This is a genomic window from Streptomyces sp. NPDC031132 (genome assembly GCF_055570595.1).
In genome coordinates, this window is record NZ_JBVIGX010000004.1 from 1 (window position 1) to 55361 (window position 55361).

The 55361-nt window shown below is 72.5% G+C and carries 50 protein-coding genes and 2 pseudogenes (1 of these 52 running past the window's edge); 27 read left to right on the forward strand and 25 right to left on the reverse strand.

The window, feature by feature from the left end:
• Positions 1-801, reverse strand: an 801-nt coding sequence (locus ACZ49B_RS07705; RefSeq protein WP_468301597.1) for a TIGR02452 family protein, incomplete at its 3' end; no start/stop codon positions are given.
• Between ACZ49B_RS07705 and egtA the strand changes: the two genes are divergently transcribed.
• Genes egtA through egtD form a run of 4 tightly spaced genes read left to right on the forward strand, consistent with a single transcriptional unit; the run spans position 800 to position 5410 of the window.
• A complete protein-coding gene (gene egtA, locus ACZ49B_RS07710; protein WP_468301600.1) occupies positions 800-2146 on the forward strand; it encodes an ergothioneine biosynthesis glutamate--cysteine ligase EgtA in 1347 nt (448 codons plus the stop codon). The genes ACZ49B_RS07705 and egtA overlap by 2 nt on opposite strands.
• Positions 2143-3549 carry an ergothioneine biosynthesis protein EgtB gene (gene egtB / locus ACZ49B_RS07715; protein ID WP_468301603.1) on the forward strand — a complete coding sequence of 469 codons (1407 nt, stop codon included), beginning with the start codon at positions 2143-2145 and terminating at the stop codon, positions 3547-3549. Before egtA ends, egtB begins: the two co-directional genes overlap by 4 nt.
• Complete coding sequence (egtC, locus tag ACZ49B_RS07720; RefSeq protein WP_468301606.1) at positions 3549-4379, forward strand: ergothioneine biosynthesis protein EgtC; 831 nt, start codon at positions 3549-3551, stop codon at positions 4377-4379. The genes egtB and egtC overlap by 1 nt, the downstream gene beginning before the upstream one ends.
• Positions 4376-5410 (forward strand): L-histidine N(alpha)-methyltransferase, encoded by a 1035-nt coding sequence (egtD, locus tag ACZ49B_RS07725; RefSeq protein WP_468301609.1) that lies wholly within the window; start codon positions 4376-4378, stop codon positions 5408-5410. Before egtC ends, egtD begins: the two co-directional genes overlap by 4 nt.
• Positions 5411-5649: 239 nt before the next feature.
• Here egtD and ACZ49B_RS07730 read toward each other — a convergent pair.
• The 3 genes and pseudogenes from ACZ49B_RS07730 to ACZ49B_RS07740 form a co-directional block, all read right to left on the reverse strand.
• Positions 5650-6177, reverse strand: a pseudogene (locus ACZ49B_RS07730) (lysophospholipid acyltransferase family protein); the annotation flags it as partial.
• Positions 6174-7058 (reverse strand): GNAT family N-acetyltransferase, encoded by an 885-nt coding sequence (locus tag ACZ49B_RS07735; protein WP_468301612.1) that lies wholly within the window; start codon positions 7056-7058, stop codon positions 6174-6176. The gene ACZ49B_RS07735 and the pseudogene ACZ49B_RS07730, both read right to left, overlap by 4 nt.
• Before the next feature lie 135 nt (positions 7059-7193).
• Positions 7194-8456: an extracellular solute-binding protein gene (locus ACZ49B_RS07740; RefSeq protein ID WP_468301615.1), complete on the reverse strand. Its 1263-nt coding sequence runs from the start codon at positions 8454-8456 to the stop codon at positions 7194-7196.
• Positions 8457-8632: 176 nt separating this feature from the next.
• Between ACZ49B_RS07740 and ACZ49B_RS07745 the strand changes: the two genes are divergently transcribed.
• Both ACZ49B_RS07745 and ACZ49B_RS07750 read left to right on the forward strand, forming a co-directional pair.
• Positions 8633-8848: a dodecin gene (locus tag ACZ49B_RS07745; protein ID WP_402314079.1), complete on the forward strand. Its 216-nt coding sequence runs from the start codon at positions 8633-8635 to the stop codon at positions 8846-8848.
• 458 nt (positions 8849-9306) lie between these two features.
• Positions 9307-9423, forward strand: a pseudogene (locus tag ACZ49B_RS07750) (SAM-dependent methyltransferase); the annotation flags it as partial.
• 76 nt (positions 9424-9499) lie between these two features.
• Here ACZ49B_RS07750 and ACZ49B_RS07755 read toward each other — a convergent pair.
• Positions 9500-10093, reverse strand: coding sequence for an MBL fold metallo-hydrolase (locus ACZ49B_RS07755; protein WP_468301619.1), 594 nt, complete (start codon positions 10091-10093; stop codon positions 9500-9502).
• 142 nt (positions 10094-10235) lie between these two features.
• Here ACZ49B_RS07755 and ACZ49B_RS07760 point away from each other — a divergent pair, with 142 nt between their 5' ends.
• Complete coding sequence (locus ACZ49B_RS07760) at positions 10236-11144, forward strand: GlxA family transcriptional regulator (RefSeq protein WP_468302436.1); 909 nt, start codon at positions 10236-10238, stop codon at positions 11142-11144.
• Between the two features lie 65 nt (positions 11145-11209).
• Here the strand turns inward: ACZ49B_RS07760 and ACZ49B_RS07765 are convergent, their stop codons facing one another.
• Both ACZ49B_RS07765 and ACZ49B_RS07770 read right to left on the reverse strand, forming a co-directional pair.
• Positions 11210-11767, reverse strand: a complete 558-nt coding sequence (locus ACZ49B_RS07765; RefSeq protein WP_468301622.1) for a pyridoxamine 5'-phosphate oxidase family protein — start codon at positions 11765-11767, stop codon at positions 11210-11212.
• 89 nt (positions 11768-11856) lie between these two features.
• Entirely contained in the window at positions 11857-12462 is a 606-nt protein-coding gene (locus ACZ49B_RS07770) for a TetR/AcrR family transcriptional regulator (RefSeq protein ID WP_468301625.1), read from the reverse strand.
• 160 nt (positions 12463-12622) lie between these two features.
• On the opposite strand from ACZ49B_RS07770, the gene ACZ49B_RS07775 reads away from it, so the two are divergent.
• Together ACZ49B_RS07775 and ACZ49B_RS07780 are read left to right on the forward strand one after the other, a co-directional pair.
• Positions 12623-13789 carry an FAD-dependent oxidoreductase gene (locus tag ACZ49B_RS07775; protein WP_468301628.1) on the forward strand — a complete coding sequence of 389 codons (1167 nt, stop codon included), beginning with the start codon at positions 12623-12625 and terminating at the stop codon, positions 13787-13789.
• Positions 13790-13860: 71 nt separating this feature from the next.
• The gene (locus ACZ49B_RS07780) at positions 13861-14418 is read left to right on the forward strand and encodes a DinB family protein (protein ID WP_468301631.1); all 558 of its coding nucleotides are present in this window, start codon (positions 13861-13863) and stop codon (positions 14416-14418) included.
• A 51-nt stretch (positions 14419-14469) separates the two neighbouring features.
• On the opposite strand, the gene ACZ49B_RS07785 is transcribed toward ACZ49B_RS07780, so the two are convergent.
• The gene (locus ACZ49B_RS07785; RefSeq protein ID WP_468301634.1) at positions 14470-15042 is read right to left on the reverse strand and encodes a dihydrofolate reductase family protein; all 573 of its coding nucleotides are present in this window, start codon (positions 15040-15042) and stop codon (positions 14470-14472) included.
• Between the two features lie 303 nt (positions 15043-15345).
• On the opposite strand from ACZ49B_RS07785, the gene ACZ49B_RS07790 reads away from it, so the two are divergent.
• The 6 genes from ACZ49B_RS07790 (at position 15346) to ACZ49B_RS07815 (ending at position 21023) form a co-directional block, all read left to right on the forward strand.
• Complete coding sequence (locus ACZ49B_RS07790; protein WP_468302439.1) at positions 15346-16485, forward strand: NAD(P)/FAD-dependent oxidoreductase; 1140 nt, start codon at positions 15346-15348, stop codon at positions 16483-16485.
• A 50-nt stretch (positions 16486-16535) separates the two neighbouring features.
• A complete protein-coding gene (locus ACZ49B_RS07795; RefSeq protein ID WP_468301637.1) occupies positions 16536-17432 on the forward strand; it encodes an RNA polymerase sigma-70 factor in 897 nt (298 codons plus the stop codon).
• A 416-nt stretch (positions 17433-17848) separates the two neighbouring features.
• Positions 17849-18370, forward strand: coding sequence for an XRE family transcriptional regulator (locus tag ACZ49B_RS07800; protein WP_468301640.1), 522 nt, complete (start codon positions 17849-17851; stop codon positions 18368-18370).
• A 178-nt stretch (positions 18371-18548) separates the two neighbouring features.
• On the forward strand, positions 18549-19244 hold the full coding sequence (locus ACZ49B_RS07805) for a hypothetical protein (protein WP_468301643.1): 696 nt from the start codon (positions 18549-18551) through the stop codon (positions 19242-19244).
• A 1-nt stretch (position 19245) separates the two neighbouring features.
• The gene (locus ACZ49B_RS07810) at positions 19246-20421 is read left to right on the forward strand and encodes an MAB_1171c family putative transporter (RefSeq protein ID WP_468301646.1); all 1176 of its coding nucleotides are present in this window, start codon (positions 19246-19248) and stop codon (positions 20419-20421) included.
• A complete protein-coding gene (locus ACZ49B_RS07815) occupies positions 20418-21023 on the forward strand; it encodes a hypothetical protein (RefSeq protein WP_468301649.1) in 606 nt (201 codons plus the stop codon). The genes ACZ49B_RS07810 and ACZ49B_RS07815 overlap by 4 nt, the downstream gene beginning before the upstream one ends.
• A 140-nt stretch (positions 21024-21163) precedes the next feature.
• On the opposite strand, the gene ACZ49B_RS07820 is transcribed toward ACZ49B_RS07815, so the two are convergent.
• Entirely contained in the window at positions 21164-21658 is a 495-nt protein-coding gene (locus ACZ49B_RS07820; RefSeq protein WP_468301652.1) for a phosphatase domain-containing protein, read from the reverse strand.
• 53 nt (positions 21659-21711) lie between these two features.
• Here ACZ49B_RS07820 and ACZ49B_RS07825 point away from each other — a divergent pair, with 53 nt between their 5' ends.
• Both ACZ49B_RS07825 and ACZ49B_RS07830 read left to right on the forward strand, forming a co-directional pair.
• A complete protein-coding gene (locus ACZ49B_RS07825; RefSeq protein WP_468301655.1) occupies positions 21712-22701 on the forward strand; it encodes an LLM class flavin-dependent oxidoreductase in 990 nt (329 codons plus the stop codon).
• Between the two features lie 104 nt (positions 22702-22805).
• Positions 22806-25217, forward strand: coding sequence for an excinuclease ABC subunit UvrA (locus ACZ49B_RS07830; RefSeq protein ID WP_468301658.1), 2412 nt, complete (start codon positions 22806-22808; stop codon positions 25215-25217).
• On the opposite strand, the gene ACZ49B_RS07835 is transcribed toward ACZ49B_RS07830, so the two are convergent.
• From ACZ49B_RS07835 to ACZ49B_RS07855, 5 genes are all read right to left on the reverse strand, one after another.
• The gene (locus ACZ49B_RS07835; RefSeq protein WP_468301661.1) at positions 25181-27190 is read right to left on the reverse strand and encodes an SGNH/GDSL hydrolase family protein; all 2010 of its coding nucleotides are present in this window, start codon (positions 27188-27190) and stop codon (positions 25181-25183) included. The genes ACZ49B_RS07830 and ACZ49B_RS07835 overlap by 37 nt on opposite strands.
• A gap of 64 nt (positions 27191-27254) precedes the next feature.
• Positions 27255-27908: a hypothetical protein gene (locus ACZ49B_RS07840; protein WP_468301664.1), complete on the reverse strand. Its 654-nt coding sequence runs from the start codon at positions 27906-27908 to the stop codon at positions 27255-27257.
• A 238-nt stretch (positions 27909-28146) separates the two neighbouring features.
• On the reverse strand, positions 28147-28893 hold the full coding sequence (locus ACZ49B_RS07845; protein WP_468301667.1) for a succinate dehydrogenase/fumarate reductase iron-sulfur subunit: 747 nt from the start codon (positions 28891-28893) through the stop codon (positions 28147-28149).
• Positions 28890-30857, reverse strand: a complete 1968-nt coding sequence (locus ACZ49B_RS07850) for a fumarate reductase/succinate dehydrogenase flavoprotein subunit (RefSeq protein WP_468301670.1) — start codon at positions 30855-30857, stop codon at positions 28890-28892. The genes ACZ49B_RS07845 and ACZ49B_RS07850 overlap by 4 nt, the downstream gene beginning before the upstream one ends.
• Position 30858: 1 nt before the next feature.
• Positions 30859-31563 (reverse strand): succinate dehydrogenase cytochrome b subunit, encoded by a 705-nt coding sequence (locus ACZ49B_RS07855; RefSeq protein ID WP_468301673.1) that lies wholly within the window; start codon positions 31561-31563, stop codon positions 30859-30861.
• Between the two features lie 94 nt (positions 31564-31657).
• Between ACZ49B_RS07855 and ACZ49B_RS07860 the strand changes: the two genes are divergently transcribed.
• Complete coding sequence (locus tag ACZ49B_RS07860; RefSeq protein WP_468301676.1) at positions 31658-32536, forward strand: LysR family transcriptional regulator; 879 nt, start codon at positions 31658-31660, stop codon at positions 32534-32536.
• 39 nt (positions 32537-32575) lie between these two features.
• On the opposite strand, the gene ACZ49B_RS07865 is transcribed toward ACZ49B_RS07860, so the two are convergent.
• On the reverse strand, positions 32576-33226 hold the full coding sequence (locus tag ACZ49B_RS07865; RefSeq protein ID WP_468301679.1) for a TetR/AcrR family transcriptional regulator: 651 nt from the start codon (positions 33224-33226) through the stop codon (positions 32576-32578).
• A 127-nt stretch (positions 33227-33353) separates the two neighbouring features.
• Here ACZ49B_RS07865 and ACZ49B_RS07870 point away from each other — a divergent pair, with 127 nt between their 5' ends.
• Positions 33354-34424 carry an FAD-dependent monooxygenase gene (locus tag ACZ49B_RS07870; protein WP_468301682.1) on the forward strand — a complete coding sequence of 357 codons (1071 nt, stop codon included), beginning with the start codon at positions 33354-33356 and terminating at the stop codon, positions 34422-34424.
• A 16-nt stretch (positions 34425-34440) separates the two neighbouring features.
• Here the strand turns inward: ACZ49B_RS07870 and ACZ49B_RS07875 are convergent, their stop codons facing one another.
• Complete coding sequence (locus ACZ49B_RS07875; protein WP_468302442.1) at positions 34441-36606, reverse strand: putative bifunctional diguanylate cyclase/phosphodiesterase; 2166 nt, start codon at positions 36604-36606, stop codon at positions 34441-34443.
• A gap of 125 nt (positions 36607-36731) precedes the next feature.
• Positions 36732-37562 carry an SAM-dependent methyltransferase gene (locus tag ACZ49B_RS07880; RefSeq protein ID WP_468301685.1) on the reverse strand — a complete coding sequence of 277 codons (831 nt, stop codon included), beginning with the start codon at positions 37560-37562 and terminating at the stop codon, positions 36732-36734.
• 314 nt (positions 37563-37876) lie between these two features.
• On the opposite strand from ACZ49B_RS07880, the gene ACZ49B_RS07885 reads away from it, so the two are divergent.
• From ACZ49B_RS07885 to ACZ49B_RS07895, 3 genes are all read left to right on the forward strand, one after another.
• The gene (locus tag ACZ49B_RS07885; RefSeq protein ID WP_468301688.1) at positions 37877-38605 is read left to right on the forward strand and encodes a hypothetical protein; all 729 of its coding nucleotides are present in this window, start codon (positions 37877-37879) and stop codon (positions 38603-38605) included.
• Positions 38606-38653: 48 nt separating this feature from the next.
• On the forward strand, positions 38654-39424 hold the full coding sequence (locus ACZ49B_RS07890; protein WP_468301691.1) for a bestrophin-like domain: 771 nt from the start codon (positions 38654-38656) through the stop codon (positions 39422-39424).
• Between the two features lie 228 nt (positions 39425-39652).
• On the forward strand, positions 39653-40255 hold the full coding sequence (locus ACZ49B_RS07895) for a hypothetical protein (RefSeq protein ID WP_468301694.1): 603 nt from the start codon (positions 39653-39655) through the stop codon (positions 40253-40255).
• Positions 40256-40376: 121 nt separating this feature from the next.
• Here ACZ49B_RS07895 and ACZ49B_RS07900 read toward each other — a convergent pair whose 3' ends face one another.
• Positions 40377-40919, reverse strand: a complete 543-nt coding sequence (locus ACZ49B_RS07900) for a hypothetical protein (protein WP_468301697.1) — start codon at positions 40917-40919, stop codon at positions 40377-40379.
• Positions 40920-41271: 352 nt separating this feature from the next.
• Between ACZ49B_RS07900 and ACZ49B_RS07905 the strand changes: the two genes are divergently transcribed.
• Positions 41272-41970 carry a class F sortase gene (locus tag ACZ49B_RS07905; RefSeq protein WP_468301700.1) on the forward strand — a complete coding sequence of 233 codons (699 nt, stop codon included), beginning with the start codon at positions 41272-41274 and terminating at the stop codon, positions 41968-41970.
• Positions 41971-42031: 61 nt separating this feature from the next.
• Here ACZ49B_RS07905 and ACZ49B_RS07910 read toward each other — a convergent pair whose 3' ends face one another.
• Both ACZ49B_RS07910 and lysX read right to left on the reverse strand, forming a co-directional pair.
• Positions 42032-42931 (reverse strand): polysaccharide deacetylase family protein, encoded by a 900-nt coding sequence (locus ACZ49B_RS07910; protein ID WP_468301702.1) that lies wholly within the window; start codon positions 42929-42931, stop codon positions 42032-42034.
• Between the two features lie 103 nt (positions 42932-43034).
• Complete coding sequence (lysX, locus tag ACZ49B_RS07915) at positions 43035-46340, reverse strand: bifunctional lysylphosphatidylglycerol synthetase/lysine--tRNA ligase LysX (RefSeq protein WP_468301705.1); 3306 nt, start codon at positions 46338-46340, stop codon at positions 43035-43037.
• Between the two features lie 60 nt (positions 46341-46400).
• Here lysX and ACZ49B_RS07920 point away from each other — a divergent pair, with 60 nt between their 5' ends.
• Positions 46401-46862 carry a universal stress protein gene (locus tag ACZ49B_RS07920; RefSeq protein ID WP_053788778.1) on the forward strand — a complete coding sequence of 154 codons (462 nt, stop codon included), beginning with the start codon at positions 46401-46403 and terminating at the stop codon, positions 46860-46862.
• A 43-nt stretch (positions 46863-46905) separates the two neighbouring features.
• Here ACZ49B_RS07920 and ACZ49B_RS07925 read toward each other — a convergent pair whose 3' ends face one another.
• The gene (locus ACZ49B_RS07925; protein WP_468301708.1) at positions 46906-48114 is read right to left on the reverse strand and encodes a CapA family protein; all 1209 of its coding nucleotides are present in this window, start codon (positions 48112-48114) and stop codon (positions 46906-46908) included.
• Positions 48115-48380: 266 nt separating this feature from the next.
• On the opposite strand from ACZ49B_RS07925, the gene ACZ49B_RS07930 reads away from it, so the two are divergent.
• Complete coding sequence (locus ACZ49B_RS07930) at positions 48381-48920, forward strand: sigma-70 family RNA polymerase sigma factor (RefSeq protein WP_468301711.1); 540 nt, start codon at positions 48381-48383, stop codon at positions 48918-48920.
• A gap of 225 nt (positions 48921-49145) precedes the next feature.
• Positions 49146-49610, forward strand: coding sequence for a hypothetical protein (locus tag ACZ49B_RS07935; protein WP_468302445.1), 465 nt, complete (start codon positions 49146-49148; stop codon positions 49608-49610).
• A 38-nt stretch (positions 49611-49648) separates the two neighbouring features.
• On the opposite strand, the gene ACZ49B_RS07940 is transcribed toward ACZ49B_RS07935, so the two are convergent.
• From ACZ49B_RS07940 to ACZ49B_RS07955, 4 genes are all read right to left on the reverse strand, one after another.
• Positions 49649-50077, reverse strand: a complete 429-nt coding sequence (locus ACZ49B_RS07940; protein ID WP_468301713.1) for a hypothetical protein — start codon at positions 50075-50077, stop codon at positions 49649-49651.
• Between the two features lie 26 nt (positions 50078-50103).
• Positions 50104-50964, reverse strand: coding sequence for an Fpg/Nei family DNA glycosylase (locus ACZ49B_RS07945; protein ID WP_468301716.1), 861 nt, complete (start codon positions 50962-50964; stop codon positions 50104-50106).
• A gap of 72 nt (positions 50965-51036) precedes the next feature.
• Positions 51037-53136 (reverse strand): SpoIIE family protein phosphatase, encoded by a 2100-nt coding sequence (locus tag ACZ49B_RS07950; RefSeq protein WP_468301719.1) that lies wholly within the window; start codon positions 53134-53136, stop codon positions 51037-51039.
• Positions 53108-54439 (reverse strand): DUF6777 domain-containing protein, encoded by a 1332-nt coding sequence (locus ACZ49B_RS07955; protein WP_468301722.1) that lies wholly within the window; start codon positions 54437-54439, stop codon positions 53108-53110. Before ACZ49B_RS07955 ends, ACZ49B_RS07950 begins: the two co-directional genes overlap by 29 nt.
• A 183-nt stretch (positions 54440-54622) precedes the next feature.
• On the opposite strand from ACZ49B_RS07955, the gene ACZ49B_RS07960 reads away from it, so the two are divergent.
• Positions 54623-55361 carry the 5' portion of a YndJ family protein gene (locus ACZ49B_RS07960; protein ID WP_468301725.1) on the forward strand. It continues 131 nt past the right edge of the window, so only the first 739 of its 870 coding nucleotides appear in the window; the start codon lies at positions 54623-54625; its stop codon lies off the right edge, out of view.

Consider the following 55361-nt stretch of genomic DNA (forward strand, 5'->3'; position numbering starts at 1 on the left):
CCCCCCCCCCCCCCCCCCCCCCCCCCCCCCCCCCCCCCCCCCCCCCCCCCCCCCCCCCCCCCCCCCCCCCCCCCCCCCCCCCCCCCCCCCCCGCTCCGGCTCCTGGCGGCGGATGGTGCCCGCGTTCGGTGCCGGGGAGGTGAGGAAGCCCGCCCGGAAGGGGGTGTCCAGCAGTTCGCCGCGATCGTCGCGGAAGACGGGCACCCCGGGCGAGTGAATCACCCGGTCGGTGTAGAAGGTGCTGATTCCCGCGCGGTGGATCTCGTAGTACTCCGGGGCCTCCAGCAAGGTCTCGTACAGGGCCGAGGCGCGGCACAGCGCCTCCTCCTGGGCCTTGGCGCCGCGGACGTAGCCGCCCCCGGGATTTCGGGCCGATGCGAAGTTCAGGACGGCCACCGCGGCCCCGGAGACCGGCGCCGGAGCGTCCGCGGCGAGCCTACGGGCTGCGACCGTGCTGCTCTCCCCCGTGACCTCGACGGCCGTTGGCCAGCGCTCCGCGGGAAAGTCCTCGTCTGGAATGACCGAGTTTGGCCCATATATCCTGGTTCCGGCCCTGGCTTCCGCCAGGGCGGCGGCGAGGGAGACCTGCCGCCCCGACCGCGTCCGGTATCCACCGGCCGCCACAATGGTCGCGTTCTCCCGCGCGATCTCGCGCAATCTGCTGCTCACGTCGCCATCATCGGCAGTGCGGTTCACCCGCGGCCAGAGATTTTTCCGCGCGGTGGCCCGTTCCCACCTTTCAGGCCGACAAGGACGGGTAGGCATGGTCAAGTCACAACACTGGACAGGAGACCCGTCCATGCCTCAGGACTCACCTGCACCACCCATCCCTCAGACAGCATGCGCCTCAGCAGCGCTCAGCGAGACCGCCGCCGAAGACCTGATCCACGGCATCTGTTTCAAGACCGGCCCGCCCCGCACCCTCGGTGCCGAGCTCGAATGGCTCGTCCTGGACGCCGAGCGGCCCGGCCTGATATTGCCGCCCGACCGGCTGACCGCCGCGCACGACGCGGCCAGCGCCCTGCCCCTGAATTCCCGGCTCAGCATCGAGCCCGGCGGGCAACTCGAGCTCAGCTCGGCCCCCGCCCCTTCCCTCTCCGGCTGCCTGGACGGCCTGCAGGCCGATCTCAGCGCCGTACGGTCCGCCCTGAGGTCCCAGGGCCTGGTCCTGCGCGGGACCGGCCGCGATCCGCGTCTGCCACTGCGCCGGCTGCTCTCCAGCCCGCGCTACGACGCGATGGAGATCCACTTCGACCGCACCGGCCCGGCCGGCCGCGCCATGATGTGCTCCTCCGCCTCCGTACAGGTCTGCGTGGACGCGGGGTACGAGGAACCCGGCCCCCTCGGATACGGCCGGCGCTGGCGGCTGGCCCACCTGCTGGGCGCCGTGTTCGTGGCGGCCTTCGCCAACTCCCCCGCGCACGAAGGCCCGTACGCCGGCTGGCGGTGCGCCCGCCAGGGGATCTGGCGCGACATCGACGCCCGTCGGGCGCTCGCCCCGCCGCCGGACGCCGAACCGCGGGCCGGGTGGACCCGGCACGCGCTGGACACCGAGGTGATGTGCGTACGGTCGTCTGACGGCGGGCCCTGGGCGGCACCGCGCGGGCTGACCTTCCGCGACTGGCTCCGGGCCGGCGACGGCGCCGACGCCGCCCGAGGCGCAGCAGGGACCCCGAGCCCGGACGGGCTGCGGCCGCCCACCGCCGAGGACCTGGAATACCACCTGACCACGCTGTTCCCGCCGGTGCGCCCGCGCGGCCACCTGGAGTTCCGGATGATCGACGCCCAGCCCGGCGACGACGGCTGGCTGGTCCCCGTAGCCGTCGTGCACGCGCTGTTCGACGATCCTGAGGCCGCCGAGAGTGCGTACCGAGTGGCGAAGGCGCTGGCCGATACCCACGGTTCGCGGCCCGCGCCGCGCAACCCGCTGTGGCAGTCCGCCGCCCGGCACGGCCTGGCCGATCCGGAGCTGCGAGCGGCCGCGGCCGCCTGTTTCCGGGCCGCCGCCGAGGCGCTGCCACGGCTCGGCGCGAGCCGGCACGTCCAAGACGTGGTCGGCGCCTTCACGGAACGCTACGTACTCCGCGGCCGCTGCCCGGCCGACGACGGATTCCTGCAGCTCACCGGGACGGGGGCCCGCTCATGACCGCATCACCTTCCGCCGATTCCGCGGACCGGACGCACACGGGCCGGACCCATACGGACCCGAAGCCCGGGGACAGCACGCCCGGGGACACGACGCCCGCGGAACGTTCGCCCGCGGACCTGCGCGAGCGCGCCTTCGCGGCCCTCACCGCCGCCCGCGCCCGTACGGCGCTGCTCACCGACGCGGTGAGCGACCGGGACCTGACCGAACAGCACTCCCCGCTGATGTCACCGCTGGTGTGGGACCTGGCGCACATCGGGAACCAGGAGGAGCTCTGGCTGCTGCGCAACGTGGCCGGGCACGAGTCCCTGCACCCGGAGATCGACCCGCTCTACGACGCCTTCCAGCATCCGCGCTCCGAGCGGCCGAAGCTGCCCCTGCTGGGCCCTGCGGAGGCCCGGCGCTACACGGCCGAGGTGCGCGACCGGGTCTTCCACCTGCTGGAGCGCACGGCACTGGAGGGCTCCGCTCTGCTGGACGACGGCTTCGCCTTCGGGATGATCGCCCAGCACGAACAGCAGCACGACGAGACGATGCTGATCACCCATCAGCTGCGCCGCGGCGGGCCGGTGCTCACCGCCCCCGATCCCGATCCGCCCCAGGGAGCGGAGCCGCCCGCACCCGAAGTCCTGGTGCCCGGCGGCCCGTTCACGATGGGCACGTCGGCCGAGCCGTGGTCGCTCGACAACGAGCGCCCTGCGCACACGCGGGACACCGGGCCGTTCTGGATCGACACGGCGCCGGTGACCAACTCCGCCTACCAGGCGTTCATCGCCGACGGCGGCTACCGGGACGACCGCTGGTGGGCCGCCGAAGGCTGGGAGCAGATACGCCGGCACGGGATCGAGGCGCCGTTGTTCTGGCGCCGGGAGGCCGGACAGTGGCTGCGCCGCCGGTTCGGGGTGACGGAGCCGGTGCCCGCCGACGAGCCCGTGCTGCACGTCAGCTGGTACGAGGCGGACGCGTACGCCCGCTGGGCGGGGCGGCGGCTGCCCACGGAGGAGGAGTGGGAGAAGGCCGCCCGGCACGACCCGGCCACCGGACGCTCCACCCGCTACCCCTGGGGCGACGAGGATCCGACCCCCGCGCACGCCAACCTCGGCCAGCGCCATCTGCGTCCGGCGCCGGCGGGCAGCTACCCGGCCGGGGCGTCCCCGCTCGGGGTGCGCCAGCTGATCGGCGACGTGTGGGAGTGGACCTCCTCCGATTTCCTGCCGTACCCGGGGTTCCGGGCCTTCCCGTACCGCGAGTACTCGGAGGTGTTCTTCGGCCCGGAGCACAAGGTGCTGCGCGGCGGCTCGTTCGCCGTGGACCAGGTGGCCTGCCGGGGCACTTTCCGCAACTGGGACCTGCCGGTGCGCCGGCAGATCTTCTCCGGTTTCCGGACCGCGAGGGACGTCTGATGTGCCGTCATATCGCGTTCCTGGGGCCGGAGGTGCCCCTGGCCCGGCTGCTGAGCGAGCCGGAGCACTCCCTCGTACGCCAGTCCTGGGAGCCGCGCCGGCAGCGCCACGGCACGGTCAACGCCGACGGCTTCGGCGTCGGCTGGTACGCGGAGGGCGATCCGGTCCCCGCGCGCTACCGGCGGGGCGGGCCGATCTGGGGCGACCTGAACTTCGCCGATCTGGTCCGCGTGGTACGGACGCGGGCCGCGCTGGCCGCCGTCCGGGACGCCACCGTGTTCGGGGCGGACGGGGAGGCCGCGGCGGCGCCGTTCGCGTCCGGGCCGTGGCTGTTCAGCCACAACGGCGCGGTGCGCGACTGGCCGAACGCGGTGGCGCCGCTCGCGGCGACCCTGCCGCCCGAGGAGCTGCTGTCCCTGGCCGCGGGCACGGACTCGGCGCTGATCTGGGCGCTGGTGCTGCACCGGCTGGAGCGGGGGGACGACCTCGGCACGGCGCTCGCCGAGCCGGTGCGGGAGATCGCGGCGGCCTCGCCCGACTCCCGGCTGAACCTGTTGCTGACCGACGGCACCGGGATCGCCGCGACGGCCTGGGGCGATTCGCTCTGGTACCTGGCCGACACGGTGCATCCGGCCGACGGCGGGCATCCTCCCGACAGCACACGTCCGACCGACACGGAGCATCCCCCCGACACCGCGGCGGAACGCATCGTGGTGGCGTCCGAGCCGTACGACGACGACCCCCGCTGGTGCGAAGTACCCGACCGGACCCTGCTGACCACCCATGGCACACGGGTCGTCCTGACCCCGCTGAAGGAGACCTCGCAGTGAGCGACTTCCAGTTGACCCGCACCCTCGACGAGCACGCCGCCGAGACCGCGCTGCGCGCGGACGTCCTGCACGGCCTGACGGTGTCCCCCAAGGTGCTGCCGCCCAAGTGGTTCTACGACGCCCGGGGCAGTGAACTCTTCGAGGAGATAACCCGGCTGCCGGAGTACTATCCGACGCGCGCCGAGCGGGAGATCCTGCTGGCACGGGCCGGGGAGATCGCCTCGGCGAGCGGGGCGCGCACGCTGGTGGAGCTGGGCTCCGGCTCCTCGGAGAAGACCCGGCACCTGATCGAGGCGATGCCCGCGCTGGACACGTACATTCCGGTGGACGTGAGCGGGAGCGCCCTGGAGGGGGCGGCCGAGACGCTGCTGGCGGAGCACCCGGGGCTGCGGGTGCACGCGCTGGTGGCCGACTTCACGAAGCCGCTGCAGCTGCCGCCGGCTCCCGGGCCGCGGCTGGTGGTGTTCCTGGGCGGCACGATCGGCAATCTGCTGCCGCCGGAGCGCGCCGCGTTCCTGGCCTCCGTACGGGCGATGCTGTCGCCCGGTGACGCCCTGCTGATGGGGACGGACCTGGTGAAGGACGAGGCCGTCCTGGTGGCCGCGTACGACGACGCGCAGGGGGTGACGGCCGAGTTCAACAAGAACGTCCTGGCCGTCGTCAACCGGGAGTTGGGCGCGGATTTCCACACCGACGACTTCGCGCACGTCGCGGTGTGGAATCGGGAGCACGAGTGGATCGAGATGCGGCTGCGGGCCCGGTCCGAACTGGTGGTGAAGGTCCGGGCGCTGGATCTGGTGGTGCCGTTCGCGGCGGGTGAGGAGATCCTGACGGAGGTCTCCGCGAAGTTCCGTCAGGAGGGTGTACGGAAGGAACTCGCGGTGGCGGGGCTGGAGTTGACGCAGTGGTGGACGGACACAGAGGGTCGCTTCGCGCTGTCCCTGGCGGTGGCCGACGGCGAGGCCGGCTGGGCCGGCACCCCTGCGAGCAGTGAGGAGGCGGGGACGGGGTCGGAGCCGAGCGCAGCCTGAGCCGCGGCCGCGAGTTCCCGCCGGTCCGCGTGACGGCCCGGCGGGATCCGCGGCAGCAGCCGGACCTCGGCCCGCACCCCGCGGGCCCGGGCGATCCGCCACAGGGAGGCGGTCAGCGGATCGTCGCCGACGAAGGCGGGCGCCGCGGCGAGGCTCCCGTCGGGCAGCCGGTAGGCGAGCTGTACGGGCTGTACGGGCACCCGGGCGTCCAGGGCGGACTGGAAGGCGGCCCGCCGGAAGGGGCCTTGGGCGCGCCCGCACCAGGTGCTTCCCTCGGGGAAGACGGTGACGCGGTCGCCGGCCAGCAGGGCGCGGGTGATGGTCTCGACGGTGTCGGGGAGGGCGCGGATCCGGTCCCGCTCGATGAACAGGGTTCCGCTCTGCCGGGAGAGCGGGCCGAGCACCGGCCAGTCGCGGATGTCGCTCTTGGCCAGCATCCGGCAGGGCAGGGCGGCGGCGACGAGCGGTATGTCCAGCCAGGAGATGTGGTTGGCGACGATCAGGCGGCCGCCGTCCGGGCCGGGGCTTCCGTGCACGGTGACCCGTAGGCCGAAAACCCGGAGCAGGGCGGTCGCCCAGGCCCGCACCAGCGTCCGGCGGGGACGGGCGGGGAGCAGCCGGACCGGCGGGGCGCCCAGGATCCCGAGCAGGATCAGGGCGACGGCGGCGGTGAGCCGGAGCACCGCGCGGGCAGCGCTCGCGCTGTCCCCCTCGTGGCCGGCGCAGGCCTCGGGGGTACAGGGCGAGGTGGGCAGCCAGACGCTCATGCGGCCGGGGCGAGCGAGAGGAAGTGCCTGAGGTAGCGCGGGTTGGTGCGCCGCAGGGAGAGCAGGACGTAGAGGTCGGCGCAGCCGAACTCGGCGTCGAGGGCGGGCTCGCCGCAGACCCAGGCGCCCAGGCGCAGGTAGCCGCGGAGCAGCGGGGGCAGCTCCATGCGCGCCGGGGAGGTGATGCCCTCGGGGTTCCAGGGGAGGTGGGGGGTGACCCGGTACTCCTCGGGGGCGAGGTTGCGGGTGAGGACGTTCGCGCGGGTGGCGGCGGCCAGGACCCCGCCGTCGGCGAGCGGTATCGAGCAGCAGCCTGCGAGCCAGTTGTGGCCGGAGCGGTCCATGTAGCGGGCGAGGCCGGCCCAGATCAGGGCGATGACGGCGCCGTTGCGGTGGTCGGGGTGCACGCAGGAGCGGCCGACCTCGACGAGGTCGGGGCGGACCGGGGCGAGGGCGGAGAGGTCGAACTCGCTCTCGGAGTAGAGCCGGCCGGCGACGGCGGCGCGCTCCGGGGGCAGCAGCCGGTAGGTGCCGACGACCTGCTCGGTCTCCTCCTCGACGACGAGGAGGTGGTCGCAGTACGCGTCGAAGGCGTCGGAGTCCAGGCCCGGCTCGGGTCCGTCGAGGCGGGCGCCGAGCTCGCCGGCGAAGACCTGGTGGCGCAGCCGCTGGGCGGCGCGTACCTCGTCCTCGTTGCGGGCTAGGCGGACGGCGTAGCGGGGGGCGGCGGGGAGGGCGGCGGGTGCCGCGACGGGCGCGGCCGCGGGGACGGCGGTGGGGGCGACGGCGGCGGGGACGGCCGCGGTGGCGAGGGCGGGGGTTGCGGTGGGGGGAAGGGTGGACGGGGACAGGGGGGACGGGGACAGGGGGGCGATGGTCATGGCGGCTCCTGATCCGGGCACGGAAGCCAGGCCGGCAGGTGTGGTGGCCTGGCTCCTTTACTTCTTCCGTGACCGGCTGGATTCGACATGACCGCGCAGCGGCACTTGGATGTGCGAACGCTGAACTCGGCGGGCTCAGCGGTCGGCGTTGAGGACCTTGGTGATCGTGTCCGAGGCCGCCTCGGCGGCCTTCCGGGGGTCCTGGCCGGTGAGTACGGCCGTCATGTAGGGCTTGATCGGGTTTTCGGCCTCGACCTGGGCCCAGAGGGCGGACTTCGGGGTGGCCCGGCCCTGGGCGGCTCCGGGCGCCATGCTGGCGGCGCCCTCGTTGCCGTCGACGACGTGCGCGAGGGTGGTCTTGTTCGGTACGTAGCTCATGGTGCGGGCGAGCTCGGTCTGCCAGGTTTCGCTGACCAGGGCGGTGATCACGTCGACGGCGTGGGCCCGCTGCTTCGTCCGTTCGGGGATGATCAGGTCGGAGCCGCCGGTGAAGACGGCGCCGGGCTTGTCGGAGGTCTTGCCGGGGATCGGGAAGAAGCCGAGCTTGCCCTTGAGCGCGGGGTTGGCGGCCTCGATCGCGGCGGCCTGGCCGGGCGGGGCGATGATCTGGGCGACCTGGCCGCGGGCGAAGACCTCGGACTGCGGGGGCGTCTCCTCGTCGGCGTCCTTGGGGCCGTCGCCGAGGGCCTGCATCTGCTTGTAGAACTCCATGCCGGCCAGGGCCTTCTCGTCGTCGAGGGTGCCGGACCACTGTCCGCTGGTCTCGACGGCGAGGTCGCCGCCCTCGTCCCAGATGAACCCGGAGAGGACGTACCAGTTCTGCCCGGCCAGGTAGATGCCCTGCTGGTCGCCCTTGTCGAGCTTCTGGGTGGCCTGGATCCAGTCCTGCCGGTTCCTGGGCGGGGTCTTGATCCCGGCGTTCGCGAAGAGGTCCTTGTTGTAGATCACCACCCGGTTGGCGGCGTACCAGGGGATTCCGTACTGGGCCCCGTTGATGCTTCCCGGGTCGGAGAGGCCCTTGAGCCAGTCCTTGTTGCCCCACTCGCGCAGGCCCTCGAGGGTCAGTTCGGACAGGCCGCCGGCCTCGATGTACTGGGCGACCTGCGTATTGCCGACCTCGATGACGTCGGCGCTCTCGCCGCCCTTCCCTGCGAGCACGGCGTTGACCTTCTCGCCGATGCCCGTCCACTCCTGGATCTTGACGTCGAGGTCGATGCCGGGGTGGTCCTTCTCGAAGGAGGCGGTGAACTTGGCGATGAAGTCCTCCGACGCGCTGCCCTTCATCAGCCAGAGCGTCACCTTCTGCGTCCCTTCGGCCGAACCTTCCAGCCGGCTGCAGCCGGTGAGTGCGGTCGCGGCGGCGAGGGCGGTGCACACGGCGAGGAGGCGCATCTTCACGAGGGGGTCACCTTCTGGGGATCGATCTCAGACGGATCTCAGATGGCTTGAAATTGGCATAGACCAATGGGCGGGTCAAGGGCCTTTTGCTCGGGACTGTTCACACAAAGTTCGCGGAGACGGACTTACTGGGGCACCGTAGAACGAGGCACAAGCACCCACCGTCGGGAGACTCCATGTCCAACCACACCTACCGGGTGACCGAAATCGTCGGCACCTCCCCCGAGGGCATCGACCAGGCCATCCGCAACGGGATCACCCGGGCGGGCCAGACGCTGCGCAACCTGGACTGGTTCGAGGTCACGCAGGTACGCGGCCACATCGAGAACGGCACCGTGGCCCACTACCAGGTAGGCCTGAAGGTCGGCTTCCGCCTGGACGGCGAGGACTGAGCGCGGCGCGATCGCAGTAGCCCGGGCCGGCCGGCGGGGCTGTGCGGGACCGGCCCGGCCCGGTTGCACGGCCCGCCGGCGCGGCCGTCGCCGCCGCGGTGAGCCGTTCGGAGCAACCGGCCGCGGCGGAGCCCTTCCTGTGCGCCCTACGCACCGGTCAGCCGCCGGAGCGCCTCCTGAGCGCCGGCGGCTGCTGATGCCCGGACCACCCGCGACCCCCGTGGGGCAACGGCACGGGCCCGCCATCGCCCCCGTGCGCTCCCCCGCCGGGGTGGTTCCCGGGGCCCGGTGGGCGCAGTGCGGCACGGCTCGCGGGGTGTGGGTGGGTGGCGTACGAAGCTGTGCTCTGCTCCCTGCACCCCGCGAGCCGCGGCGCCTTGGGCCGGGCAGGACGACCGGGGTGGTGCCGGCCGCCGCGCTCGGCCTGGCGCTCGTACTCCTGCACCACCGACCCGGGTGTCGCGGCGGGGCTCGCGACGGACGAGGAGATCGAGCGGCATCTCGCGAACGTCGCTTCGGGCCTCCTCGACCTCACCACCTCCCCGATGATCTCCGCGTGGGGCCTTCGCGCCTGAGCGCCCGCCGACCCGCGGCCCGCCCGCTAGTGCTGCGACCGGAAAGGTTCACCGGGTCACGGCGCCCGGCACGGCACTAGCGCGGGGTGGTCTCGTCGCCCTTGAACGGCCCGCCGTGGCCGGGCACGATCAGGTCCGCCGCGGCCAGCACGCGCAGTCGGGAGGCGCGCAGCACCTCGCGGTCCGGGGCCACCGGGTCGTCCGCCGGGCCGTTCGCGTGCCACCACAGGTCGCCGGCGAAGGCCACCACGCCCGAGTCCGTGCCCGCCAGCAGCGTGATGTCCTCGTGGCTGTGGCCCGGGGTGCGGATCAGCCGTAGCGACGGGGTGAGTTCGTAGCCCTCCGCGTCGCGGTTCGTCCACTGGTCGCCCAGGTACTCGACCTTGTGGTCGTGCACCCGGGCACGGCCGAAGAGGCCCACGTTCATGGTGTTGTCCGGGTGGTGGTGGCTGAGCACCACGTCGGTGATGCCCTCGGGGCCGAGGCCCAGTTCCGCGAGCGGGGCGAGGATGTCGTCGTGGCTCGCCACCATGCCCGGGTCGAAGATCACGTGCCGTCCTGCGTCGTGTACGTAGGAGACGGTCGCGGCGACTCCGGGGCCGGTGGAGCCCACGTAGCCGGTGGTCAGGACCTTGTATGCGGCGCTGCGGCCGAGCGGTGCGTCTGTCATGGCCTCAATACTTCCGGGCACGGCGGGAGTTCACGAGTGGCACGGCTGCCTCTGATCGCAGGATTCGTGCCAGCCGTGTGCCACACTGCGACACGTGCCGCCGTTCAAGTCCGTTGCCGCGTACGTCCCTCCCGGCGTCGGCATGCTCGCCGTCGGCATCGTCACCGAGGTGTTCGGTCCGCACGGGGCGGCGCTGCCCGGTTTCGACTTCGCCCTGTGCGCCGACCGGCCCGGACCGGTGCCCACGGACTGCGGCGTGCCGCTCTCCATCGTGCACGGACTGGACCGGCTCGCGGCCGCCGATCTGCTGATCGCCCTGCCCGGGGCGCAATTCCGCACCCCACCCGCGCCCGCCGTGCTCGACGCGCTGAGGGCCGCGCACGGGCGCGGTGCCGTGGTCGCGGCCCACTGCGTCGGCACGTTCGCGCTCGCCGCCGCCGGGCTGCTCGACGGCCGGCGGGCGACCACGCACTGGCGGTTCGCCGACCTGCTCGCCGGCCGCCACCCGGAGGTGACCGTGGAACCCGACGCGCTCTACATCGACGAAGGGAGCATCGTCACGGGCGCGGGGGCCGCGGCGGGCTTCGACCTGTGCCTCCACCTGTTGCGGCGGGAGCACGGCGCCGCGCTGGCCAACGGCGTCTCCCGGGACATGGTGCTGCCCTCCCACCGCGACGGCGGCCAGGCACAGTACCTGGCCGCACCGGTCCCCGAGAACGGCCGGGACGAGCGGCTCGCCGAAGTCCTCGGCTGGGCCCGCGAACACCTCCACGAGCCGCTGCCCGTCACGGAACTGGCCCGCCGGGCGATGATGAGCAAACGCTCCTTCGCCCGCCGCTTCACCGCCGCGACCGGCACGACCCCGCACGCCTGGCTACGGACCCTACGGCTGAGCAGGGCGGAGGAACTCCTCGAAACCACCGACCTCCCGGTCGAGGAGATCGCCCGCCAGGTCGGATACGGGAGCGCCGCGGTGCTGCGCGAGCAATTCGTCCGCCGTCGCGGCATCCCGCCCCGCGCCTACCGCCGCGCCTTCACCCGCACGACCTAGGAACCGTCCGTCCGGCCTCCGCCGGCCGAAACGCGCACCCTCAGCTCCGTGGGGGCCCTGCTACATCAGAACGCCCATCGCGTATGGCTGTAGACCCCGTTGTCGCGACCGAAGCCGTACGCAGTGGTCGGGGTCACCGCGAACACCACCGCGTCACCCTTGCGGAAGGCATCCCCGATCCCGTGGAACGTGCCCTCGGGCGAGGTGATGTGCGCCCCGTACTTGGTCTCGTAGGCCGCGATCACCTCCTCGAGCACCGCCGGATCGGCAACCAGCTCAGCCGTGCCCTCGACCACGAGGTCCAGCCCTTCGGTGAGCGAGTTTCCCCCGGTGGTCAGGGCGCAGTGCCCGTCATGAGCGAGGTTCTTCGCCTTCTGCTCCCCCGCACCGGTCGAGAAGTACAGCACCCCGTCGTGCCAGGCGGCGATCAGGGGGGTGACGTGCAGGCGGCCGTCGGGGCGCACCGTGGACACCCAGAAGCTCTCGGCCGCCTCCAACCTCCGCCGGGCCTCGTCCCATGCGGTCGCGGTGACGTCCGCGGCCCCCGGGCGGGGATTGAGCGCGGAGCTGTAGCGGGCGTCGAGCTCGGCCGTGGGTTGCTTCGCAGGTCCCTGTGCTGGCATGTCGGACCTCCTTTCCTCTCCCGATAACGACCGGCTGCCGACACGGAAACCGTCGCCACGCCCGCCGGCTCGCGCGGACATGCCGCGCCTCAGGCTCCGGGGCCGACGCCGTTCCAACCTCGTTCGAGGAGGTCGAAGGCGCGCGCCACCCTCTCGTGGGCGTCGGCGCGTCCGCGGGCAGTGCGGGGGGCTTCCAGGACGAAGTGGGCGAGCGCCGCGCAGTGCGGATCGTCGGCGGGAGCTTCGGTCGCCTCGGCGACGGCGTGTGCGAGCGCGGTTTCGTGGCGGAGCCACATGCGCTGGGCGTAGTCGCGCAAGGCCGGGGTGCTCTCCACGAGTTCGACGAAGGCGGCGAAGTCCGCATCACCGTCGCGGGCGCCGACCCGGTGGCGCAGGGCGTGCTCGCGCAGGGCCGCGAGGACGGACTGGCCCTCGGGCCGGTCGCGTACGGCGGACAGGAGCCGCGCTTCCTGGTCGGCGTCCTCGTCGAAGACGAGTGCCTCTTTCACGGGGAAGTGCTTGAAGAGGGTGGTGGTGGACACGTCTGCCGCGTCGGCGATGTCGCGGATGCCGACCTGGTCGTAGCCGCGTTCGAGGAAGAGGCGCAGAGCGGCATCGGCCAGGGACTGCCGGGTGGCGGCCTTCTTGCGCTCGCGGCGCCCCGGCGGCATGTGGTTCGCGGTCTTCTCGCTCATGCCCCCGACCCTACACCCTTTGGGTTGAGCAGCTTAAAAAGTTGAGTCGTTGCACTTTTGGGTCGAGCGTGCTCTTCTGGAACGGCTCGGCCGTGGGGCACTGCCCGGCCGCGGCGTTCCCTTTCTCCTGCCTGCCCAGCCTCCAGAACGGAGCACCACCATGAACAGCTCCACCACGCCCCGCATCGCGATCATCGGTGCCGGACCGGGCGGCCTGACCTGCGCCCGGATCCTCCAGCGGCACGGCATCGCCGTCACCGTCCACGAACGGGACGCCTCCCGCTCCGCCCGTGACCAGGGCGGCACCCTCGACCTGCACCCCGACTCCGGCCAGGCCGCCCTGCGCGAAGCCGGACTACGGGAAGACTTCCTGGCACTGGCCCGCCCCGAAGGCCAGCAGATACGCCTGGTCGGACGTGACGGAAGCGTCCTGTTCGACGCCGGACCGCCCGGGGCCGGCACCGAAGACGGCAACCCGGAAATCGACCGCGGCCAGCTCCGCGGCCTCCTGCTGGACTCCCTCAATCCCGACACCGTGCGCTGGAACCACAAGCTCGCGCACGTCGAACCCCTCACCGGAGGCACCCACCGCCTGCACTTCGCCGACGGCGCCACCACCGAGGCCGACCTCGTCGTCGGAGCCGACGGCGCCTGGTCGCAAGTCCGCCGCCTGCTCTCCGACGCAGCGCCCGTCTACACCGGTGTCACCTTCGTCGAAACCGGCCTCGACGACGCCGACACCCGCCACCCCGCACTCGCCTCCCTCACCGGCGACGGCACCATGATGGCTCTCGACGACAACCGGGGCTTCGTCGCCCAGCGCAACAGCCACCGGCACATCCGCGTCTACATCGGCATGCGCACCGACGAGAACTGGCACCAGAAGGCCGGCCTCGACCTGGTCGACGAAGGCGCGGTCCGCGAAGCGCTGCTCGAGGAGTTCACCGGCTGGAGCCGCGATCTGCTCGGCTTCATCACCGACACCGACACCGGGTACGTCAACCGGCCTCTGTACGCCCTGCCCGTCCCGCACACCTGGCAGCACACCCCCGGCCTCACCCTCCTCGGCGACGCCGCCCATCTCATGTCACCGTTCTCCGGGATGGGCGCGAACCTCGCCATGCTCGACGGCGCCGACCTCGCCCGCGCACTGATCGACAACACCGCCGTCGACGGCGCCACCGTCGACGACGCCGTCCGCGCCTACGAGGACCTCCTGCTGCCCCGCTCCAGGGAAGCAGCCGAAGGCGCCGCCGAGGGAATCGACAGCGCCTTCGCGCCCGACGGCGCGACCCAGATCCTCGCCCACATGTCCCGGCACCACTGACGGCCGGCGCAGAACCGGCTGGGAGCAGAAAGTCGGTAGCGAACTCGACTGCCATGGCCGAGCATGCACCCATGAATGATCAACCCGCGCGGTGGACCCGGGCAACCGTCTACCCCGACATGTGGGCCGACCCGGACGACGACCTCCGCAACAACGAGGACAGTCCGGAGGGCGAACTCGCCACGCTGCAGGACTTCCTGACGAACTACCGCATCACCCTGCGGATGAAGTGCGAGGGTCTGGACGCGGAGCAACTGGCCCGCCGGTCGGTCCCGCCGTCGACGATGTCGCTGCTCGGCCTGATCCGGCACCTCGCCGAGGTGGAACGGGACTGGCGCAACTGGATCAGCGACGGCGACCCGCTGCCGAAACTGTACGGCGGGAAGGACGCGGACTTCCACGGAGCGGTCGCCGAACAGGCCGTCGTCGACGCCGCATACGTCGATCTGGAGCGCGAGCAGGCCGCCACCGACGCCGCACTGGCCGAGCACCCGGACCTGGGCCGGCGGGTGGGCAAGGAGGGGATCGCAGTCCGGGAGCTGATGGTGCACCGGATCGACGAGTACGCCCGTCACTCCGGGCACGCCGACCTGTTGCGCGAGTGCATCGACGGGAGGGTGGGCCAGTGAGGCCGCACTCGCCCCGCGACACCCCCTAAGGCCTGTACGCGAGCTGCCTCGTCAGCGGACGACGTCGAAGACGTTCTTCTGCAGGCCGTTGGCGTAGGCCTCGTGCTCGACCAGCTTCAGCTTCTGGGCGTCCTTGTCCGTGGCGCTGAACAGACGCTTGCCCGCGCCGAGCAGGAGCGGGAACACGAGCAGGTGGTAGCGGTCGATCAGGCCGGCGTCCGAAAGGCTCCGGTTCAGGGAGGCGCTGCCGTGCACGATGATCGGGCCGCCGTCGGTCTCCTTCAGCGCGGCGACCTCGTCGAGCGAGCGCAGGATCGAGGTCTCGCCCCAGTTCGTCACCAGGTCGTCCTCGGTGAGCGTGGTGGAGACGACGTACTTCGGCATCACCTTGTAGTCGGCGAAGTCCGCCATGTCGGGCCACACCGGGCTGAAGGCCTCGTAGCTGGTCCGGCCCAGGAGCATCGCGGTGGCTTCCTTCTGCTCGCGGCCCTTGATCTCGAACGCCTCGGGGAGGAACTCGACGTCCTTGAAGGTCCACCCGGAGTTCCGGTAGCCGGGCTCGCCGCCCGGGGCCTCGACGACGCCGTCGAGCGAGATGAAGGCGGTGCTGATCAGGGTACGCATCTCAGGTTCCTCGGTGTCTCGTGTCTGTTCTCAGCGGGTCACTTCGGTGCACGCTGCCACGCACTCGCGGCTGAAGCGCACCATCCATGGTCTATGACTGCGGATCGCGGCGAAACTCATCGGTCCCCATGACGGTTCTGGGCCGCTCCGCCAGGACGGGCCCGTGGAGTGATCTGGATCACACCCTGTCACGGCGATCGATCACGCGGTGTCTTGATGCCGAAGCCAAGAAACGAAGGAGACACCGTGACCGGGACCGGGAACACCGAAGTGATCGTCATCGGCGGCGGATACGCCGGGGTCATGGCGGCCAATCGACTGACGCAGCGCGACGACGTCACCGTCACTCTGATCAACCCGCGCCCGACCTTCGTCGAGCGGATCCGCCTGCACCAGGTGGTGGGCGGGTCCCACGACGCGGTCGTCGACTACCGGGACGTGCTGGCCGAGGGCATCGGTCTGCTGGTCGACACCGTGACGCGGATCGACGCGGCCGGGCGCAGCCTCACGCTGGCGGGCGGTGGCACGGTCGGCTACGACTACCTGATCTACGCGGTGGGCAGCGGCAGCGCCGACCCGCGCGTGCCCGGAGCGGCCGAGTTCGCCCACCCCATTGCCGACCTCGAGGAGGCACGGCGCCTGCGGCAGATCGTGGACGCCGCTCCCGCCACGGCTCCGGTGACCGTTGTCGGAGCCGGTCCGACCGGCATCGAGACCGCCGCCGAGTTGGCGGAGGCGGGCCGCACCGTGACCCTCGTCTGCGGCGACGTGCTGGGCCCCTACCTGCACCAGCGGGGTCGGCGCTCGGTCGCCGAACGGCTGGCCGCACTCGGTGTGACCGTGATCGAGGGCCCCGGCGCGAAGGTGGCGGCGGTGGGGCGCGATGCCGTGGAACTCGCCGACGGCCGCCGGCTCCCGAGCGAGGTGACCATCTGGTCCGCCGGATTCGGCGTGCCGGACCTGGCCGCGCGCAGCGGGCTGAGCACCGACGCCCTGGGCCGGCTGCTCACCGACGAGACCCTGACGAGTGTGGACGACGTACGCATCGTCGCGGCCGGTGATTCGGCGGCGCCGTCGGACCTGCCGTTCCGGATGAGCTGCCAGGCCGCCGGGCCGCTGGGCGGCCACGCCGCCGACACGGTGCTGAACCGGATCGCGGGGGAGCAACCTGCGCCGATCGCCCTGGGGTTCGTCGGCCAGTGCATCAGTCTGGGCCGCGGGACCGGCATCTTCCAGGTCGCGCGCAGGGACGACAGCGCGATGAGGCTCCACCTCGACGGTCGCCCTGCCGCGAAGCTCAAGGAGCTGATCTGCCGGGGCACCGTCAAGCAGCTGGCCAACGAGGCGAGCAAGCCCGGTTCGTTCAAGTGGGCCTGGGCCAGGGACACCAAGCGCCGGCCCCTGCTGGAGGCCGGGCGCAGCGAGGCGCCGGCCATCCGCTGAACGAGCAGATGATCAGATCGAACACCTACCGACGAACGAGAGGGCGAGCCATGAGCGACCACGCCACCGACCCGGCGACCGAGACGTTCGTCGCCCACCGCAACCTGCTCTTCACCGTCGCCTACGAGATGCTCGGATCGGCGGCCGACGCGGAAGACGTCCTCCAGGAGACCTGGCTGCGGTGGGTGGAGGTCGACTTGGACCAGGTACGCGACCAGCGTGCGTACCTGGTCCGGATCACGACCCGGCAGGCGCTCAACCGGCTGCGTACGATGAGCCGCCGCAAGGAGGCGTACGTCGGCCCGTGGCTGCCCGAGCCGCTGCTCACCGCGCCGGACGTGGCCGAGGACGCCGAGCTCGCCGAGAGCGTGTCGATGGCGATGATGCTCGTCCTCGAGACGCTGTCGCCGACGGAGCGCGCCGTCTTCGTGCTGCGCGAGGCCTTCGACGTCAGCTACGAGGAGATCGCGGCGGCCGTGGACAAGAGCCCGGCGGCCGTCCGCCAGATCGCGCACCGCGCCCGCCGGCACGTCGATGCACGCCGTCCTCGCGAGGTGGTCTCCCCGAGCCAGAGCCGGGCGGTCCTGGAGTCGTTCCGGCGCGCGCTCGCGACGGGTGACCTGCAGGGCCTCCTCGACGTACTCGCCCCCGAGGCCGTCCTGGTGAGCGACGGCGGCGGCATCAAGCAGGCCGCCCCGCGGCCGATCGTCAGCGCGGACAAGGTGGCCCGCTTCATCATCGGCGGCACCGCCAAGAACGGAGCCACGCTCACCAGCGACCCCACGGTGGTCAACGGCAACCCGGCACTCGTGCTGCGCCTGAACGGCGAGATCGACGGCGTCCTGGCGTTCCGTGTCGAGGACGCCCGCATCACGGGCCTTTACTACGTCCGCAACCCGGAGAAGCTGTCCCGCGTCGAATCCGAGACCCCGCTCACACTGCGCTGAACGGCTGAACGCCGGAACGTCTGAACGTCTGAACGTCTGGACACAGGCAAGCTGACCGCCCCCCGTGGGCTGCGGACCCCCGTCCCCCAGCCCACGGCAGAGGCGGTCCTCTCCCCGTGCGCCTCTCGCCCAGCAGCTTCGGCGACTCAGCAAGCTAGACGTGGAGCGTCGAGCAGTTGAGCGCCGATGCATCTAGTGGGCTAGATGGCTGAATGAACATACGTCGTCCCACATACGCCCTGTCAAGCGACTGGCGGGGTGGGCGTGCAGCGACGTGGCGCAGGTCGCACTTGCGAGGGTCCGCCAGCCGGGTAGACGGACTTGGTTGCACTGTGTGGCGAGATCCATCTAGACCGGTAGATAATGCGGGGGATGGTTCGGCAGTGGGCCACGGGATCCAGCAGGAGACGGGAGCAATGACGGTGATGGGTGAGGAGACCCCCACCGGCCGGCGGGACACCATGGGCGACCGCCTCGGTTTCTTGATCGAGACGATCCACCCGGCGGGCCGCGGTCCGTACACGTACCAAGAGATCGCCGACGGCACGAAGCAGCTGCCCGGCCCCTCCGTCTCGCACGGCACGGTCCAGACCATCCGCTTGAACAACAATCCGAACCCCGGCATCGACTCGATCCGCGCGATCGCCAACTTCTTCGGCGTCACCGTCGGATACCTCGCCGACGGCGAGAACGCCGACGCGATCGAGCAGCGGATCGAGGAGAGGATCTCCCGGCTTCGCGAGGAGATGGACAAGGCCGCCGCGGCCGACGAGTTCGCCCAGGTCCTGGAGGATGAACAGGTCAAGGCCGCGGCCTTCCGTCTCAGCGGACTGTCCGCCGGGTCGATGAGGTCCGTCACCGGCCTGATCAAGCAGCTCCGCAAGGCCGAAGGGCTTCCGGATGTGAAGCCCCGCCGTCGCCGTCCCAAGGAGTCGTGAGACGCGATTCAGCCACGCGGCCCGCACGAACAAGCGTCTTTCAGACAGTCAATACGCCCTTTTTCCGCCACCGCATGCTTCCGGCTACTCTCGAGCCGATCAGAAGTGCGAAGCAAGCGAACGGAACGGGGCAGTTGAGCTCCACTCCGGAGAGAGCTGACGGGCGGGGAGTGCGGCTATGCGGCGGTGGTGGAAGCGCGCCGATGCAGAGTGCGCCGCCGTTGCCGACCAACTCGTCATCCCCCAGCCGTTCGACCTCGAGGTCTTCTGCGAAGGCATAGCCGAGCAGCGCGGCCGGCCGCTGATCCTGCTCCCTCTCGACGGGCCTCCCGACCCGGCCCTGCCGTGCGGGATCTGGCTCGGCCTGGAGGTGGCTGACCTCGTCTTCTACGACGCCGTCGCGGCCGAGATCCTCAAGGTGCAGATCGTCCTCCACGAGATCTCCCACATGCTGCTCGGTCATGTCGCCCCCGAGCTCGACCTGCCGGAACAGCCGTCGGAGGACGAGATCGCCCGCGCCTCCGAACACTTCCACCACCTGCTGGCGCGCACGCAGGCGACCGTCTCCGGTCTTGACCGCCCCGACCTCCCCGTGGCCTCGATCATCCGCGCCGAGGCGGCCCGGATCAGGAGCGTGGCGCGCACGACCGAATCGATCGACGAGGAACTCGGCCTCGACATCGACCGCCTGGCGCACCTCATGGGGCGGAGCAAGTTCGCGAGCCCGCAGGAGCGGCAGGCGGAGACCCTGGCCACGCTCATCCACGAGCGGGCCGGCCGCTACACGACGCAGTCGACCTCCGGCGAGGCCGAGGGCCGTCTCGTACGCCTCCATGACGCCCTCGGGCACCCCGTTCGAAACACGTGGTCGTGAAGTGAAACACCTCGAAATCGCCGTCTTGATCATGCTCTGGGCGGTGACGGTCTGGCGGGTCCCCTCGGCCGTTCGCACCGTCAAGCAACGAGCGCTGTGGATGGCGTTCGCCGCCCTGACCCTCTCCATGACGCTCCGTCTGCCCGGGCTGATGCACGCCGTGGACCACGCAGCGGGCGTCAACAATCTGTCCACCCTCGTCAAGCACTGGCTGGGCGTGATCGCGGCCGGCGCAGTCGTCGACTTCGTCGTCGCGATCGCCCGGCCGGAAACCGGCACCGGCCGTCGGCTGCGAGGCCGCCACTACGTCGCCCTGACCGCGATGACGGCCATGGCGGTGCTCTTCGTCTTCTTCGTCCCGCGGCCCCACGAGATGACCGACTTCTTCGAGGAGAGTGCGGGCAACGGCTGGGCCACGGTCTACTACCTCGTCTTCGTCACCTACCTCGGCATCGCGATGGCCACCGCCACCTGGCTCTTCTGGGGGAGCGCGCGGCACGCCAGTGCCCGATGGCTGCGGACCGGCGTACGCCTCATGGGCATCGGAACCGCCGTCGGCGTCCTCTACACCCTGGTCCGGTCCGGGTACATGACGAGCCGCCTCGTCGGCCTCACGGACGGCACCGGCGACATCGCGGTCGACAACGCCACCGATGCCCTGAAGTACGTCGCGATCGGCTTCATCCTCGTCGGAAGCAGCATCCCCGCGTTCGGCGTGGCCTGGCGCACCGTCCAGGACGGCCGGCACCACCGGCAGCTCCAGCCGCTCTGGCAGGACCTGACCGCAGTCACCCCCGACATCGTCCTCAGGACCGGAATCCTCCGCAGCCCGCGCCTGCGGCTGTACCGGCGGGTGATCGAGATACGCGACGCAGCCCTGGCCCTCGACGCCTACGCCGATGACGGCGTACGGGAGCGTGCGCAGAGCGCCGCGCGGCAGGCGGGGTTCGACCCGGCGACGAGCCCGGCCGCCGAAGCCCTCTGGATGCGGGCAGCACGCGAGGGCAAGGCCCGCGGCGCCCTGCCCGCCGCAAGCACCCAGGAGCCGGGCACCGTCGGAATCGAGGACCTCGACTTCGCCACCGAGGTGTCGAGGCTCGTCCAGCTCGCCCGGGTCTACCACTCCCCCGTGGCCGACGCATTCCTCACCACGACCAGCAAGGAGGCAACGGCGTGACGACCACGGTCACCCCGATCGCCCGGCCCGCCGCGTCCCGGGCCGCACGCCTGATCACCGACGGTCTCGATCCCAAGACCTGGATCATCGCGGACACCGTCCTCATGGGCTGGCACACCGGCCGCCTCGCCGGGATCGGATGGGGCCTCCTCGGCTGCCTGTTCGCCGCGGTCATCCCGCTCGCGTTCATCAAGTACGGCATCCGCCGCGGCCGCTGGGCCGACCGGCACGTCGGCCAGCGGCGTCAGCGCATCCTCGTGATGACCTTCGTCGTCGGCTCGGTCGCCACGGGTATCGCGTTGCTGTGGGCCTGCAACGCCCCGCGGACCATGATTGCGCTGATCGCGGCCATGCTGGTCACCCTCGCGGCCCTCCTCGCCGTGACCCCCGCCTGGAAGATCAGCGTGCATGCCGCCGTCTCCTCCGGAAGCGTCGCGATGCTCGCCATGACGTACGGGCCCTGGGTGCTCCTCGCCTACGCCGTGGTCGCCGTCGTCGGCTGGTCCCGGGTCGAGCTCAGGGACCACACCCCGGCCCAGGTTCTCGTGGGCGCTGCCGTGGGCGGGGCCGTCGCAGCCAGTACCTTCGCGCTGGTCCGATAGGCGACGGGAACCGGCCACGCGCTCGGCCGAGGGCTCTCTCTCATGGCCGTCGGCCCACGCCTGCTCCACGGCGGCGAGCCGCCCCCTCGGCCGGCGCCTCGGGGAGCCGGGCGAGGACGCCGACCGAGCGGCTACCTGCCTCAGGTGCGGCCTTCGCCCTCCTGGGCGGACGTGAGCTCCGGCGCCTCCGCCGCCCAGTCGGCCAGGACCACCTTGAAGCCCGCGGCGCGCACGGCCTGGCAGACGAGCTCGTCGTCGTCCACGAGCATCCGCACCTCCCGGCCCCGGGCGATCCGCCGCAGCACCTCCAGCTTGGTGGTCCGGGCCGGCCTGCGGTCCTGGTTCCCGCGCATCCACACCCGCCCCTCCGGCAGCCCGTGCCGGGTCAGCCACTCCTCCGTGTCCGTGCGGCACCGCTCCGGGCGCCCGGTCAGGTACACGACCTCGCAGTCGGCCGCCTGCTCCACCGCCAGCGCCACCCCGCGGGCGAGCGGCGGGTCGGCCGGGGCCGCGCCGAAGAAGCCGTCCCAGTCCCGGGGGCGTCGCTCCAGGAAGTGCTGGCGGTGGTCGGTGTCGGCCAGGGTGTTGTCGATGTCGAAGACGGCCAGCGGCGGGCGGTCGTTGCTGTCACTCATGCGGGCCAGAGTAGGCAGGGAATCGTTTCGGCGCGTGTGCGTTACAGCCTTGTGTGATCCGGAAACTCTCCATCCTCGACCGGTCCCGCACCCGCGAGGGGCACCCCGCCCCGCAGGCCCTGCGCGACACCGTGGAGCTCGCCCGTGCGGCGGAGCGGCTCGGCTACCACCGCTTCTGGGTGTCCGAGCACCACAGCGTCCCCGGTGTGGCGGGTTCCGCGCCCGCCGTCCTGGCCGCCGCCGTCGCCGGGGCCACCCAACGGATCCGGGTGGGGACCGGCGGGGTGATGCTGCCCAACCACCAACCGCTGGTGGTCGCGGAGCAGTTCGGGGTCCTTGAGTCGCTGTTCCCGGGCCGGATCGACATGGGACTCGGCCGCTCCGTCGGCTTCACCGGCGGGATCCGGCGGGCGCTGGGCCGCGACACCGGGGACGCCGACCGGTTCGAGGAGCAGCTGGCGGAGCTGCTGGGCTGGCTCGACGGCACCCAGCAGGCGCACCCCGACGTGCACGCCCGCCCGGCGGAGGGGCTGCGGATACCGGCGTACGTGCTGGCCACCGGCGAGGGCGCCGGGATCGCGGCGCGGGCCGGACTGCCGCTGGTGGTGGGCGACCTGCGGGCCCGGGGCCGGGTCACGGAGATCATCGGGCGTTACCGCGAGGAGTTCCGCCCCTCGGCCGGCGGCTCGGAGCCGTACGTAGTGGTCTCCGGGACGGTGGCGGTGGCGCCGACTCCGGAAGAGGCCCGGCGCATCCTGGTCCCGGAGGCGTGGTCCCTCGCGTACTCCCGCACGCGGGGCAGCTTCCCGCCCCTGCGCCCGGCGGAGGAGGTCGAGGCCCTGGCCATGACCCGGAAGGAGCGGGAGCTGTACGAGGGCGGGCTCGCCGGGCACGTCCACGGCACCGAGGAGCAGGTCGCGGCGCAGCTCGCCGAGGTGGCCGAGCTGACCGGCGCGGACGAGCTGCTGGTCACCACGTCCACGTACGACCGCGCGGCGCTGCTGGACTCCTTCGAGCGGCTGGCCCGGCTGGCCGGGCTCTGATCCGGGGCGGACCGCAGGCGCCGCCCGTGGCGTGCCCCGTACGTGTGCCCCGTACGTGTGGCCCGCAGGCGTGGCCCGTACGCATGGCCCGTAAACTGGGGCGAATGCACCACTCCACCGCCCCGGCACCTCAGGCCCACCGCGACTCCTTCGTACGGGTGAGGGGTGCCCGTGAGCACAACCTGCGTGGCGTCGACGTGGACGTCCCGCGCGACGCGCTGACCGTGTTCACCGGGGTCTCCGGCTCCGGCAAGAGCTCGCTGGCCTTCGGCACGCTCTACGCCGAGGCCCAGCGCCGGTACTTCGAGTCGGTGGCCCCGTACGCCCGCCGCCTGATCCACCAGATCGGCGCCCCGAAGGTGGATTCCGTCACCGGGCTGCCGCCCGCCGTCTCGCTGGAACAGCGGCGCTCCTCCCCCGGCTCGCGCTCCTCCGTCGGGACGGTGACCCTGCTGTCCAACTCCCTGCGCATGCTGTACTCCCGCGCCGGCACCTATCCCCCGGGTGCCGAGCGGCTCGACTCCGACGCCTTCTCCCCCAACACCGCCGCCGGGGCCTGCCCGTCCTGCCACGGCCTCGGCAGCATCCACCGTACGAGCGAGGAACTCCTCGTACCGGATCGGGAGCTGTCGATCCGTCAGGGGGCGATCGCCGCCTGGCCCGGTGCCTGGCAGGGCAAGAACCTCAGGGACATCTTGGAGGTGCTCGGGTACGACGTGGACGCGCCCTGGCGGGAGTTGGCGGCGAAGGACCGCGAGTGGATCCTGTTCACCGAGGAGCAGCCCGTCGTGACGGTGCATCCGGTGCGGGACGCGGACCGGATCCAACGGCCGTACCAGGGCACGTACATGAGCGTCCACCGCTACGTGATGCGGACCTTCTCGGACAGCAAGAGCGCCGCGCTGCGCGCCCGGGCCGAACGGTTCCTCGCCGATTCCCCGTGCCCGGTGTGCGGGGGACGGCGGCTGCGGCCCGAGGCCCTGGCCGTGACGTTCGCGGGCCGCACCATCGCCGAGCTGGCGGCGCTGCCGCTGACCGCCCTGGACGGCGTACTGGCCGCCGCGGCCCCGGACGGGGAGGCGTCCCGGGTGCTCGCCGAGGACCTGCGGTCCCGCATCGGGCCCGTCGTGGAGCTCGGGCTCGGCTACCTGAGCCTGGACCGCACCGCACCGACCCTGTCGGCGGGCGAGCTGCAGCGGCTGAGGCTGGCGACGCAGCTGCGGTCGGGGCTGTTCGGGGTCGTGTACGTACTGGACGAGCCGTCGGCGGGGCTGCACCCGGCCGACACGGAGGCGCTGCTCGACGTACTGGACCGGCTCAAGGCGGCGGGGAACACGGTGTTCGTGGTGGAGCACCACCTGGATGTGGTGCGGCATGCGGACTGGCTGGTGGACGTGGGCCCGCTGGCCGGGGAGCACGGCGGACAGGTGCTGTACAGCGGGCCGCCGCAGGGGCTGGCCGGTGTGGCGGCGTCGGCGACGGGCCGCCACCTGTTCACCGAGCGCGAGGCGGGGCCGGGGACGGGGCGCGAGGTACGCGAGGCGAGCGGTTCGGTCCGGCTCACCGGCGTCGACCGGCACAACCTGCGGGGTGTGGACGCGGAGTTCCCGCTCGGGGTGTTCACCGCCGTGACGGGGGTGTCGGGGTCGGGCAAGTCCACGCTGGTGGGCCAGGTGCTCGCCCGGGAGGTCGGCGAGCGGCTGGCGGATCCGGGATTCCCGGTGCGGCGGCTGGTGGAGGTGGATCAGAAGCCGATCGGCCGTACGCCGCGGTCCAACCTGGCCACGTACACGGGGCTGTTCGACGTGGTGCGCAAGCTGTTCACGGCGGCTCCGCAGGCACGGGCGCGCGGCTGGAAGGCGGGCCGGTTCTCCTTCAACGTGCCGGGCGGCCGGTGCGAGACCTGCCAGGGCGAGGGCTTCGTGTCGGTGGAGCTGCTGTTCCTGCCGAGTACGTACGCGCCGTGCCCGGAGTGCGCCGGGGCCCGGTACAACACCGAAACCCTGGAGGTGCGGTACGAGGGGCTCAGCATCGCGGAGGTGCTGGCGCTGACGGTGGAGTCCGCTGCCGCGTTCTTCGCGCAGGTCCCTGCGGCGGCGCGCAGCCTGCGGGCGCTGGAGGACATCGGGCTGGGCTATCTGCGGCTGGGGCAGCCGGCCACGGAGCTGTCGGGCGGCGAGGCGCAGCGGATCAAGCTGGCGACCGAGCTTCAGCGGCAGCGCCGTGACCACACCCTGTACGTACTGGACGAGCCGACGACGGGGCTGCATCCGGCCGATGTGCGGGTGCTGCTGCGGCAGTTGCACGGACTGGTGGACGCCGGGCATTCGGTGGTGGTCGTCGAGCACGACATGGAGGTGGTGGCGGGCTCGGACTGGGTGATCGACCTGGGGCCGGGCGGCGGCGCCGAGGGCGGCCGGATCGTCGCCTCGGGTCCGCCCGCGCGGGTGGCCCGGGCGGCGGCGAGCCGCACGGCCCCCTACCTGGCCCGTGCGCTGGGGCCGGGATCCCGGTAGGACCGCCCTGCTCCGGGGAGCAGGCTGAAGACGGCGATGCTCGCGGCCCACACCACGGCCAGTCCGAACAGCACGAGCAGCAGCCACGGCCAGCCGCCCCGGACCTGTTCCAGCTCCCAGGCCCGCAGCTGCACCCTGCAGTGCGCGTTCACCGCGTCGTCGGTCATGCCGCACAGCGGCTCGGGTTCGGCCGCGGGGACGACCGTCGCCTGTCGTTCGCCCGTGGGCGTGGGCGGCATGAGCTGGGGGTGGGCGTCGAGCCAGGTGGTGAACGTGTCGCGCATGGCTGCGTGGCCGCGTTCGTTCGGGTGCAGGCTGTTGTGGAGCCACTTGGCGGGGCTGAAGCGCTGCGAGGCGAGCCCGTTGACCGTCTCGATGTCCACGAAGTTGACTCCGGCTGCGCCCTTTCTGCGCTCGCACAGCTGGAGCCGGTGCGTGGCGAAGCTGTCCTTCATCTCGGCCATGTAGGTGATGCCCGCCGTATCGGCCGCCTGGCGCATCGTGGTGTCGATCTGTTCCACGAACGTGCGGATGAAATCGCGCTCGGCCTTGGTGAGGGCCACTCCGGTGCAGCTGTCGGCCGCGGCGATCGGCTGCGGGTAGGGCACGGCCACGATGGGCACGCCGGCGGGCAAGGCCTGCCGCAGGGACCCGTAGGTCGCGATGAGGTCCTGGCGGACCTTCGGCAGGTTGTTCAGGAACAGGGACCTGCGGGTCTCGCAGTCGCCGGGGGCGAGGCACGCCTCTCCGAGGATGGCGAATCCGGCGTCGTTGCCGCCCAGCGCGACGATGACGAGGGCCGGGTGGAACGCGGACGCCACGCCTTTGAGCTGGTCGATCTGGGTGCCCGGTTCGCCCGGCTGTACGCGGGCGGGGCCGGGTCCGGAGCGGGGGTTGACGTTGTAGGTCCGCGCGCCCGAGCAGGCGAGGAACAGCACGCGGTCGAACCGGGGGCCGGCTGTGCCGAGTCCGACCGCGTAGGCGGAGGGTGAGCGCCGGCATTCGTTGCGGCCGCCGTCGTCGGTTCCCTCGAAGTAACTGCTCGCGCCCTCGCCCGACATGTAGGAGTCGCCCAGGGCCACGAGGACGCGCTGCCCGCCGGCCGGGTCGAGGGCCTGGGGGTGGCGGTGCTCCGGGGGCGCCGCCGCGAGGAGGCAGAGGCCCGCGAGGACGAGGGCGACGTCGGCGTGCGTGTTGGAGACGATGGCCGCCAGCAGGAGCAGCGCCGCCGCGACGAGCACCGCGCTCAGCACCCAGTCCCGCTGCACGAGCCACAGGCAGGACACCACGACTGCGGCGGTGACGACGAGGCCGAGGATCCCGATGACGCCCACACCGGCCCCGGGTCCCGCGGCGGAGCGCCGCGTCCGCAGGAGGCGTACGCCCCATTCGGACAGGAGGTTGAGGCTCAGCGGGAGGCATACGAAGAGGGCCGCGCCGAGGGCGATGAGCAGGCCGACGTAGAGACCGCCCTTGGCCTTGGGCAGCACGAGCGCTGCGGCGACCGCCACCGCCGCGGTCAAGGCCATCAGGGCCGCGCCCCACACCAGCAGGGCGCTCCTCGGCCGGCCCGGCTCGAGTCCCCGCCACGCTTCGACGAACCAGCCCAGGCCGAGCAGCAGGAGCACCGACCCGACGAGCGGCAAGGCGTCCCCCTCGACTCCCGCCAGGTGGAGGACGAGGACCACCACTCCGGCGGTGCTCAGCAGGCCGGCCGCCCGGAGCAGCCAGCGCGGGGTGCGTCCGCCGGGGTCCTGCTCGTGCCCGAGACCCAGCTGTCGTCCGACGAAGACGGCACTGCAGACCCCGAAGAAGGCCAGGGCCCCGTACAGCTCCGGGAGCGGCACTCCGCGGCTGGACTCCACGACGAGCACCACGGCGCCCATGACGAACAGCGCCCGCGGCCCCCACCACATCAGCATGCCGCGCCGGTCCCGCCGGCCGGTCGGCGCTGCCGACTCGCCACCGTGCATGTCCCTGCACCCTTCTGCCGGTCGGACGACGACGTTCGGACCACGTCGGCTGGCGCCCGACGGGCTACGCATCCCCCGGCAGCAGGTGCTGCGGGAGTTCGCGGAAGCTCCACCGGCCCTGTCGGCGGGTGAACAGCCAGACCAGGTCGTAGCGGTCGGGCCAGACGGCGGGGACGCCGAGCACCTGGTGGGCGCCGAGGGAGCGGATCAGGCGGGGGATGCCGGTGTGCTCCCAGCAGACGAGTACGGGCATGCGGGCGGCCAGCGCGGCCCGGGCCAGGGCCGGTTCGGCGCCGACGGCGAACTCTCCGCGCAGCGGCGTACGCAGGGCCGCGATCAGCGGCTCGACCGTCTGGCGGCAGCGGGCGGGGGCCCCCGCCGGGCCGCCGGCCGCGAAGACGACCGCGGGGCGGGGCAGCGTGGAGCCGCCGGCGGGCAGGAAGAGGCGGTGCAGCTCCTCGGCCCGGCGCCGGCCCCGCCCGGCGAGGGACCCGGGGTTCTCGTCGCCGTCCTCGTCCTCGCCCAGGTCCCCGGCGTACGGCTTCTCCGCGTGCCGGATCACCATGACGAGGGCGTCCTTGGGCGCGGGTTTCGAGCCGTGGCCCGAAGTGCCGGACGGGTCCTCCGCGGAGCAGCCGGCCATCGCGAGCGGGGCGAGGGCGGCGGCCGCCAGGAGGGTGCGGCGGCGCGGTCCGGACCCGGCGGGGGCTTGTGGCATGGGGCCCACTGTCCCCCACGGGCCGGACGCGGGCGGGGCGCGGCACGTCGTACGGCCGCCACGAGCGCCCGGTCGGCGGATCGGATCCGCCAATCGGATCAGCCCGTCGGGTCTGCCGGTCTCGTCAGCCGGTCGGCCGGGGCTCCTCGTACGGGGAGGCACCGGGAAGTACCGCCGCCAGGGACGCGGTGCCCGGTGTCCCGGGCGTGGGCCCTCATGCTCCGTGCTTCGTGGGCCCTCATGCTCCGTGCTTCCGGACGGCCCGCAGCCACTCGCGGTTCATGGCGGCGATGGACGGCAGCGGGATGCCCTTGGGGCAGGCCGTGGCGCACTCCCCGGTGAGGGTGCAGCCGCCGAAGCCCTCGCCGTCCATCTGGGCCACCATGTCCAGTACGCGGGTCTCCCGCTCGGGCGAGCCCTGCGGCAGCACGTTCAGGTGGTTGACCTTGGCGGAGGTGAAGAGCATCGCGGAGCCGTTGGGGCAGGCCGCCACGCAGGCCCCGCAGCCGATGCACTCGGCGTGCTCGAAGGCGAAGTCTGCGTCGGCCTTGGGCACGGCGGTGGCGTGTGCCTCGGGGGCCGATCCGGTCGGGGCGGTGACGTAGCCGCCGGCCTGGATGATCCGGTCGAAGGCGCTGCGGTCCACGACGAGGTCCTTGACCACCGGGAAGGCGGCGGCCCGCCAGGGCTCGACGTCGATGGTGTCGCCGTCGGCGAAGGACCGCATGTGGAGCTGGCAGGTGGTGGTGCGCTCGGGGCCGTGGGCGTCGCCGTTGATCACGAGGCTGCAGGCACCGCAGATGCCCTCGCGGCAGTCGTGGTCGAAGGCGACCGGGTCCTCGCCGCGCAGGATGAGGTCCTCGTTGAGGGTGTCGAGCATCTCCAGGAAGGACATGTCGCGGGATATGCCGTCGACCTCGTACGTGACCATGGCGCCGGGGGTGTCGGGGTTCTGCTGGCGCCAGACGCGCAGGTTGAGCCTCATGCGTAGCTCCGCTGGGTGGGGTGGACGTACTCGAAGACGAGGTCTTCCTTGTGCAGGACGGGGGCCGCGCCGGTGCCCTGGTACTGCCAGGCCGCGGCGTAGCCGAACTCCTCGTCGCGGCGGGCGGCCTCGCCGTCCGGGGTCTGGGACTCCTCGCGGAAGTGGCCGCCGCAGGACTCGGCGCGGTGGAGGGCGTCGAGGCACATCAGCTCGGCGAGCTCCAGGTAGTCGACGATGCGGTTGGCCTTCTCGAGGGACTGGTTGAACTCCTCGCCCTTGCCGGGGACCTTGATCCGCTTCCAGAACTCCTCACGGATGTGCGGGATCCGCTCCAGCGCCTTGCGCAGGCCCTCCTCGGTGCGGGACATGCCGCAGTACTCCCACATGAGCTCGCCGATCTCGCGGTGGAAGGAGTCGGGTGTGCGGTCCCCGTCGACGGCGAGCAGTTTCGCGAGGCAGTCGCGGGTCTCGCGGATCGCTGCCGCGGCCTCGGGGTGGCTGTCGTCGACGGCTTCCCGGTGCGGCTGGCGGGCGAGGTAGTCGTTGATGGTGGAGGGGAGCACGAAGTAGCCGTCGCCGAGGCCCTGCATCAGGGCGGAGGCGCCCAGGCGGTTGGCTCCGTGGTCGGAGAAGTTGGCCTCGCCGATCGCGAAGAGGCCGGGGACGGTGGTCTGGAGGTCGTAGTCGACCCAAAGGCCACCCATCGTGTAGTGCACGGCGGGGTAGATCCGCATGGGCACCTCGTACGGGTTCTCCGCGGTGATCCGCTCGTACATCTCGAAGAGGTTGCCGTACTTCTCGGCGACCTTGTCCCGGCCCATGCGGCGGATGGCGTCGGCGAAGTCGAGGTACACGCCCTGGCCGCCGGGGCCGACGCCGCGGCCCTCGTCGCAGACGTTCTTGGCGGCGCGGGAGGCGATGTCGCGGGGTACGAGGTTGCCGAAGGAGGGGTAGATCCGTTCCAGGTAGTAGTCGCGCTCCGCCTCGGGGATCTCGGCGGCGGGGCGGTTGTCGCCCTGGGCCTTGGGGACCCAGATGCGGCCGTCGTTGCGCAGGGACTCGCTCATCAGCGTGAGCTTGGACTGGTGGTCGCCGGTACGCGGGATGCAGGTGGGGTGGATCTGGGTGAAGCAGGGGTTGGCGAAGTACGCGCCGCGCCGGTGCGCCCGCCAGACGGCGGTCGCGTTGGAGTTCATGGCGTTGGTGGAGAGGTAGAAGACGTTGCCGTAGCCGCCGCTGGCCAGGACGACGGCGTCGGCGTAGTAGGTGGAGATCCTGCCGGTGACCAGGTCGCGGGCGACGATGCCGCGGGCCACGCCGTCGACCGTGATCAGGTCGAGCATCTCGGTGCGGGCGTGCATCTCGACGTTGCCGGCGGCGATCTGCCGGGACAGCGCCTGGTAGGCGCCGAGGAGGAGCTGCTGGCCCGTCTGGCCGCGGGCGTAGAACGTGCGGGAGACCTGGACGCCACCGAAGGAGCGGGTGTCGAGGAGGCCGCCGTACTCACGGGCGAAGGGGACGCCCTGGGCCACGCACTGGTCGATGATCTCGACGGAGATCTGGGCGAGGCGGTGGACGTTGGACTCGCGAGCGCGGAAGTCGCCGCCCTTGACGGTGTCGTAGAAGAGGCGGTGCACCGAGTCGCCGTCGTTGCGGTAGTTCTTCGCGGCGTTGATGCCGCCCTGCGCGGCGATGGAGTGGGCCCGGCGCGGGGAGTCGGAGAAGCAGAACTGGACGACGTGGTAGCCCTGTTCGGCGAGGGTGGCGCCGGCCGCCCCGCCGGCCAGGCCGGTGCCGACGACGATCACGGTGTGCTTGCGGCGGTTGGCCGGGTTGACGAGCTTGGCCTCGAAGCGGCGCCGGTCCCAGCGTTCGGCGATGGGGCCTTGGGGGGCCTTGGCGTCGGCGATCGGCTCACCGGTGGCGTAGCGGGTGTAGTCGGTGTGGGCGTAGTCGTTGCTCATGTCAGCTCACCACTCCGGTCATGACGGCGACGGGGACGGAGACGAAGCCCGCGAAGAGGGCGAGGGCGAGGGCGTTGGCGAGGAACTTCAGCGCCCGGTCGCGGCGGGCGTTGCCCGCGCCGAGGGTCTGGGCGGCGCTCCAGAAGCCGTGCCGGACGTGCATCGCGAGGGCGGCCATCGCCACGATGTAGATGGTGTTCCCGTACCAGGTGGAGAAGGTCGCGAGGACGTTCTCGTAGGGGTGGCCGGCCCATGCGCGCTCGTTGACGGTGAGCGTGGTGAGGTCGAGCAGGTGCCAGACGATGAACAGGGCGAGGATGACGCCGCCCCAGCGCATGGTGCGGGTGGCGTAGCTCGCGCGCCGGCGCTTGTGGGCGTACTTGACCGGGCGGGCCTTGATGTCGCGGCGGCTGAGCTGGTAGGCGGACACGGCGTGCGCGACGACGGCGGCGACCAGGACGACGCGCGCCGCCCACAGGCCCCAGTGGCTGTGCAGGAAGGGCTCGCCCATGTGGCGGAGCCAGTGCGCGTACCCGTTGAAATCTCCCGGGCCGAAGAAGATCTTGAGGTTGCCGATCATGTGGACGACCAGGTATCCGAGCATGATCAGCCCGGACACCGCCATCACGGACTTCTTGCCGACGGTGGAGTCCCAGAGCGTTCGCGTGGTGGACGGTCGTCGGCCCGTCCGCGTTGCCAGAGCCATGTCACAGACGGTAAGGACCAAAGCCCCAAGAGGTCCAAGACATGATGGCGCTGATCTCGATAGGGATTCCCTATGTACGGCGTATCCTGGGACGATGCAGTTCCAGCAGCTCCTGTACTTCGTGGCGGTGGCCGAGACCCGACACTTCACCCGGGCCGCGGAGCGGGTGCACGTCGCCCAGCCGTCGCTCTCGCAGCAGATCAAGGCGCTCGAACGGGAGCTGGGAGCGGAGCTGTTCAGCCGGGCGCGGGGCAACATCGCGCTCACCGACGCGGGCGAGGCGCTGCTGCCGCTGGCCCGGCGGATCCTGGCGGACGCGGACACCGCCCGGCTCGAGGTGCAGGAACTGGCGCAGCTGCGGCGCGGGCGGGTCCGGCTGGGGGCCACACCGAGCGTGTGCACGGGCCTGCTGCCGCATGTGCTGCGGGCCTTCCACACCGCCCATCCGGGGATCGAGCTGCTGATCGAGGAGAGCGGTTCGCTCGACCTCGTACGGGAACTCGCGCGCGGAGCCCTGGACTTGGCGCTGATCGCGCTGCCGTTGCCACCCTCGGCTCCGGCGCTGACCACGGTGGAGCTGCTGACGGAAGACCTGGTGGTGGTGTCCTCGGCGCAGCTGCCGCCTCCCGCGGGCGGCGGCCCGCTCACGGTGTCCGCGCTGCGCGACGAGCCGATGGTGATGTTCCGCCACGGCTACGACCTGCGGGACCTGACGGTGGCCGCCTGCCGGGCGGAGGGCTTCGAGCCGGTGTTCACGGTGGAGGGCGGGGAGATGGACGCGATCCTGGGCTTCGTCCGCGCCGGGCTCGGCGTCGCGGTCGTCCCGGCGATGGTCGTCGACCACGCCGGCCCGGGGCTGCGCGCCACCCCCCTGGCGGGCTCCCCGCTGCGCCGCACGATCGCCCTGGCCCACCGCACGGACGTCGCTCCCCCGCGCGCGGCCCGCGAGCTGAAGCGCATCCTGCTGGGCTGAACCCGTGCCGCCTCGTCCGAGTCCGTGCCGGGCCCTTCGTCAGGGCTGGGCCGTGGCAGTGGGGAGGGCCGCGTCGAGCCCGCCGGCCAGCATCGCGAAGGCCTGCTCGGCGTCGGCCACGGCGGCCGGGTGCGCCTCGTCGGCGCTCTGGCCGGCATCCATGCGGCGGTAGTTCTCCCGGCCCAGCTCATGGCGGACCGCCACCAGGTGCATCGCCGCGAGCCGGGCGGTGAGCGGCGGGACCGACTCCCCCTCGATCACGGCGGCGAGCAGCTCCACCTCGCGGTCGGTGTAGTGGGCCATCCGGCTCTCCAGGCTGGCGGTCCCGTAGAGCAGCCGCTGGAAGGCGAGCACTCCGGGGTGGTCGCACAGCCCGGTGATCGGGTCCCGCTCGGCGAGGGCCGCCAGGAAGTGCGCACGCACCGCGCCCACCGGCGTCTGGCCGGCAGGGCGCTCGCGCACGATGCGGGCCGCCTCGTCCTGGTGGTCGGCGAACCGGTCGAGCACCAGGTCCTCCTTGCTCGGGAAGTACCGGAACAGGGTGGGCTTGGAGACCTCGGCCGCGGCGGCGACATCCGCCACCGACACGGCATCGAAGCCCCGCTCCAGGAAGAGTTCCAGCGCCGTGGCCGCCAGCTGGCGACGCGTACGGAGCTTCTTGTTCTCGCGCAGACCCGTCGTGTTCTCCATGCGCACAGCGTACCACAAATTCGTGACTGAGTAATTTTCTTGACCGGGTTGCATTTTTGGTCGGGAGCCGCTTTCCTTGAGACATCGACGAGCGCATCGACGCACACCGACGAGGAGAGGACATCCGATGACCGACGTACTGATCGCGGGCTCCGGCCCCACGGGACTGACCCTGGCGTGCGAACTCGCCCTGCGCGGAGCCACCGTCCGCATCATCGAGGGACACACCGCACCGCACCGCGAGTCCCGGGGCAAGGGGCTCCGGCCGAGCAGCCTCGAGATCTTCGAAGGGCTCGGCGTGGCCGAGGCCCTGACGGCCATCGGCAGCAGCGAGGTGGTCCTGCGCAAGTACTTCGACGGAGCACACGTCAACGACACTTCGGTGGCCGACAGCGGCCTGCTGATAGGGCAGTGGCAGATCGAGGAGGCGCTGCGCGACCGGCTCACCGGCCTGGGCGTGCAGGTCGAGTACGGATCCCGGCTCGCCGGGATCACCCAGGACGCGGCCGGGGTCCGCGCGGAACTGGCGGACGGCACCGTGATCGGAGCCCGCTACCTCGCCGGGTGCGACGGCGGGCGCAGCACCACCCGCAAGCTCCTCGGCATCCCCTTCGAGGGCAGCGGGGAGGAGGAACCCGCGATGGTCATCGGGGACGTCCGGGCCCCGGGGCTCAGCCGGGACTTCTGGCACCAGTGGTTCACCTCGGAAGGCGGCGGGATACTGCTCTGCCCGATGCCGGGGACGGACACCTTCCAGCTGCAGGCCTCGCCCGAGCAGGACGAGCAGGGCGGACTGCTGCCGCCCTCGCTGGAGGGTTTCCAGCGGCTCTTCGACCGGCATGCCCGGATGCCTGGGATCCGGCTCGCGGATGCCACCTGGCTCTCCGCCTGGCGGGTCAACGTCCGCATGGCCACCCGGATACGCGAGGGCCGGGTGTTCCTCGCCGGGGACGCCGCGCACGTCCACCCCATAGCCGGCGGGCTGGGCATGAACACCGGCATCCAGGACGCGGCCACCCTCGGTCGGACACTGACCACGGCCCTCGCCGGTCAGGCCGGCGAGGAGGTGCTCGACGCGTACGAGGCGGAGCGGCTGCCGGTGGCCGCCGAGGTCCTGGCCGACACGTCACGGAGGTACGAGCGGGTCCTTGCTGCCGTCCGGACGCCGGGCCGGGGAACGGAGGCCGGGCTGGACTGACCGGCCCGGCCGGGCGTCAGGAGGGTGTGGGCACGGCGTCCGACAGCAAGAGCGTGTGGATGCGGTCGGGGGCGCCGGGACGGGCGTAGTACCAGCCCTGGGCGGTGTCGCAGCCGAGGTCGCGCAGTTGGGCGGCCTGGGCGCCGGTCTCCACGCCTTCGACCGTGACGGCGAGTTCGAGGCTGTGGGCCAGCGCGACGATGCCCTCCACGATCTTGACGTCGACCGGGTTGGCGGGCTGCTGCTGCATCCCCTTGGTGAAGGAGCGGTCCAGCTTCAGCACGCTGACCGGGAGGCGGCGCAGGTTCGCCAGGTTCGAGTAGCCGGTGCCGAAGTCGTCGAGCGCGATGTCCACGCCGAGGGCGGCGAGCCGGCGCAGGGGTTCCAGGAGTTCGTCGTCGGCGCCGATCAGGGCCGATTCGGTGACCTCCAGGCACAGGGCGCCCGGGGCGAGGCCCGAGTTCTCCAGCACCGCGACGGTGTCGGCGACCAGGCCGGGGTGGTGCAGCTGGGTCGGCGAGAGGTTGACGTTGATCCGCAGGGCCGAGCCGCCGTGCTGGCGCTGCCAGTTGCGGGCCTGGCGGACGGCCTCCTCCAGGACCCAGCGGCCGAGCGGCACGATCAGCCCGGTCCGTTCGGCGAGCGGGATGAAGCGGTCCGGCCCGAGCACCCCGTACTGCGGGTGCGACCAGCGCACCAGGGCCTCGGCGCCGTGGACGCTGCCGTCGTGCATGTGGACCAGCGGCTGGTACTCGATGAAGAACTCGCCGCGTTCCAGGGCCGCCGGGAGGGCGTTGGTCAGGCCGTGCCGGGTGATGGCGCGGGCGTCGGCCTCGGCGTCGGCGAACTCGAAGCGGTTGCCGCCGGCCGCCTTGGCCCGGTACATGGTGATGTCGGCGCTGCGCAGCACCTCGGCCGCGGTGCGCTCCCGGGCCGGGCCCTCCACGATGCCGATGCTGCCGCGGACCGACAGCTCGCGGCCCTCGATGCGGATGGGCACGGACAGGGCGGACAGGATCCGGACCGCGAGTTCGGTCACCTTCTCCTCGGTGTCCGAGCCGGTGGTCAGCGCCACGAACTCGTCGCCGCCGAGTCGTGCGACGACCTCGCCGGGGCCCGTCGCGCAGCTCTGCAGCCGGTCGGCGACCTCCACCAGGAGCCGGTCGCCCGCCGAGTGGCCGAGGCTGTCGTTGACCGCCTTGAACCCGTCGAGGTCCAGGTAGCACAGGCCGAAGCGGCTGCCGCCGGCCCCGCTCAGGGCCTTCTCCAGGCGTTCGAAGAACAGCGTCCGGTTCGGCAGCCCGGTCAGCGCGTCATGCGTGGCCTCGTAGCGGAGCCGCAGGTTCAGCAGTCGGCGCTCGGTGGTGTCCTCCATCAGCGCCAGCTGGTACTGCGGCACCCCCTCGGCGTCGCGCAGCAGCGACACCGTCAGGTTGGTCCAGAGCACCGTCCCGTCGTGGCGGTAGTACGGCTTCTCGACGCGGTAGCTCTCGCGCTCGCCCCGTACGAGTTCCCCGTACATCCGCCAGACGTGCGGGGCGTCGTCGGGGTGGCCCCATTCGCTGACGTTGCGGCCCCGGACGTGCCCGCCCATCCCGCCGAACATCTGCAGCAGCGCGTCGTTGACCTCGAGGACGTTGCCCTCGAGGTCGGCGATGCCGATGCCGATGGCCGCGCCCTCGAAGACCGCCTTGAAGCGCTCCTCGCTCGCGTGCAGGGCCTGCTGGGCGTCGATGCGGGCCGTCAGCGCGGAGCGGGCGATGGCCTCCTGCTCCTTGAGGGTCCGCTCGCGCAGGGCGCGGGCGAATCCCGCCGCTATCCCGTGCTGGAGCCGGGCGCAGCGCGACCGGTACTCCTCGGTGCCCTCCACGCCCACGCCGTCGGGACCGCAGTAGAGCACGAGGTACGACTCGACCACGCCGAGCGTGCCGGCCAGCGCCTCCGGGTCGGTGCAGTGCACGGCGACGAGTTCGGCCCCGACCCGCTGGGCGACGCCGGCGTCGAAGGGCCGGGCGTGCAGGGCCTCGGCGAGGGTCCGGGCGAGCGGGATGAGGTGCTGTTCGAACTCGACGCGGGTCAGCGAGGTCGCGGTGACGGGGAAGATCGCCCGTCCCCAGATGGTCGCGAAGCGCCCGATCCGGTCCTCGAGCCCGCTCCGCAGCGCGGCGGGACCCGCCGACAGGCCCGTCGGAGCCGACGGGCCTGTGGACGCGGACGGAGGCTCTGCTCCCTGCGCGGGCTCTGCAGCCTGCGCGGGTTGCGCCTTCTTCGGGGTCGGTGTGCCGGAAGGCACCGCGGCCGGGGATCTCACGCCTTGCGTCCCACTCCGCCGAAGCCCGAGAACGCGTACGGGTCCTCGGGCGTTTCGCCGTCCTCCGGGTCCTCGGTGCCCTCGGGCTGCCACAACGGCATCGACACGACACCGGGATCGACCAGCTCGAACCCTTCGAAGAAGCGGGCGATCTGCTCACCGCTGCGCATGACGAGCGGGTTGCGGATGTCCCGGTAGACGCCGACCATGCCGCCCGCGACCTCCTGGGAGAGCGGGATGCCCTCGTAGGAGGCGTGCGTGAGCACCAGGAGGCTGCCGGGGGCCAGCGCCTCGCGCAGCTCGGCGACGGCGGCGTACGGGTCGTCCGCGTCCTCCAGGAAGTGCAGGACGGCGACGAGCAGCAGGGCGACCGGGCGTTCGAGGTCCAGCAGCTGCGCGACCTCGGGGGCGGCGAGGATGTCCCTCGGCTTGCGCAGGTCGGCGGTGACGATGCCGGTGCGCTCGTCGCCGGCCAGGACGGCGCGGCTGTGCGCGACGGCCACCGGGTCGTGGTCCACGTAGACCACGCGGGCCTCGGGGCTGGCGGCCTGGGCGATCTCGTGAACGTTGCCGAAGGTCGGGATGCCGGAGCCGATGTCCAGGAACTGGGTGACGCCCTGGGCCACGGCGTAGCGGACGGCGCGGCGCATGAAGGCGCGGTTGGCCTGCATGATCTTGGGCAGGCCCGGCAGGAACTCCATGGCGCGGCGGGCGGCCTGGCGGTCGACCTCGAAGTTGTGGGAGCCGCCCAGGTAGTAGTCGTAGATGCGGGACACGCTCGGCACCGATATGTCGATACCTGGCGGGGCCCAGGCGGGGCGCTCCATCGGGGTCTCCAAGCCGTAGTCCTGCGCGGTCGTCCGGGGTCGGACGCTTGTCCGAGCCGAATGTACTGATCATTGCCCAACGGAGCGAGCAAAAGCGGAAATTGGTGATCCGTTCTTCATCACACACCAAAGGCCTCCAGGACCCCTCCCGCAGCGAATGACCGAAACCGACAAGTCGCTTATGGGAATACGCAGGTACGTGACCGGACTGCATCGTTCCGTGGCTCAAACCTCTACGGTCTGCGCTCCACCCGTTCAGGCGAACCACGGCTGAGCCCCGCGTGTGCGAGCGCACGTGAGCCCATGCTCCCCGGGTGAACAAAGCCTGTACCAGACGCCTGCTGGTGGTCCCGGTCCTGCTGTGGGCGGCGCTGTCCGCCACGCCGGCCGTGGCTGATAGCTGCGCCTACGCGACGATCGACGCCGGAGACGGCGCGGCCGCCGTCCGGCTGGTCGCGGCCGCCGGAAGCGGTGCGGCCGCGAGCCGCCGGGGTGGCGGACATCACGGCGACGGGCCTCCCGGCGGCCAGGGCGCCGGCCGCGGAAACGGGCACGGCAACGGCAACGGGCACGGCACCGGCCACGGAGGCTCCGGCCACGGGGGACACGGCGGCCACGGGGGACACGGAGGCCACTGCCCGCCCCCGCCTCCCCCGCCGTGCCCGCCGAAGCCGACTCCCACCCCGACGCCGACCCCACCGCCACCCCCGGCGCCGAAGCCGCCCCCGAAGCCGACCCCGCCGCCCGCGCCGCCGCCTCCGCCGGCCCCCAAGCCCCCTGCGCCGCCCCCACCCGCTCCGCAGGCGAAGCCGAAGCCGCCCGCGCCGGCCCCGCCGAAACCGGTACCGCCCCCGCCGCTCGAGGTGAAGGCACCGACGCCCGCAGTGACGCCCCCGGCCCCGCCCCCGAAGAAGCCGGTGGCCCGGCCGGCCTACCGCACGGCCGCCGCCAAACGGCCCGAGCACCACATCTCGCCGGTGACCTTCACCTTGATGACCGCGGCTCCCGCGGTGCTCGCGATCGTCGCGCTGCGCCCGCGCTAGACCGCCCGCACACCCCGCACACCCCCTCGTGACCGATCGGGAGTCATCTTGTCGGAATGGCTCGTCCTGTCCCTCGCGATGGCCGCGGCCTGCGCCGTGGTGCTGTCCATCGCCTTCTTCAACCACCGCCGGATCGGCGACGACGACGATCCCAACGAGACCCCGGACGTCATCGAGTACATGACGATGATGATCGGGGTGATCTACGCGATCGTGCTGGGCCTGGCGATCGCCGGCGTCTGGGAGGGCCGCGGGGCCGCCCAGGAGTACGTGCGCCAAGAGGCCCAGGCCCTGCACGAGATCAGCATCCGCTCCGAGGTCTATCCGGCCGAGGTGCGCAAGAAGATCAGGTCCGACGTCGACGCGTACGTCACGTACGTGGTGGACACGGAGTGGAAGGAGATGGCCGACAGCGGCAATCTCACCGACCGGAGCGGGGAGCTGCTGGACCGCATCCGCCGGGACGTGACGGACTACGAACCGCAGACCGACCACGAGGGACAGGCGTACCAGCCGCTGGTGGACCAGGTCGCCCTGGTGGACGACGCGCGCAGCGCCCGCGGCCAGAGCGCGGGGGCGACGATGCCGGGGGTGGTGTGGTTCGGGCTGATCGCCGGCGCTTTGGTGACGGTGGGCCTGGTCTTCACCCTGCAGATCCGCCGATCGTTCCGGGAGCTGCTGCTGGCAGGCCTGTTCAGCGCGCTGATCGCCTTCCTGCTGTTCCTGATCTGGGACTTCGACGCGCCGTTCGGGCGGGGCATCGCGGCGACCGCAGAACCCTTCCTCGCACAGTTCCCGCACCTGGGGCTCGGTGACTGAGGCGTCCGTGGTGCCGGCGCCGCCGGGGGCCCGGCGTGCCCCCCGCAGCCGCCCGGCAAACCGGGGACGGGCCTCCCGTCCCCGGTTCGGCCCAGGCCCGTGCCCCATTCGCCCGTTCCTGATCGCGGGCCACCGCGGCCGCGCCTAGCGTGGCGGGCATCGAGGCGCACGACCCCCCACGTGCGGAAACCGTTCCGCGGCTGCTCCTCGGGGATCCGGAGAACAACCATGGGTGCGATACGTACCAACGCCACAGCCCTGCTGAGCGCCGGCGCCACGGGCGCCGTACTCGCGCTCGGCGTCCTCGGCGCGCCCTCCGCGACCGCGGCCGAGGCCCAGCCCATCACCTCGTTCGGCTTCGCCATCACCCCGTCGACGGTTGCCCCGGGCGGCCAGACGGTGCTCTCGGTCACCGGCTGCAACGCCGCCTACGCCACCGCCTCCTCCGGGGTCTTCGACACCGTGAGCATCGCGCGCGGCCAGACCGCGCGGGTGACCGTCGACCGCGACGCCCGGCGCGGAGCCGTGTACTCCGTCTCCTTCACCTGCAACGGGGAGACCGGTTCGGCCGACCTCACCATCACCGGCGGCACCACCCGTCCCACCACCAGTTCCACGTCGACGGCCACTGCGAGGGCCAATACGAGGGCCAGTACGACCGTCACCTCCACCGCCACCGGCGGCGCCTCCCTCGGTGTCCGCGGCGGCCTGGGCGGCAGTGTGGCCGGGATGGATCCCCGGGAGCTCGGCGCGGGCGCCGGGCTCTTCCTCGTGGCCGCCGGCGGTACGGCGTACGCGATCCGCCGCCGCCGTTCCGCACGCGGCCACTGAGCGTCCTCAGTCACACCCCACACCCGAGCACCACAGAGCACCGACCGCCGGTCGCCCCGAGTCCTGGCCGAGGATTCGGGGCGACCGGCGGTTCCCGGGCTGCGACCGGGAGGCCGCGCCGTCAGGCCCGCCCGCGGACGGGACGGCGCCGGCGCATCACGTGGACGCCCGCGCCGAGCGCCGAAGCGCCGACGAGGCTCGCCCCGATGGCGGTCTCGGCGGTGGACGGGCCGAACGAGCCGCCGATACCGCCCTGTGCGCCGTTGCCCCGGAGGATCGTGAACCGGTGCGTGGCGACCAGGCTGTTGTCGTGGCACTTGACCGACAGCGTGTGGTTGCCGGGCGTGGCGTGGTTGAAGATCCGGACGGTGGCGAACCCGATGGAGCCCGCCGAGAGGTTCGTCTGGGGAAAGTTGCCGGGCGACCAGACGGTGCCGCCTTGGCGGCAGCCCGCCGCGCTGACCTGCATCGTCGAGCCCTGGTGCACGGAGTACGGATTGACGGTGACGTTGCTCGGCCCGTTGCCGGTGTTGCCCCCGTTGCCGCCCTGACCCGACGGAGATCCGCCCAACGGGTCCGACGGGTTCGCGGTGGCGAACGGGGTACTGAGCCCGACGGCGACGAAGGCCGCCGCGGCCACGGTGAAGGCGCGGAGAACACGCATGGTGGAACCTCCAGCGGGAAGCGCCCCGGAGCGGTCGCCCGGGAAGATCGACGAGAACGCCTCCCACGACGAACCCTCGGGGCGGCCCGCAACCAGCGCATTTCCGGCTTTGGGCCGCAAGGTTGAGCGACACGCCGAGGCACGAGCGGCCGGGCTGACGGATCCGCAGGTCACGACCCGTCAGTCATTTATGTGACGAATACCTGGATGGGCGCACCCCTTCCGGCCCCGCCACCCGTTCGCCCTTCACCGATCGCCGTCTTGCGCACGCAGCCTTAGCGTGCGTGGAGAAGGGCGTACAGGGGTGGGACAAGAACGCGGGTCGGGACCCCCGCGTCGGGAAGGGAGAGCCATGACCGAGGACGAGAGCGAGCAGCCACCGAGAAGACGATCCCCCTGGGGCGTGCTCGCACTGGTCATGCTCAGCGGCCTCGCCATGATGCGCAACGGGGCGGAGGTCGCCGACGGGCCGCCGCAGCCGACCGCCGCCGCAGCGGTCGGGGTGCCCGCCGAGCAGCTGCCGGCGAATCCGCCGGGGCAGGGCGAGCAGCCCATGCAGCACCAGCCCGCGCCGCCCGTGGAGGTGGCACCGCTGGAGCACTCGTCGGTCCAGCGCATCCGGATCCCCAACATCCGGGTGGACGCACCGACGATGACGGTCGGGCTGGACCCGCAGGGCTGGATCGAGGCTCCGCCCCCGCAGGACCCGAATCTGGCCGGCTGGTACCTCAACGGCATCTCGCCGGGCCAGCGCGGCTCGGCGGTGATCGTGGGCCACGTCGACAACGCACAGGGCCCGGCGGTCTTCTACGGCCTGGGTTCCCTGCGCAAGGGCAACCACATCGAGGTGGAGCGGTACGACGGACGCACGGCGGTGTTCGAGGTGTACGGGGTGGAGGTGTTCTCGAAGGAGACCTTCCCCGGAGCCCGGGTGTACGGGGACACCGGGCACGCGGAGCTCCGGGTGATCACCTGCGGCGGCGGCTACTCCAAGGCGCGGGGCTACGACGGCAACGTGGTCGTCTTCGCCCGGATGGTGGAGACGCGCTGAACGACGGCGCACCGCCCCGCCGGACGGCCCGGGGCCCCGCCCCGCCGGGTGGGAGGACCCCTCAGCGGGGCGGCAGCACCGGCAGCGTCATCCGGTAGCCCCGGGCGAGGAGTTGGGGCAGGTAGGTGCTCACCGCCCGGACGCTCTGCGAGCGGTCGCCGCCCGCGTCGTGGTTCAGCACGATCACGCCGGGCGCCGCGCCCTTGAGGACGCGCGAGACGATCGTGGTGGTGCCCGGCTCCGTCCAGTCCAGGGTGTCCACCGTCCAGGCGAGCGGTTCCATGCCCAGCTCGGCCCCGATCTCGAACGCGGCCCGGTTCCACGCCCCGTACGGCGCCCGGAACCACAGCGGCGCCTCCCCCACGGCCTGTTGTACGACCTCGCTGGTGCGGGCGATCTCGGAGGCGAGGTCGGGCCGGGTGAGCGTGGGGATGAGCGGATGGGTCCAGGTGTGGTTGCCGATGACGTGGCCCTCGGCGGCCATCCGGCGCAGCAGGTCCCGGTTGTCGGTGGCCATCTCCCCGCAGACGAAGAACATGGCGCGGACGCCGTACCGGGCGAGGGTGTCCAGGATGGCGGGGGTGTAGCGGGGGTCGGGCCCGTCGTCGAAGGTGAGCACCATGGCGCTCGCCGTGCTCGCGTCGGGGGGCAGTTCCAGGATGGGCCGGGTCCGTACGGCGGGCTTCGCTGCGGGCGGTCGCAGCGGGGTCTCGGAGGTCATGGGGCTCAGCCGGTACGCGGCCTGCCCGGGCGCCTGGGGCCGCAGGGCGCGGACTCCGCCCGGTCCGGCGGCTCCGCCGGGTCCCGGCTGGCCGACCGCCGGGCCGCCGGCGGCGCCGGCGCCGAGGCCCGCGCCCGGGGCGCCGCCCGCCGTGTTCTGTCCGGGTGCTCCGGTCTCGCCGCCGGTGAGGAGTCCGGAGGCGGCGGCGACTCCGAGGAAGACGGCGGTACGCAGGAGCATGCGTCGCCCTACTGTCGGCTCGTCATTTTTCATTATTACTACGTATCAACGAGATCCCCGCAGATGTCGAGAGGCGCGAACGGGCGGGCTTCCCCTCACCCGATCAGCCGCGCCTCACCAGCGGGAACGGCAGCGTCTCGCGGATCGTCAGGCCCGTGAGGAACATGACCAGCCGGTCGACGCCGATGCCCAGACCGCCGGTCGGCGGCATGGCGTACTCCAGGGCGTCCAGGAAGTCGTTGTCGAGTTCCATCGCCTCCGGGTCGCCGCCCGCCGCGAGCAGCGACTGGGCGGTGAGCCGGCGGCGCTGTTCCACCGGGTCGGTCAGCTCCGAGTACGCGGTGCCCAGTTCCGTCCCGAACGCCACCAGGTCCCAGCGCTCGGCGAGGCGCGGGTCCTTGCGGTGCTGCCGGGTGAGCGGGGAGACGTCGGTGGGGAAGTCCTTGTAGAAGGTCGGCAGCTTGGTCTTCTCCTCCACCAGCCGCTCGTACATCTCCAGCACCACGTCGCCGCGGGTGTCCTCGGGCGCGTGCGGTACGCCGGCCCGGTCGCAGAGCCGGCGCAGCACGGGTTCCGCGGTGTCGGCGTCGACCTCCTCGCCGAGGGCCTCGCTGATGGCCCCGTACATCGTCTTGACCGGCCAGGTCCCGGAGATGTCGTGGACGACGAGCTTTCCGTCGGGGCCGGCCTTGTGGGCGATCGGCGAGCCGAAGGCGGCGGTCGCGGCGCCCTGGATCAGCTCGCGCGTGAGGTCGAGCATCACGTCGTAGTCGGCGAAGGCCTGGTAGGCCTCCAGCATCGTGAACTCGGGGTTGTGCTTGTAGGAGACGCCCTCGTTGCGGAAGGTGCGGCCCATCTCGAAGACCTTTTCCATGCCGCCGACGCACAGCCGTTTCAGGTACAGCTCGGGGGCGATGCGCAGGTACAGGTCGAGGTCGTAGGCGTTGATGTGGGTGCGGAAGGGCCGGGCGTTGGCCCCGCCGTGGATCTGCTGGAGCATCGGGGTCTCGACCTCGAGGTAGCCGCGGTCCAGCAGTCCCTGGCGCAGTGCCTGGACGGCGGAGGAGCGGGCCCGTACGACGTCGCGCGCCTCGGGGCTCGCGACCAGGTCGAGGTAGCGGCGCCGGACGCGGGCCTCGGGGTCGGCGAGACCCTTGCGCTTGTCGGGGAGCGGGCGCAGGCATTTGCCGGTGAGCTGCCAGGAGGAGACCACGAGGGACGGCTCGCCGCTGCGGCTGGCTCCGCTCTCGCCGCTCGCCACGACGTGGTCGCCGAAGTCGACCTGGGAGGTGAAGGAGTCCAGTGCGCCGGCGCCGCTCTCGTCGCGGGTGAACATCAGCTGTACGTCCCCGGACCAGTCGCGCAGGACGGCGAAGACCACGCCGCCGAGGTCGCGTACGAGCATCACGCGGCCGGCGAGCGTGGCCCGCTCCCCGGACCGGGCGCCCGGCGCGAGCCCGGGGTGCGCGGCCTTCAGCTCCGCCACGGTGTGGGTCCGCTGAGGGATGCCGACGGGGTACGGGTCGGTGCCGGCCGCCCGGATCCGCTCCATCTTGTCGTGGCGGACCCGGACCTGTTCGGGCAGCCGCTCGGCGCGCGCCGCGCCGGCGGCCTCCTGTCCCACGAGGTCCAGGCCGAGGGAGTCGAGCGGGGGCAGCCCCTCCGTGGAGGCGGGCGCGGTGAGTCCCCTGGTGTGCCCGTTGCCCCACAGTTTGCGCAGGCTGGGTACGGAGACGAAGCCCTCGGCGATGCCGGAGGCGAGGCTGACGCGGGCGAGCGAGCCGGCGTCCTGGTAGCAGAGGAACCGCGGGTACCACTCGGGCCCGTATTTGACGTTCGAGCGGTACAGGGCTTCCAGCTGCCACCAGCGGGAGAAGAACAGCAGCAGTTTGCGCCACAGCTTGAGGACGGGGCCGGCGCCGATCCGGCCGCCCTCCTCGAAGGCGGAGCGGAAGACGGCGAAGTTGAGGGAGATCCGGCGCACACCGAGGCCGGGCGCGGCCGCGCAGAGCTCGGCGACCATGAACTCCATGACGCCGTTGGGGGCGGTGCGGTCGCGGCGCATCAGGTCGAGGGAGATGCCGTCCTTGCCCCAGGGGACGAAGGACAGCAGGGCGATCAGCTCGCCCCGGGCGTCGAAGGCCTCGACGAGCAGGCAGTCCCCGTCGGCGGGGTCGCCGAGCCGGTCCAGGGCCATGGAGAACCCGCGCTCGGTCTCGGTGTCGCGCCAGGTGTCGGCGCGGTCGATGATCCGCTGCATCTCCTCCTCGCTGAGGGCGGAGTGGCGGCGGATGACGGTGGTGGCTCCGGTGCGCTTGACGCGGTTGACGGCCTGGCGGGTGACGCGCATGTCGCGGCCGTCGAGGTCGAAGTGGGCGACGTGCAGGATCGCCTCGTCACCGAGCTGGAGGGCGCTGAGCCCGGAGCGGGCGTACGCGGTGGCGCCCTCTTCGGAGGCGCCCATGACGGCGGGCTGCCAGCCGTGCCGGCGGGCGACGGTGAGCCAGGCGTCGACGGCGGGGGTCCAGGCGGTGGGGTCGCCGACCGGGTCGCCGCTGGCGAGGCAGACGCCGGCCTCCACGCGGTAGGTGACGCCGGCGCGGCCGTTCGGGGCGAAGACGACGGCCTTGTCGCGGCGGGTGGCGAAGTAGCCGAGGGAGTCGCCGCGGCCGTAGGCGCCGAGCAGGGCGCGGATGCGGGGCTCCTCGTCCCCGTGCAGGGCGGCGGTCAGCCGCTGGGAGCGGAAGAGGGTCGTGGCGGCGTTCAGCAGGGCGAGGGCGCCGAAGAGGCCGAGGAAGAAGTACAGGGGACGGGACGGGTGGCCGTCGAACTGGCGGGGCGAGACGAGGCCGCCGAAGACCTGCCGGGCGGCCCAGTCCAGCCACTGCTCCTCGGGCAGGGTGCCGGGGAACAGGGCGACCAGGCCCCAGCCGAGGAGCACGGCGGTGAGCAGGCCGAGGCCCAGGACGAGCAGGGCCCGCCAGAAGGCCCCGGGCCGGGAGGCGGCGTAGAACTCCTTGCGGGCGGCGACCAGGACCCCGAGGGCGGCGACGGCGATGGCCATCGAGGGGCCGCCGATCCAGTAATAGTCGTCGGCGATGATCAGGAGGTCGACCAGGACGAGCAGGGCCAGATAGGTGACGACGATCCACCAGGCGACCTTCTTGCGGGTGCCGAGGGCGGCGGCGAGCAGGAAGAGGAAGACGGCGTAGGCCAGGTTGGCGCTGACGGGCACCACGATCTCGTCGAGGAACCGCACGATGTGCCGCAGGAGGTGCCGCAGCGTGGGGGAGAGCGCCAGCACGGCGCACAGCAGTCCGAGCGCTCCGAAGAACGCGGCGAATGCGTCGGGCACCCGGTTCAGGAAGCGGTTCCGGGTGCCCCGGGTCTCCTCCACGGTGGCACTCATGGTTCGCACTGTAGGGAGGCCGCCGCCGCTCCGCGCGGCGAGGGGAATAACCTCGGAAGGGTGACTGAGCACGTGAACACGGGATTCGAACGCGGTACGGACGGCCCCAAGGTGATCCTCGCCGGGGTGGACGGGTCGGAGTCCTCCCTGCGGGCGGCGGCGTACGCGGCGGGGCTGGCCCGGCGGCAGAACGCGCTGCTGGCGCTGGTTTACGTCCAGCCGGTGATGCCGGCCGGGGCTTCGCTGGGCGCGCCGGTGGCCGACACCACCGGGGAGATCGCGGAGGGGCTGGTCGCGGAGATCCGGGACGCGGCGGAGCGGCTCAAGGGCATCTACGAGGTGCGCTGGCAGTTCCACACCTTCCGCGGCGACCCGTACGCGGGCCTGGTGAGCGCGGCGGAGGAGCTGACCGCGGACGCGGTGGTGGTCGGCGCCTCCGAGCAGGCAGGGCACCGCATCGTCGGCTCGGTGGCGGTCCGCTTGGTCAAGGCGGGCCGCTGGCCGGTCACGGTGGTGCCGTGACGGGCCGGCGGCGGGAGCGGCCGGACGGCCCGGGTGCGGCGGGCTACTTGGCCATCGTCAGGCCGTCCTTGGCCGCGCCGCGGCCGAGGACGGCCTCGCTGATGGCGTCCTGCGCCTCCTCGTACTCCCCGTCCGAGGACCGCGCGAGGGCAGCCGGCAGGTTGACGACCTTGCCGGCCGACAGGTCCATCATCTGCGGGATGAACTCGACCTTGGTGACCTGCCAGCGCCGGCCCGCGGCGGCCGGCGGGGCGAAGGTGAAGCGGCCGATCGAGCCGTAGTTGCCGCGCATGTCCCGCGCGCCCGAGTAGTTGAACATCTCGCCGGCCACCTGGTCGCCCATGCCGTAGATGATCCACGTCCCGTTGACCTTCTCGTAGGCCTGCGGGATGTGCGCGTGCGTGCCCAGGATCATGTCGATGTCGGGGCGCCCGCCGGTCTGCGAGGCCGTCAGCGCCTTGCCGAGCGCGAGTTGCTTCTCGTCCGGCTCGGTCTGCCATTCCGTGCCCCAGTGCACGCTGACCAGGACCACGTCCGCGCCCGCTTTCCGGGCGGCCCGCGCATCCGCGATGATCTTGTCCTTCTCCATCAGGTTGACGGCCCAGGGCTGGCCGTCCGGAAGCGGGTAGCCGTTCGTGTCGTACGTGTACGCCAGGTGCGCGACCTTCGCGGAGCCCGCCGCGTACAGGGTGGGTGTGGCCGCCTCCGTCGCCGTACGGGCCGAACCGGCGTGCTTCAGACCGGCCTTGTCGAACTTGTCGAGGGTGCGCTTCAGGCCATCGGCCCCGGCGTCCAGGGTGTGGTTCGAGGCCGTGGAACAGCCGTCGTACCCGGCGTCCTTGAGTCCGTCGGCCACTTCGGGCGGGGACTGGAAGGCCGGGTAGCCGGTGAACGGCCCGCCGTCCTCCCCGTACACGGTCTCCATGTGGCAGATGGCCAGGTCGGCGGTCGAGACCACCGGCTTGACCAGGGAGAACATCGGCCTGAAGTCGTGGCCGTCGCCGTCCGCGTCGGCCGCCGCCCGCTTGATGACGGAGTCGTGCGGCAGCACGTCGCCGGTCGCGACCAGGGTGAAGCCCTTCGCGGCGCCGTCCTGGGCGGCGTTGGACCCGGAGCCGCTGGACGGCGCCGGGGAGGGGGAGTTGCCGAGGCGGGCCGGCGCGGGTTCCTTCCCGGCGGAACATCCCGCGGCGGCCGCCCCCAGGAGGACGGCCGACAGGAGTGCGAGGGCCTGCCGGGTGCGCTTGGTCATCTGGGGCCAGCTCTCATTAGTAGGACTATCTGACCATCTGTAATCCATGGAGGAAGACGTCACCAGTCGAGGAACGGCTGCAGGGGCGCCAGCCCTCACCCGGGCGGCCGTTCGCCGCGCCGTTCGACCGTTCACCGCCGGGCGCGGCCGCCCACCGGACGACCGGGGTGCTTGGGCGCACCGCCGGGACAGGACGGTTCCCGGGGCGCTCCGTGCAGGTGAGGGTGAGTCCGTCGGACCCGAACGGACCCAGGAAGGAGCCACTCGTGCCCCTCTCCCCCACCCTCCTGCGCACGGATCCCGAGGCGCTGGCCGAACTCCAGCGCGACCACGGGCGGGCCCTGTTCGGTTTCCTGCTCGGCCTCACGGCCGGGGACTCCCAGCGCGCCGAGGACCTCGTGCAGGAGACCCTGGTCCGGGCGTGGCAGCACCCGGAGGTGCTGGAGAGCGACCACGAATCCATGCGGCCCTGGCTGTTCACCGTGGCGCGGCGGCTGGCGATCGACGCCCGGCGGGCGCGGCTGTCACGGCCGCAGGAGGTGGACCCGGAGGGGCTGGAGCAGGCACCCGCGCCCGAGGACGCGGTGGCCGGCTCGGTCACGGCGATCGACGTCCGGCGGGCCGTGGGCTCGCTCGGGCCGGAGCACCGCGAGGTGCTGATGCAGGTCTACTTCCAGGACCGCTCGGTGGCCGAGGCGGCCGCGGAACTCGGGATCCCTGCGGGAACGGTCAAATCCCGTACGTACTACGCACTGCGCGCCCTGAAGAAGGGCCTCCAGGGGTACGGGTACGGCCTCGGCGCCTGAGCACCGTGGGGAACCACGCAGCGAACGAACCGAATGCACGCGGATCGGACACAAAGCACATCGAAATCGGCCTCAGAGCGTTCAAGTTGGGTAAACATCCCCCGTTCCGCGCGCCGCTCGGTGAAGGCTCATGGCTGACGACGGGAAGTTCGACGCGCGGGAGAAGGTGGAACGGTGCAGCCCGAGGGTACGAACGGCACCAGTGACGGCGGGCTCGCGGTGCCCATGGCATGGCTCTATGCGGAGTACATCGCCGACGAACTGCTGCGCACGGGCCGGCTGATCCCGGTCAGTACCCTGGAGTTCCGCGCCGGGCGGGACACGCTCGCGCTGACGATCTACCTCTCCGACGCGGCCGGCGAGCTCTCCGGGATCCGGGTGGTCTCGCAGCTCGACGAATGGCTGTCGCTGACGGCGTACGGGCACCCCTGGCGCGACTGGGTGCACACCCGCTTCCTCGCGCTGGGCGAGGAGGCGAGGGAACGCGGCCGCGGTGAGGACCCGGACCTCGAACTGGCCCGGGCGGCCTGGCGCTGGCTGGACCGCACCGAACTGTTCGCCACCAACCTCGACCCGGGCCGACACGGCCACGCCGAGCCCCCGCCGGGCCTGGACGAGAACGCGCGGGTGTGGACCCCGGCCTGGCAACTCGGGCTGCCGCTCGGCCACTTGGCGATGCACCTGTTCTGACGCGGGGCGCGGCGCGTGCTGCGACCGGGGCTTCGCGGTCAGACGGGCCGGTGCCGGCCCGGCGCCTCGGCCGGGTCCATCACCAGGCCGGTGAAGTCGGCCTCGTTGCGCTCGGCCCGGGTGACGTACCACCGGGCGATCAGCCACATCACCGGGTACACCACCAGGCCGAGCGCCACCCAGACCAGCGGCCCCGACGCGGAGCGCGGCACGGCGAACAGCACCGGAAGCGTCCCGACGAGCAGCGCGAGGGCGCCCAGCGCGCCGAGCCCGGCCCGGAGCTGGCTGCGCATCAGGGCCCGGACGTAGGTGGCCCCCAGGGTGGTCTGCTCGGAGATCTCCGAGCGGGCCGGGGTGTGTGCGGGCGGGCGGCGGCGCGTGCCCCGGGGCACGCCCGTGACGATCTCCCGCCGGGGCGCCGACGGCGGCTGCTGGTGCCGCGACGGCGGCGGCTGCTGCTCGGCCATGGGGCCGGAGTCTACGCAGGGGGACGTCATTTGAGGAGACGGGACAGCCTCCGGTCGGCGAGCGGCTTGCCGCCGGTCTGGCAGGTGGGGCAGTACTGGAGCGAGGAGTCGGCGAACGACACCGAGCGGACGGTGTCGCCGCACACCGGGCACGGCTCCCCGTCCCGGCCGTGCACCCGCAGCCCGCTCTTCTTCTCGGCCTTGAGGTTGCCGGCGGCCACGCCGTGCGCGCGGTCGACGGCCTCGCGCAAGGTCCGCCGGACGGCCTCGTACAGGTGGGTGACCTGCTCCTCGTCGAAGGAGGCGGCCAGCTTGAAGGGCGAGACCTTCGCCGCGTGCAGGATCTCGTCGCTGTAGGCGTTCCCGATCCCCGCGATGACGCCCTGATCGCGCAGAACGCCCTTGATCTGCCGCCGCTCCCCGGCCAGGAGCGCGGCGAACGCGTCCCGGTCGAACCCCTCGGCGAGCGGGTCGGGGCCGAGGCGGGCGATGCCGGGCACTTCCTGGGGGTCGCGGACGACGTACACGGCGAGGCGCTTCTGGGTGCCGGCCTCGGTGAGGTCGAAGCCTCCGCCGCCCTCGAGGACGACGCGCAGCGCGAGCGGCCCCTTGCCGGGGCGCGGGGGCCGCTCGGGCAGCGTGTCCTGCCAGCGGAGCCAGCCGGCCCGGGCCAAGTGGGTGACGAGGTGGAGCTCGCCGATCCGGATCGCCAGGAACTTGCCGTGGCGGGTGGTGGCTCCGGCCGGCTGCCCTTCGAGGGCGCCGAGCGGCGGGTCGTACGTCTTGAGCACGCTGACGGCGAGCGGGAGGACGCGCTCCACCACCCGCCCGGTGAGGTGCTCGTCGAGGAACTCCCTCAGGGCCTCGACCTCGGGGAGCTCGGGCATGCCCCCAGCCTGCCGCGCGAGCCCCGTCCCGGCCACCCGAACGCCGCGGGGCCGCGGGGCCCGGTCGGCGGGTCAGGACATGACGAACTCGCACCACACGCACTTGCCGCTGCCCCGGGGTTCCACGCCCCAGACGTCCGCCAGGCGGTCCACCAGCATCAGGCCGCGCCCCGAGACGCCCGATTCGCCTGCCTCCCGGCGGCGCGGCAGGGCGCTGGAGCGGTCCTCCACCTCGACGCGGAGTCTGCGCTGCGCGCCCGGCAGGACCCGCAGGGTCACGATCGCCGGCCCGTCCGTGTGCATCAGGGCGTTCACGATGAGCTCGTCCGCGACCAGTTCGATCTCGTCGGACCGTTCCCGCGCGCCCCAGGACCGGACCGCCGCGCCGATCATGTGGCGGGCCGCGACCAGGGCTTCCGGGTCTGCCGGGGCCACGTGCTGCTGGAGGCGGCCGCCGCCCTGCGGGGCCTTCTCCGCCTGGCGGCGCAGCAGGAGCAGCGCCATGTCGTCGTCGCCGCCCCGCTCGTCGATCACTCCGCACAGCCGGTCCGCCAGTCTCGGCAGGTCCGCCGGTCCGCTCCGGATCAGTGCGGTGAGCAGCTGGATCCCGTCGTCCAGATCCGCGCCGGGGTGTTCGACCAGGCCGTCCGTGCAGAGGAGGAGGGTTTCCCCCGGGTCCAGTTCCACGGTGGTCACCGGGTACTCCAGGCGGCCGAACTCCGCCGACAGGCCCAGCGGCATCCCGCCCTCCACCTGCAGCCGCCGGCAGTCCCCGTCCCGGGTGCGCAGCAGCGGGTCGATGTGCCCCGCCCGGACCAGCTGCAGCACGCCGGTGGTGAGGTCGGCCTCCACGTACGTGCAGGTCGCGAAGCGGTCGGTGTCGAGTTCGTGCAGGAAGACCGAGGCCCGGGCCATGACGGTGCCCGGCGAGTGGCCTTCGGCGGCGTACGCGCGCAGCACGATCCGCAGCTGGCCCATGACCGCCGCCGCGTGCGTGTCGTGGCCCTGGACGTCGCCGATGACCGCCCCGACCCGGCCTCCCGGCAGCGGGATGACGTCGTACCAGTCGCCGCCGATGTCCTGGCCCATCCGGGCGGAGCGGTACCGTACGGCGATCTCCGCGCCCGGCACCGAGGGGATCCGGCGCGGGAGCATCGCCTGCTGGAGGCCTTCCGCCAGGTCGTGCTCCTGCTCCAGCAGCATCGCCCGCTGGAGGCTCTGCGCGATGCTGCTGCCCAGTGCGACCAGCAGGTTCCGCTCGTCCTGGGTGAATCCGTCCTTGTCCTGGTAGAGCAGTCCGATCGCGCCGATGGGGCGGGCCTGGGCGATCAGCGGCAGGTAGGCGGCCGCCGAGATGTCCATGGACGAGATCTTCGACCACAGCTCGGGATAGCCCTCGGCGAACTCCTTCGCGGAGTCGAGGAAGCGCGGTTGCAGCGAGCGGACGACCTCGCTCATCGGGTACTGCTCGTCGATCCGGGTGTACCGGGTGCCGGGTACGAAACTGTCCTGCGGCCCTTCGGCCACGAGGTGGATCCTCCCGGCCTCGACCAGGCCCATGACCATGCCCATGGAGCCGAGCCGCTCCAGGCCGTGGGCGTCGCCGATGACGTCGATGACGTCCCGTACGGTCCGGGCGTGGGCGAGGGCAGCGGTGGTGCTCTCGACCACGGAGGTCTGGCGGCGGCGCGCCTCGTCCAGGCCGAGGCGTTCCGCCGAGTGGCTGAGCTCGTCGGTGGCGTCGCGGACGATGCCGATGATCCGGAACGGGCGGCCGTCGGGGCCGCGCATGACGCGGCCCTGGGTGTGCGTCCAGCGCAGCCGGCCGTCCTGGCAACGGATCCGGAAGTAGGCGCCGTAGTTGTCCTCGGCGCTCTTGAGGGCGCTGGAGACGAGCGCGTCGAGCCGGGTCGCCTCGCTGGGCGGGACGCGCGGGGCGAGGGATTCGGGCCGTCCGTCGTATTCCTCGGGCGTCATGTCGTAGACGTCGAGGGCCGCTGCGTCCATGTGCAGGAGACCGGTGTCCAGGTCCCAGTCGAAACTGCCCATGCGGTTCAGCGAGAGCGACCGGTCCGGGTGTGCGGGCCAGTCGTCCGGCAGCGATACGGTGGTCGGCACCGATCCACCATGACACACGGGCCGGTCAGGCGCTCTCCAGCGAGCGGGCGGCATCCGCGAGCGGCTGCTGCCGGTCCCGGGCGCCGAAGGGGTCGTGCGGGGCGAACGGGTCGTCGGTGTCGTACGGGGCGTTCGGCGGCTGCATCGAGCCGTCGGAGTCCGGCGGGACGCCCGGGTCGCCCGGGGCTTGCGGGGCAGGGTCGGAGGGGACGTCCGAGAGGGCGTCCGGGGGGACGTCGCCCCGCGGGTTCCCGGGCGCATCGGGCCGCGGACGGGCGGGCGGCTGCGCGGGCTGCTGTCGCTGCGGGGCGGCGGGTTGCGTGCCCGCGCCCGGCCGGTCCGGCCCGGCCTGCTCACCCTGCGGTACGCAGTCCGTGGCCTGGGGGGCCGGGACCCCGGCGGGACCGCCCGGCGGCTTCGGCGGGGTGGGCGGCGCGGGCGGCGCGGTGCGGGCCAGGCCGTTCGTGCCCGCGTTCGCGCCGTTGTCCGTCTCGGGCGGCGCGCACGGCTCCGGCGGGGCGACTGCGGGCGCGGTCGCGGCGCCTACGGGGATGCCGTCCGCCGGGTTGTACGCGGGGACGACCTGCGGGGTGTGGTCCTGGGCGCCGTCGTCGCCGGTCTTGCGCTCGAGCCAGGTGTTGTCGGCGATGTTGGCGATGACCAGGCTCTTGATCGGGTTCGGGGTCGGTTCGATGACGATGACCTGTTGGGTCTGGTAGCCGCTCCACTGGTCTCCCTTGACCACCGGGGAGCCCTTGGGCGCGCGCGGCGCGAGCAGCGGATTTCCGCAGGCGCACCGGACGCGCGGCATGCCGTGGTCGTCGACGAGGACGGCGGTGCCGGCCTGCAGGACGGACTGGAAGCCGGCGGCGCGGCCGTCGCGGAAGGCGTGGCTCGTGACGCGGGTGTCGGCGCGAAGCACGACCGGGGTGAGGCCGCGCAGGAACGCGGGGATCTTCGCGGTCTCGATGGAGGCGGCCTGGGCGAAGGCCTTGGCCTTGGCGTCGTCCTCGGTGAGGGTGCGCAGCTGCTGTTCCACGTCGCAGCTGCCCAGCCGCTGGGTGCCGCCGTACAGGCCGGGGGTGGCCGCGTTGACGGTCCGGATGCCCTGGCCGGTCGGGTTGGGCAGCGGGGGCTGCGCGGGGGCGGACTCGCGGGTGGCGGAAGAGGTGGTGAAGGGGTCGGGCCCGGCCGTGGACACGGGCTGGAGCAGGACCTCGTGGCTCTCGGGTCCGGGCGCGCTCTGGGGCTCCTCGGTGCTGCCGCAGGCCGCGGCGAGCAGACCGAGGAGCGTGAAGAGGGTTGCGCGGGCCGGTGTATGACGACGCGGCGCCTGACGGGGTGTCGGTGCGTGCACTTTGTATCTCCCTTTTCGCCCCGGTTGCTCCCTCTTGTCTGCCGCATCCGCGGGAGGGCCGCAACCGGAGCGCCGGGACGGGAGCAGGACGAGGTCTTGAACATGTTCAAGGAACCTCGTAGGGTCACGACCGTGAGTTGAACGCGTTCAAAGCGTTCGGCCGCGTCCGGAGGGGAGTCCGCGGTGGCGGTACTGGTGCATCTGATCGCCACCCTGGGCATGCTCTACGTCGTCCCCGCCGGCCTGCGCCTGATCGACCCGGCCGGGCTGCGCGGGATCGCACGGATCTGGCCCCTGCTCGCCGCCCCCGGGGCCCTGTGCCTGTGGCTGCCGCGCGGAACGGCTGCGACCGTGCTCGCCGCACTGTACGCCGCGGCCACCCTGGCGCTCGCCGCCCGGGCCCCGGCCCGGCTGCCGCGGACCCTGCGGACGCCGGCCGCCGGAACCTCCCGCACGCCCGCGCCGGCCGAGATCGCCGTGTTCACCGCCCTGGTCTCACCGTCGGTCGCCGGGACCGCCCTCGTCGCCGAGCGCGCCGGGTACCGGCTGTTCGGCTTCGACCTGGACATCCTGGCGCTGACCGTGCCGCACTTCCACTTCGCCGGGTTCACGGCCGCCCTGGTCGCCGGGCTGGTGTGCCGGGCGGCCACGCCCGCGCACGGCACGGCACTGTCGCGCTGGGCCGCGTACAGCGTCCCTGCCGGGACCCTGCTGGTCCTCCTCGGCTACTTCGTGGACGACTGGGCGGAGCTGGCGGGCACGGTCGTGCTGACCGGCGGGATGTGGGCGGTGGCCCTGCTGACCTGGCGGGAGATCCGGCCCTCCGCCGGGGACCGCACCACCGGGGCGCTGCTCGCGACCTCGGCCGCGGTCCTGGTGGTCACGATGCTGCTCGCCCTGTGGTGGGCGGCCGGCGAGGCGA

What these genes read in the sequence shown, in the direction of transcription:
- egtA (WP_468301600.1), top strand. Translation starts at nt 800, where the DNA reads ATGCCTCAGGACTCACCTGCACCACCCATCCCTCAGACAGCATGCGCC.
- egtB (WP_468301603.1), top strand. Translation starts at nt 2,143, where the DNA reads ATGACCGCATCACCTTCCGCCGATTCCGCGGACCGGACGCACACGGGC.
- egtC (WP_468301606.1), top strand. Translation starts at nt 3,549, where the DNA reads ATGTGCCGTCATATCGCGTTCCTGGGGCCGGAGGTGCCCCTGGCCCGG.
- ACZ49B_RS07735 (WP_468301612.1), bottom strand. Translation starts at nt 7,058, where the DNA reads ATGACCATCGCCCCCCTGTCCCCGTCCCCCCTGTCCCCGTCCACCCTT.
- ACZ49B_RS07745 (WP_402314079.1), top strand. Translation starts at nt 8,633, where the DNA reads ATGTCCAACCACACCTACCGGGTGACCGAAATCGTCGGCACCTCCCCC.
- ACZ49B_RS07755 (WP_468301619.1), bottom strand. Translation starts at nt 10,093, where the DNA reads ATGACAGACGCACCGCTCGGCCGCAGCGCCGCATACAAGGTCCTGACC.
- ACZ49B_RS07760 (WP_468302436.1), top strand. Translation starts at nt 10,236, where the DNA reads ATGCTCGCCGTCGGCATCGTCACCGAGGTGTTCGGTCCGCACGGGGCG.
- ACZ49B_RS07765 (WP_468301622.1), bottom strand. Translation starts at nt 11,767, where the DNA reads ATGCCAGCACAGGGACCTGCGAAGCAACCCACGGCCGAGCTCGACGCC.
- ACZ49B_RS07770 (WP_468301625.1), bottom strand. Translation starts at nt 12,462, where the DNA reads ATGAGCGAGAAGACCGCGAACCACATGCCGCCGGGGCGCCGCGAGCGC.
- ACZ49B_RS07775 (WP_468301628.1), top strand. Translation starts at nt 12,623, where the DNA reads ATGAACAGCTCCACCACGCCCCGCATCGCGATCATCGGTGCCGGACCG.
- ACZ49B_RS07780 (WP_468301631.1), top strand. Translation starts at nt 13,861, where the DNA reads ATGAATGATCAACCCGCGCGGTGGACCCGGGCAACCGTCTACCCCGAC.
- ACZ49B_RS07785 (WP_468301634.1), bottom strand. Translation starts at nt 15,042, where the DNA reads ATGCGTACCCTGATCAGCACCGCCTTCATCTCGCTCGACGGCGTCGTC.
- ACZ49B_RS07790 (WP_468302439.1), top strand. Translation starts at nt 15,346, where the DNA reads ATGGCGGCCAATCGACTGACGCAGCGCGACGACGTCACCGTCACTCTG.
- ACZ49B_RS07795 (WP_468301637.1), top strand. Translation starts at nt 16,536, where the DNA reads ATGAGCGACCACGCCACCGACCCGGCGACCGAGACGTTCGTCGCCCAC.
- ACZ49B_RS07800 (WP_468301640.1), top strand. Translation starts at nt 17,849, where the DNA reads ATGACGGTGATGGGTGAGGAGACCCCCACCGGCCGGCGGGACACCATG.
- ACZ49B_RS07805 (WP_468301643.1), top strand. Translation starts at nt 18,549, where the DNA reads ATGCGGCGGTGGTGGAAGCGCGCCGATGCAGAGTGCGCCGCCGTTGCC.
- ACZ49B_RS07820 (WP_468301652.1), bottom strand. Translation starts at nt 21,658, where the DNA reads ATGAGTGACAGCAACGACCGCCCGCCGCTGGCCGTCTTCGACATCGAC.
- ACZ49B_RS07830 (WP_468301658.1), top strand. Translation starts at nt 22,806, where the DNA reads ATGCACCACTCCACCGCCCCGGCACCTCAGGCCCACCGCGACTCCTTC.
- ACZ49B_RS07835 (WP_468301661.1), bottom strand. Translation starts at nt 27,190, where the DNA reads ATGCACGGTGGCGAGTCGGCAGCGCCGACCGGCCGGCGGGACCGGCGC.
- ACZ49B_RS07840 (WP_468301664.1), bottom strand. Translation starts at nt 27,908, where the DNA reads ATGCCACAAGCCCCCGCCGGGTCCGGACCGCGCCGCCGCACCCTCCTG.
- ACZ49B_RS07845 (WP_468301667.1), bottom strand. Translation starts at nt 28,893, where the DNA reads ATGAGGCTCAACCTGCGCGTCTGGCGCCAGCAGAACCCCGACACCCCC.
- ACZ49B_RS07850 (WP_468301670.1), bottom strand. Translation starts at nt 30,857, where the DNA reads ATGAGCAACGACTACGCCCACACCGACTACACCCGCTACGCCACCGGT.
- ACZ49B_RS07855 (WP_468301673.1), bottom strand. Translation starts at nt 31,563, where the DNA reads ATGGCTCTGGCAACGCGGACGGGCCGACGACCGTCCACCACGCGAACG.
- ACZ49B_RS07860 (WP_468301676.1), top strand. Translation starts at nt 31,658, where the DNA reads ATGCAGTTCCAGCAGCTCCTGTACTTCGTGGCGGTGGCCGAGACCCGA.
- ACZ49B_RS07865 (WP_468301679.1), bottom strand. Translation starts at nt 33,226, where the DNA reads ATGGAGAACACGACGGGTCTGCGCGAGAACAAGAAGCTCCGTACGCGT.
- ACZ49B_RS07870 (WP_468301682.1), top strand. Translation starts at nt 33,354, where the DNA reads ATGACCGACGTACTGATCGCGGGCTCCGGCCCCACGGGACTGACCCTG.
- ACZ49B_RS07880 (WP_468301685.1), bottom strand. Translation starts at nt 37,562, where the DNA reads ATGGAGCGCCCCGCCTGGGCCCCGCCAGGTATCGACATATCGGTGCCG.
- ACZ49B_RS07895 (WP_468301694.1), top strand. Translation starts at nt 39,653, where the DNA reads ATGGGTGCGATACGTACCAACGCCACAGCCCTGCTGAGCGCCGGCGCC.
- ACZ49B_RS07900 (WP_468301697.1), bottom strand. Translation starts at nt 40,919, where the DNA reads ATGCGTGTTCTCCGCGCCTTCACCGTGGCCGCGGCGGCCTTCGTCGCC.
- ACZ49B_RS07905 (WP_468301700.1), top strand. Translation starts at nt 41,272, where the DNA reads ATGACCGAGGACGAGAGCGAGCAGCCACCGAGAAGACGATCCCCCTGG.
- ACZ49B_RS07910 (WP_468301702.1), bottom strand. Translation starts at nt 42,931, where the DNA reads ATGCTCCTGCGTACCGCCGTCTTCCTCGGAGTCGCCGCCGCCTCCGGA.
- lysX (WP_468301705.1), bottom strand. Translation starts at nt 46,340, where the DNA reads ATGAGTGCCACCGTGGAGGAGACCCGGGGCACCCGGAACCGCTTCCTG.
- ACZ49B_RS07925 (WP_468301708.1), bottom strand. Translation starts at nt 48,114, where the DNA reads ATGACCAAGCGCACCCGGCAGGCCCTCGCACTCCTGTCGGCCGTCCTC.
- ACZ49B_RS07935 (WP_468302445.1), top strand. Translation starts at nt 49,146, where the DNA reads ATGGCATGGCTCTATGCGGAGTACATCGCCGACGAACTGCTGCGCACG.
- ACZ49B_RS07940 (WP_468301713.1), bottom strand. Translation starts at nt 50,077, where the DNA reads ATGGCCGAGCAGCAGCCGCCGCCGTCGCGGCACCAGCAGCCGCCGTCG.
- ACZ49B_RS07945 (WP_468301716.1), bottom strand. Translation starts at nt 50,964, where the DNA reads ATGCCCGAGCTCCCCGAGGTCGAGGCCCTGAGGGAGTTCCTCGACGAG.
- ACZ49B_RS07950 (WP_468301719.1), bottom strand. Translation starts at nt 53,136, where the DNA reads ATGCCGCCCGCTCGCTGGAGAGCGCCTGACCGGCCCGTGTGTCATGGT.